The following is a 57671-nucleotide window of genomic DNA, read 5'->3' on the forward strand; positions in this document are numbered from 1 at the left end:
AAGCACAAATGACAGAATGGCAAGTTGACAATGGTTTTGCGATTAAACTCGGCTCCAGTTGATTAGTAATACGGATAGCCAAGTCAATTCGTTCCTCTATTAAATTAACTGATTTATTCGATATTTGCATATCTATAGCCATATTCGGATAGAGTTTCATAAACTCAGCAATAGCCACAGAAAGTGCACTTTGGGCAATAGATTGTGAGCAACTAATGCGCACTAAACCGGATAATGCTTTTGCATCAAGCTCTTGCTGCACAGGGACCATTTGGGAAATAGCATTAAGTTGCAAAGATTGTTGATATACCCCTTCCCCCGCTGAAGTTAAACTTAATTTCCGCGTGGTACGATTTAATAAACGCACTCCCGCCCATTGTTCCATTTCCGACAAATAGCGAGTCACCATCGCTCTCGACATCTCTAATTTTTCTGCTGCTCCACTTAGGCTGCCTTGTTCAACGATAGTAATAAATACTTCTGCTGCCTTTAATCTATCCATACCACTCTCATTTGACCGAATTATGCAACAAACAACACCTAATTATGGGGTTTTTCATCTTATCATTGCAATTTAATATACACGCCATGCAAAAAACAAGCGTTCCTGTATAACTTTATTTTAGGATACAAAATGAAATTTACCTTATTAGCTGCAACCGCGTTATTCGCCACTACGATAAATATGACCCAAGCTGAAACACTAACATTAGATGTTTATAATCCTGGAAATAACAGCGTATTTCCGGTTTCCTCTGAAATTATTAGCGGTTCAAGTGAAGTGGTGTTAATTGACGCACAATTTCAAAAAAATGATGCACAACAATTGGTTGATAAAATTAAAAAGCTCAACAAGAAATTAACCACGATTTATATTAGCCACTCAGATCCAGATTACTATTTTGGGCTCGATACCCTAACAAACGCCTTCCCTGAAGCTAAAGTGGTCGCGACAGCAAACACAGTTGAAGCCATTAAAGCAACTAAAGATGGCAAACTGGCTTACTGGGGTGGTGTATTAAAAGATGAGGCACCTGCCCATATTATCGTCCCTGAGGTCATTAAAGGAGATAGCTTCACAGTTGATGGTGAACGACTTGAAATTAAAGGCCTTGATAGCGCATCACCAGATAGAACTTATGTCTGGGTTCCATCATTAAAAGCCGTTGTAGGGGGCGTTATTGTTTCTGACAATATTCATGTTTGGGTAGCAGATACACAAACAGAAGAGTCACGTAAAAATTGGCAGCAAACATTAAAAGACATCAAAGCACTGAACCCAATAACCGTTGTTCCTGGTCACTTTACGGGAGCATCTAAATTAGATACAAGCACGGTTTCTTTTACTCAAAAATACTTACAAGATTTTGAAAATGCAGCAAAAACAAGTAAAAACTCAGATGAACTCATCCAAAAAATTGCGGTAAAATATCCACAATTGGATGACAAATCAAGTTTAGAACTTAGTGCAAAAGTTGTTAAAGGCGAAATGCAGTGGCCTCAATAACCAAGTGATACTCACTATTGCAGCCATTTTGCGCGGTATGTTCCGTAGCAACTCACTGAATGACTAAAAGCAATTTGGCTGATTTCACCGAATGATAGTGGTATTAATTTTTTGATGATAATGATACAACTTAACTCAAATTACTTAAAAAGATCAAATAGAGAGAACGATTATGAGCAACATCACCCTACACTATATTTATGACCCTTATTGCGGCTGGTGCTATGCCGCTGCGCCTTTAATCGAAATTGCCAACCAACACCCAAGTATCAACATTGAAATGCATGGTGGTGGTATGTTAGCTGGCAATGCACGCCTACATTTAGATGATAATTTTCGCCAATATATTCTGCAAGCTGATAAGCGCATTGCATCCATGACAGGGCAAGTATTTGGCGATGACTATATAAAAATGCTACACGAACCTAATTTGGTTATGGACTCAACACCACCGCAAACCGCTATATTAGCGGCAACCAAGCAAGGCAAAGGCTTTGAGATGCTTAAAGCCATTCAAAAAACACACTACATTTCAGGACGCCATATTAAAGATACCGCGGTACTTCTTGAGCTCGCCAAAGAAATTGGCCTCAATGTAACCCAGTATGTGTCCGACTACAGTGAGTGTGAGCAACATGAAACTGCGGCCCACATTGAAACAAGTAAGGCTCTGTTAGCGCAGTCAGGTGCATCCGGTTTTCCAACTCTGTTAATACAACAACAGGGGAAATGGTTACGAGTTCCATTACAGAATTACCTCGGTGAGCCGAGTAAATGGCAGCAATTTTTAGATTCTTTGGTAACCGCAGCGTCTTAATAATCACCCTTTTTAATAAGCCACCTTTCAAATATGCGCATAAGGTTGTCATTTAATTTAATATTCAATTATTGATAAATACAACCATGTGCTAGCACTAATAATTAACGCGGGGCCAAATGGAATCGTCTTCGTTGTTTTAGCTATTTGCACCCCAGATAATATCTCGGCGTGGGCTAGATTTACCAGTTGCTTTTTTTGGTATATTTTAGGCCATAGCCCAAAGTTAACCCAGTATTGTAATAGCCCCAACCCTGCAGCGGTGGCCAAAAAGTAAGGTAACTCCCAAACACCAAGCCAAGCCGAACAAGCGGCAACGAGTTTAAAATCCCCTCTCCCCATTTGTGGTTGATAAGTTTGTTTTTCAACCAGTGTAACCACCATTAACATCACTAAGTAGCTGATCAGTACTGCATAAATAGCTGAGACTACATTCCCATTTGGTAAGTGAATTTGATATAGCAACCCCACCCATAATAATGGGTACGTAAGAACATCAGGGAGATAACCTATTTTATTATCAATGATAAATAATGGTATTATTAAATTAATATATAATGTTAAAAATAAAATAATACGTAAATTATTAGATGAATAATATATTATAAAAATTAGTACACTATATATTAGAAGCAAAACAGTATTTTTAATAATAATTTTGGATTTATCAAAATGAACAACGGGTAAATAAATAAGTAGTTTTTTAGTCGTAAAAAAGGATATTAGCAGCATAAAAAAAGAAGAAAAAACACAAATAAAATCAATTATATTTATAGATTTATCATTTTGACATGATAATGTAAATTGCTCAGACGGCGAAATAATAGATATAACCGATGATATTAAAGTACAGAGTAACTCCCTCATATTAACTCCTTATTCCTTTATGGAGATAAAAATAAATATACTGTGAATTTCTGCTATCCCCAACACTTTAATTCCGTTGAGTAGAGTCGGTTTATTCGAATATCATGATCTTCTAGTTTACTTTCATCACTGTTTAAGATGTCACCTATGGCACAGACATACTATAAAAGGTCAGTATTTCGTTATAAACTAGGTAGCAGCGCTTGAGTTTAACAATTCAACCCCCATATTCATCAAAGTTATATTATTTATTAACCCAGTCTGTACTAAGGAAAAGCTATGCGCATTCCACGCATTTATCACCCAGAGCCTCTTCAAATAAACACAACAATTTCTCTTGGTGATGATGCTGCAAACCATGTAGGTCGAGTACTGCGCATGACCGCAGGGCAAAAACTCGAACTTTTTGATGGCAGCAATAAAACCTTTAGTGCTGAAATTACTGAAGCAACTAAAAAAAATGTATTCGTACACATTAAAAATAGCCAAGTTGACGATAGAGAATCCCCTCTCGATTTACACCTCGGGCAGGTCATGTCTCGTGGGGAAAAAATGGAATTTACTATCCAAAAATCTGTCGAACTCGGAGTTAATACAATAACACCTTTGTTATCAGAACGTTGTGGTGTTCGCCTAGATGGCGAACGGCTCGATAAAAAATTACTTCAATGGCAAAAAATTGCGATTGCTGCCTGCGAACAATGTGGCCGCAACCGAATTCCAGAAATTCGCCCAGTACAAACCCTTGAAGCATGGTGCGCGGAAACTGACGGTGCATTTAAAGTCAATTTGCACCCACGAGCAACAGAAAGTATTAATACGTTACCCTCTGAACTGAAGAAAGTACGATTGTTGATTGGCCCGGAAGGTGGCTTGTCAGCAGACGAAATTGCCATGACAGCAAATTATCAATTTACCGATATACTGTTAGGGCCTCGAGTATTACGAACAGAAACGACTGCGCTAACCGCTATCACAGCACTACAAGTGCGCTTAGGTGATCTGGGGTAAGGAGAAAAAATGATCAAGCTCGGTATAGTGATGGATCCTATTTCATCCATCAAAATCAAGAAAGACACCAGTTTTGCAATGATGCTGGAAGCTCAGCGTCGAGGTTATGAAATCCATTATATGGAAATGAATGACCTGTATTTACACCAAGGTGAAGCTCGCGCACAAACAAAAATCGTGACAGTCGAAGAAAACCCAGAAAAATGGTACGAATTTCATGGGGAACAAGATATCCCCCTAAGTTCACTTGATGCCATTTTAATGCGGAAAGACCCGCCTTTTGATACTGAATTTATCTATGCGACTTATATTTTAGAAAGAGCGGAACAAGCTGGCACCTTAATTGTGAATAAACCGCAAAGCTTACGTGACTGCAATGAGAAACTCTTTACTGCTTGGTTTGCTGAGTTAACACCTGACACATTGGTCACGCGCAGCCCACAAAAGTTAAGAGAATTTCACCAAAAACATGGCGATGTCATATTCAAACCACTAGATGGTATGGGTGGCGCTTCGATTTTCCGTCTTAAACAAGATGACCCAAATGTGGGCGTAATTATCGAAACGCTAACGGAACATAGCTCCCGTTACTGCATGGCCCAAAACTTCCTACCAGCAATTAAAGATGGTGATAAACGTGTCTTGGTGGTGGATGGTGAACCTGTTCCTTATTGCTTAGCGCGAATTCCAGCTCAAGGTGAAACCCGAGGTAACCTTGCAGCGGGTGGCCGTGGGGAAGCTCGTCCATTAAGTGAAAGTGACTGGGCCATTGCGCGTGCCGTAGCGCCAACATTAAAAGAAAAAGGCTTAATTTTTGTTGGCCTTGATATCATTGGTGACCGTTTAACCGAAATTAACGTGACTAGCCCAACGTGTGCACGGGAAATTGAAGCCGCATTTGATATCTCCATTACAGGTATGTTAATGGATGCCATTGAACGCCGTCTCAATAAATAATTTATAGTGGTGGTTTATCTTCACTGATGGCTTTTATTATTTTCACACAATAAAAGTCATCCGTTTTATTTACCACCTATAAGTTTGCCTTTTATTGTGTTCTCTCAATTGTTTTAAATTTGCTGGAGTCTAAGTTTGAATCTGCAAAACCATTTTCTTATCGCCATGCCATCCTTAACAGACCCTTATTTTGAGCAGTCAGTCGTTTATATGTGTGAGCACAATGAAAAAGGGGCGATGGGGATTGTGATTAACAAGCCTATTGATGATTTTTCTGTCGATAAGATGCTTAAAAAACTCGAAATTACGATTTCAGATAAAATTGATAACCGTAATTTAAAGAAGCCTGTCATTGCGGGTGGTCCCGTGGCTGAAGAGCATGGGTTCATCTTACACACACCGATAAAAGGTTTTTTATCGAGTCTGCACTTAAATGATGAAGTGATGGTGACAACGTCAAAAGATATCTTAGAGACTTTAGGAAGTGAGCACTCCCCCTCAAACTCTTTAGTTGCACTAGGTTATGCAAGCTGGGAACCAGGCCAACTTGAACGTGAAATCATGGAAAATAGCTGGTTGACCGTTGAAGCTTCTCCTGAGCTTATTTTTGATACACCAATTCATGAACGCTGGACTGCTGCAGCTAAATTAATTGGTATTGATATTCATACTATTTCAATGCAAGCGGGGCATGCTTAATGTCTGGAAGAACTTTGTTAGCCTTTGATTTTGGAACCAAAAGCATCGGTGTGGCCGTTGGACAAGAAATTACAGGTACCGCGCGACCATTAACCTCACTAAAAGCCAGCGATGGCCGCCCTGATTGGCAACAAATCGAAAAGTTACTTAAAGAATGGCAACCTCAGTTGGTTATTGTTGGCCTTCCCCTTAATATGGATGGCACGGAACAACTGGTTACAAGCCAAGCCCGTAATTTTGCAAATCGAATTCATGGCCGTTTTGGTGTTAAAGTCGAATTACATGATGAACGTCTTTCCACGGTTGAAGCAAAAGCAGGCCTTTTTGAACAAGGTGGTTATCGAGCTTTGAGTAAAGGAAAAGTAGATTCTGCGTCTGCTGTTGTGATCCTTGAAAGCTGGTTTGAGCAACATATTTAAGCATTGCGTATTTTACGTGGTTATTTTTAGCTTAACCTCATGCAATGGTGCCGTTCTGATGTAATTTGCTTTACACTATGGTCAATAGCCGCTATTCATGTAAGACATGAATAAAATAGTATTGAATAAACCATATTGAATAAAATAATGACCATTCAAAATAATATCTCTGATGTCACCGCGCGTATTGAGCATGCTGCCGCAGAGTGTCAGCGCTCACCACAAGACATTACGCTACTCGCGGTAAGTAAAACCAAACCTTGTGAGGCTATTTTAGAAGCTATAGAGGCAGGCCAACGCCAGTTTGGTGAGAACTATGTGCAAGAGGGCGTTGAGAAAATTCAATATTTCTCTGATAGAAATGACTTAGTTTGGCATTTTATCGGCCCATTACAATCGAATAAAAGCCGCCTTGTTGCTGAGCACTTTGATTGGTTCCATACCTTAGACAGAGCCAAAATCGCTCAGCGCTTAAATGACCAACGTCCAAGTGGAAAAGCGCCCCTCAATGTGCTAATTCAAATCAATATCAGCGATGAAAACAGTAAATCAGGTATAACACTCGCAGAAGTTGCAGACCTTGCGGCGCAAGTCGCTACGATGCCAAACCTTGTGCTACGGGGCCTGATGACGATCCCTGCACCTGAAACGGATTATGAACGCCAATGTGCTGTGTTTCATCAAATGAATGAGGCATTTAAGCAATTAAAAACCACTTACCCCACTGTTGACACTCTTTCAATGGGGATGACTGACGATATGCGTGCAGCAATCCATTGCGGCTCAACACTTGTTCGCATAGGAACCGCTATTTTTGGCGCTCGCCAATATCACCAATAAGATAGGAGAACAGAATGCAACATCGTAAAATTGCCTTCATCGGCGCCGGAAATATGGCTCACGCCATCATTGCTGGGCTGGTTAACCATGGTTACCCTGCATCGATGATCACGGTGTGCTCTCCTACACCTGTACGTCGAGACAAACTGGCCGAGCAATATGGCATTATCAGCAGTCATGATAACTTAGCTGCGGTCAAAGCCGCTGAGGTCATTATCCTAGCGGTTAAACCACAAATGATGAAAGAAGTGTGTGAACCGCTGCAAAATGCCACAAACTTTGACCAAAAATTAGTGCTGACAATTGCCGCGGGGATCCCTGCAGAGCGTTATAATGATTACTTTGCACACCAACTGAATTTAGTACGCATCATGCCAAATACGCCATCGTTGGTGGGTAAAGGTGTTAGCGGGTTATTTGCTCAAGGGAAGGTTTCTGAGCCAGACAAACAGTTTGCTCAAGAGCTGATGCAAAGTGTTGGCTCCACGATTTGGTGCCAACAAGAGCAAGACATCAATAAGATTATTGCCATTACTGGTAGCTCCCCTGCCTATTTCTTTCTGTTTATGGAATCAATGCAGCAAAAAGCAGAACAACTCGGTTATGATAAGCAACAAGCTCGCGAGCTCGTTCTGAATGCAATTGAAGGGGCTGTAGAACTAGCTAAGTCACAAAGTGACACGGACTTTTCGGCTTTACGTGAACAAGTCACCTCTAAAGGCGGTACCACCGCGATGGCTTTAGAGCAATTTTATAATGGAAATCTTCCGCAAATTGTTGCCGATGCAATGCAAAGCGCAATACACAGAGCAGAAGAAATGGAAAAACTTTTTTAAATTAATCGCGGAATTCACCATGCAGACCTTAGTATTCGTCGTTACTACCCTGATCCAACTGTATATTTTTGTATTACTACTGCGCGTATGGATGCAGTGGGTACGCGCAGACTTTTATAATCCTTTTTCGAAATTTGTCGTTAAAGCAACACAGCCTATCGTCGCACCATTACGCCGAATCATTCCTTCTTTTGGCGCGATAGATACCGCTTCAGTGGTTGTTGCGTTTGTTTTAGCCATTGCAGCCATTATCTTTGGTATGTGGGCAACAAACTTACTCCCTATTTTAGGTATAAGCATTTTACCTATGGGATTGATTTTATTATTAACCTATACCGGTAAATTAATTTTTTGGATGATTTTAATCCGTGCAATTCTAAGCTGGGTTAGCCAAGGCCGTAACCCAGTAGATTATTTATTATACCAATTAACCGAACCTTTAATGGCGCCAATCCGTCGCATCATTCCTGCTATGGGCGGGTTAGATTTCTCTGCAATGATTGTGATGTTTATTTTAATCGCATTGAATTACCTGCGTGTAGATATCTCACTGATGATTGACCCATCATTGACTGCAATGATGTATTCCATTGGTATTATGTAAAAACGAGTTTTAAATAATGCAAAAAGTTGTTTTAGCCACCGGTAACCCCGGAAAAGTGAATGAGTTAGCTGGCCTACTACGTGATTTTGGGATGGATATCGTCGCACAAACCTCATTAGGCGTTGAGTCCGCAGAAGAAACGGGCTTAACTTTTATTGAAAATGCAATCCTAAAAGCGCGTCATGCAGCAGCACAAACCGGGTTACCCGCAATTGCTGATGATTCAGGAATTTCCGTTGATGCCCTTGGTGGCGCGCCGGGGATTTACTCTGCCCGCTACGCAGGTGAAGAAGCAACAGACGAGCAAAACCTAGTTAAGCTATTAGAAGCAATGAAAAATGTGCCTGACGACCAACGTCAGGCTCAATTCAACTGTGTGTTAGTTTATTTGCGGCATGCAGAAGACCCTACGCCATTAGTATTCCATGGCCGTTGGCACGGTATCATCACCCGTGAACGCAAAGGCCAAGGCGGCTTTGGTTATGACCCCATATTCTATGTTCCTGAATTAGGTTGTACCTCAGCAGAGCTAACAAAAGCGGAAAAGCAAGCCGTTTCACATCGTGGAAAAGCACTCACAATGATGTTGGATGCGCTAAAGAATGCTTAAATTACCCCCGCTGAGCCTGTATATCCATATCCCTTGGTGTGTACAAAAGTGCCCTTATTGTGACTTCAACTCACACACACTTAAAGGTGAGATCCCTCAGCAAGAATATGTGGCACACTTATTGGCCGATTTAGACACCGATGCAAAATTAGTTGCAGGACGTTCGGTGAAAACTATTTTTATTGGGGGCGGAACACCCAGTTTATTAAGTGCTGAGTCAATGCAAGCTTTAATGGATGGCGTACGTCAGCGAGTTGATTTAGACCCACATGCAGAAGTTACCATGGAAGCAAACCCTGGTACTGTTGAAGCTGGTCGTTTTGCAGGTTACCAAGCCGCAGGAATTAATCGTATTTCTATTGGCGTACAAAGCTTCGGTAACGATAAACTAATCACTTTAGGGCGTATTCATGGCGCTGATGAAGCGAAGCGTGCTGCTCAGTTAGCCGCTAATCTTAATTTAAGAAGCTTTAACCTCGATTTAATGCATGGGTTACCCGCGCAAACTCAGGTTGAAGGTTTATCAGACCTGCGCCAAGCTATTGAACTTGCCCCTCCGCACCTGTCTTGGTACCAACTCACTATTGAACCTAACACTCAATTTGGCTCACGCCCTCCGGTATTACCCGATGACGATACACTGTGGGATATTTACACTGAAGGCCATAAATTATTGAGTGCGGCAGGTTACCAGCAATATGAAACATCCGCCTATGCTAAACCCGGTTACCAATGCCAACACAACCTCAATTACTGGCGCTTTGGTGACTATTTAGGTATCGGTTGCGGCGCTCATGGAAAAATTTCTTTTGAAGATGGTCAAATTTTACGAACCGTAAAAACAAAACATCCTCGAGGTTATATGGAGGGCCGTTATATGCACCAATCCTATGACGTTGGCGCTTCCGATAGACCATTTGAATACTTCATGAACCGCTTTCGCCTTCTTGAAGCCATGCCACGCGCTGAATTTACCCAATATACAGGGTTACCAGAATCAACAGTTAGAGCGGCTATTGATGAAGCTTTAGCTAAAGGCTATATCACAGAAACCGTGAATGAATGGCAGATTACAGAGCATGGAAAATTGTTTCTCAATTCGCTATTAGAGCTATTTTTAGGTGAAGAATAGCGGCTATTCGGTTCATTTATAAATTACTTCACTGATAAATTAGATGAAAGCCCACTTCAAACGAAGTGGGCTTTTGTTTAGAGATAAAAATGAAATAGACAAGAATAACAATTGAGGTAATACATATTGCCACCATCAATAAGACAGTGGCAGATATCTGTTATAGAGCATTCACCACCGCATTAACTTGCTCTGTTAAGCTAACTAAACCGCCACCTGACAAGTACCATAAGTCAGATTGCAGGTAAGTAATTTTGCCATCTTTATAAGCTTTGGTTTCTTGAATATTGCTATCTTCAAATACTGTTTTATCCAATTTACCTGCACCAATCGCTTCGCTACGGTCAACAATCAGGATCACATCTGGGTTAGCTTGAGCAATAGTTTTGGTATCCACAACACGGCGTTTTGCTTTATCTGCACTTTCATCAACCGGTAGGTCAGCGCGTTTTGCTTTCACAACGTTGTAAACAACGGCTTGGCTATTTGGAATTAATTTGCCGTCATTATGCATCAATACTAAAACTTTTTTATTGGAATCAGCCGCTTTCTTCTGGGCGTCTGCGATGACTTTATCTAATTGGACTAACTGCTCATCAACCGCTTTTTGGTTACCGTAGAGCTCACCAATCACACTAATATTGGCTTTTACAGAATCAATATAGTGTTTGCTATCAGAGCCTAAATTGATAGTGGGTGCAATTTTTGATAACTCATCATAAGACTTACCTTGACGACCTGTGATCACAATCAGATCAGGTTTTAATTGTGCGATTTTGGCTAAATCAGGTTGTTTCATTCCACCTGCGTTTTCCATTGATGCAGGAATACTGCCTTTTATATAAGCAGGAGCATTGCCAGTTGGTAGTGCAACAACCTTGTCACCTAAGCCGAGTTTTTGCATTGAGTCATAAACACCGAAATCAAACAGAACCACTTTTTGTGGTTTTTTCATGACTTCAGTTTCACCTGATAGGTGTTTGATCGTCACTTTTTCAACGCCTTGTGCTGTAACCGCATTTGGAGTGAAAGTGGTAGATTCAGCGCTAAGAGCAAAAGGCGCAGAGAATGACAACACAGAAACAAGCAGAGCAGGAATGAATTTTTTCATTTAAATGATCCCAATTTAGTCATTAAGCCAAACCCGCATTGTAAAGTGAGTGGCTTAGATGTCAATCAAATAAGAATCAATTTCATTTTCATTCCCATTAATGGAGTTAATATCACACAAATTGATGATAACGATAATATAGATAAATAAAAAACAGTAATGTACAAAAATACACTACTGTTCATAAAGTTATTATTGATTTTAAATCGATCAGTGACTTTTGATTGAATTAAGTAATGAGACGCGTTGTTGCTCTATTGAAGTCACTTTAGAACAAACTTGTTGGCCGAATTGCTGGAAGCTTTTCTCTTGTTTTTTCCATTCAGATTCAAGTTCTTGTTGTAACCCGCCTAAGTTGCCTAGCATACCTTGTAACGCTTTATTGGCATCACCACCCGATAATAATTGCTTACGCCCCATCTCATTAATGCTGTCTTGTAAAATACCGCCTAAGCTTTCATTGACTAACTCCCGCCCTTTCGTTTCAACCGTTTTCATGGCTTTATGGTGAAACACATAACCATTGGGACGAGTCTCAATAATTTGGTTGATTTGCCCATTAAGATCTTTTTCTAATTTTGTTAACCGGTTACGGATATTGCTGTCACTACCAACCACTTTAACGACAACTTTGTCTATCGTTTCCCTTGAAGTTGATAATTTTTTTTCTGATTCTTGTTTTATCCAAGGTAAATCCTGACGAATATCGGCTTGGTAACGAATAGCTTGCTGCTTTTGCGCCTCTGTTGCAGCCACATTTTTACCGTTAAGTGTGATTTCACCGTTTGGCGTAATTTTTAAATCACCACTCGCACCAATGACTTGCACACTTTCGGGTGTCATAAAGATGTCATCCTTTGGTGTTACAGAACAGTTATAATCTGCAGCTTGGCTCGTCGCACAAGCAAGGAGTGAAAATGCAATTAATGTACGGCGTAACATAAAATCTCCTAGTAGAGCATTAATTAAAAAACAGAACGCCCAATTCGTTTCGATAATAACTCTAAAGCCGCACATCCGACTAAAGAGTTCCCCGCCGAGTCTAGCTCAGGTGACCAAACCGCGACCGTAAATTGGTTTGGTACTACGCAGACAATACCCCCTCCAACGCCAGACTTACCGGGCATTCCTATCCGAAATGCAAACTCACCAGAGCCGTCATACATACCACAAGTCATCATTAATGCATTGATTTGTCTTGATTGCAGCGGTGTGATGATGGGGTCAATAGAGCAAGATGACATTCCTTGCGATGTTAAATAAGAAAAACATCTCGCTAATTCAACACAGTTCATACTTAGAGAGCAATAATGAAAATAAGTTTCGAGAACTGTTAAAACATCATTTTCAAAATTCCCAAAAGATTTCATAAGATAAGCAATGGCCGCATTACGGCTGGCGTGTTCCAGTTCTGAGCGAGCGACAACTGTGTCATAGCTAATATCCGGTTCGCAAGACAACTTTCGGACAAACTCCAACATACGCTGTTTTGGTGCGCTAAGGCGTGATTGCAGCATATCAGCGATAACAATGGCTCCCGCATTAATAAACGGGTTTCGAGGTATCCCCTTTTCCATTTCAATTTGAATTAGCGAATTAAATGGTAGCCCGGAGGGTTCTTTACCTACTCGGCTCCAAATTTCCTCTTCCTCATAACGCGTCATTGCAAGCGTAAGGCTTAATACTTTTGAAATAGATTGAATTGAAAAGCGTTGATATGCATCCCCTGCGGTAAAAATATCACCATCGATTGTGGATACAGCAATACCTAAATGGTGGGAAGGCACACAACCTAAAGCAGGAATGTAATTTGCAACACAACCTTGCCCAATCAGTGGGCGAACTTGGTCTAGGATATCGTTGAGTAGCTGGTTAGAAAACATGGCGCTCAAAACGTTGACTCCAGATAGTATTTGCAACAGAAAATAAAGGCACCCAATTTTTGGATGCCTCTTCAAGCGACTGAAAGTTCAGTTTATTTATTGAGGTTGACTCAATAAAATTATTCTTCCCACCAAACATCAAAAAGCTCAGAAACGACGACGTCATTCATACCTTTTGATTTTAACCAGTTTTCAACAATTTGACGGTGCTCTTCGGTACATTTGCCAATTTTTTGTAGGCAAACGATCCCTTCCCAGCTCATATAGCCACTTGCTTCAAATGCTAAACCATTCGGTTCAATCGCTTCTGCAATCAGTTGGTCAACGGTGCTGTCAACTTCCTCAATCGGCGTACCTTCTTTAAAGCTCCACTTAACGGTAAAGCCTAACTCTTGGAACTCATCCAAGCGTAATTTTTTACGTAAACGACGACTACGTTGTTGTTTAGCCATTATTTGATCCTCTCAAACATTAAATCCCATACACCGTGCCCTAACCGCTGGCCGCGCTTTTCAAATTTTGTTTCTGGTCTTGTTTCTGGACGAGGAACGTAATCACCTGATGGCGATAAGTTTTTATACCCTTCGACACTCGTCATCACTTCAAGCATGTGCTCTGCATAAGGCTGCCAATCCGTTGCCATATGGAAAACACCACCGATAGCTAGTTTACTACGAATTTTTTCTGCAAACGGAACTTGCACAATACGGCGCTTATTGTGTTTCGCTTTATGCCATGGGTCAGGGAAAAATAACTGAACCATTTCAAGGCTTCCATTTGGGATCATGCAGTCTAAAACTTCTATTGCATCATGGCACATCACCCGTAAATTGGTGACATTTTCTTCTTTTGCTGATGCTAAACATGCGCCAACACCGGGAGCATGAACTTCGATACCTAAAAAGTTTTTATCTGCATTTTGAGATGCCATGGTCACCAATGAGGCGCCCATCCCAAACCCAATTTCCAAGGTAACTGGATTTGAGTTATTAAATACTTTGGCAAAATCAAAAGGCTCATTGATAAAATCGATGCCTTTTTCTGCCCATTCTTTTTCTAATGCGTCTTCCTGACGTTTTGTCAGACGCCCTTGACGGCGGACAAAACTACGGACTCGGCGCATAACCCGCCCATCTTCATTATATTCGGGGGAGATAACATTATTGATCATAATAAAGGTTCTAAAATGAATGCCCAATTAAGTTAGTGTGCCAACAATCAAGTTTATAAGGTGATTGGTTACCAAATTTATCAATTTACAGCCCTAAATGCCCAAGTTACAGTGAGTACCCTTACCCTTGAAGCATGATGGATATCGGAGTTTAGCAAAACTTCCACAAGGATGCAGTTGATAATTAGCTAACTTTACACTAAACAACACAATAGCGGTTTACAGCCCTCTTCGTCTATGTTGCAATTCCTGCCATGACTGGAAATATCAATAAAAAATAAAATTATCAATGGAAGCTCAACAATTTTCATCTGCAGTGCTTGACTGGTATCACAAATACGGTCGTAAAACGTTGCCATGGCAACAGGAAAAATCGTCCTACCATGTTTGGTTATCAGAAGTCATGCTGCAACAAACCCAAGTGAGTACTGTAATCCCCTATTTTGAGAAGTTTATCTCTCGTTTTGAGGATGTTACCGCCCTTGCCAACGCACCTCTTGATGAAGTTTTACACCTATGGACAGGACTCGGCTATTACGCTCGGGCTCGGAACCTCCATAAAGCGGCACAAGTGATCGCGACTCAATATGATGGCTCGTTTCCCACTACATTTGATGAAGTATTAGCGCTACCCGGTGTTGGCCGGTCCACTGCTGGGGCAATTTTGTCTTTATCGCAAAAACAGCATTATCCTATTTTAGATGGTAATGTTAAACGTGTATTAGCTCGAGCTTATGCGGTTGATGGCTGGCCGGGTAAAAAAGAAGTCGAAAATCGCTTGTGGGAAATCAGTACTGATGTCACGCCAAAAGAGGGAGTTGAATTTTTTAACCAAGCGATGATGGACTTAGGTGCGATGGTCTGTACTCGCAGTAAACCAAAATGTGAGCTGTGCCCACTTATTTTTGGTTGCATGGCCTATGCCAATCATTCATGGCAAAACTACCCGGGCAAAAAGCCTAAACAGAAAATTCCTGAAAAAAGTGCTTGGTTTCTAATTATGCAGCACGGTGACAGTGTGTGGTTAGAGCAACGCCCACCATCCGGTATTTGGGGGGGGTTATTTGCCTTCCCACAATTCAATTCTTTAGAGCAACTCAATGATTGGTTGAGAGAATCAGGCCTTGAATATACTCAATTAGAGCAATTAATTTCCTTCCGTCACACATTTAGCCATTTCCATTTAGATATTATCCCTGTAAAAGTTAACATTCAGGCATTTAATTCTGCCATGGATGAAGGCAAAGGACTCTGGTATAACTTACACTTAGGCGCAACTATCGGCCTTGCAGCCCCAGTTGAAAGTTTACTAAAACAGCTCGCCTTACTACCTGATATTTGAGGAAAAATTAATGAGTAGAACCATTTTTTGTACATTTTTACAACGTGATGCAGATGGGCTAGATTTTCAGCTTTACCCAGGTGAGTTAGGAAAACGTATTTTTAACGAGATTTCAAAAGAAGCATGGAGTCAATGGATGGCAAAACAAACTATGCTTATTAATGAAAAGAAACTCAATACCATGAACCCTGACGACCGTAAAATGTTAGAACAAGAAATGATTAATTTCTTGTTTGAAGGCCATGATATCCATATTGATGGCTATACACCTGAAAAATAATCTGTTTGTCTACCTACTAAGTAGGTAGACTTTTGCCCCAAGACTGTGAATCGTATGAAAAAACTATTTGCGCTGAGTTTGTTAATTCCCTTAATTGTTTCTTGTTCTAGCAAGCAAAAATCTGACTTTAACCCTAATTATGTCAAAGATACCAATGGGTTCGATATTTTAATGGGCCAATTTGCCCACAATATTGAAAATATCTGGGGCATTAAAGAAGTGTTAATTGCAGGCCCAAAAGACTACGTTAAATATACCGATGAATACCGAACTCGTAGCCATATTAATTTTGATGCGGGAACCATCACGGTTGAGACAATTTCAGCAATAGAACCTTCACAGCACCTAAAGAAAGCTATTGTCACCACCTTATTAATGGGAGATGACCCTAATTCCATTGACCTCTATTCTGATATTAATGATATTCCTCATAGCAAAGAACCCTTTTTATTTGGCCAAGTGCTAGATAACACAGGAGAAGCTATTCGTTGGGAATGGCGAGCCACAAAGTTTGCTGATTATCTGATAGAAAATAAAATGCAGCGCCGGCAGTCTGGTATGAATATTGTTTGGTCCGTAACTATGCAACTAGTACCAAACCATTTAGATAAACGGGCTCATAAATATTTACCTTATATTAAAAAATCTTCAGCCAAATATGGTGTTGATGAATCATTAATCCTAGCTATCATGCAAATTGAATCGAGTTTCAACCCTTATGCGGTTAGCCGTTCTGATGCACTTGGTTTAATGCAGATAATGCCAAATACAGCAGGGAAAGATGTTTTCCGCTCACAAGGGAAATCCGGTGTTCCTAGCCGTAGCTATTTATTTGACCCAGAGAAAAATATTGATACAGGCACTGCTTACTTAGCTATATTGCAAAACAGCTACTTAGGCGATATTCGTAACCAGACCTCACGCCGCTATGCGGTCATCACTGCCTATAATGGCGGAGCTGGTAGCGTATTACGTGTCTTCCACAGTGATAAAAAACAAGCAGCACAACGTATTAATAATTTAGAGCCTGGAGAAGTGTATGAAACTTTATCCACTAAACACCCAGCGGCTGAGTCACGTAATTATCTTATCAAAGTGAACAAAGCACAGAAAAATTATCTCCGCTAAAATTTTTCCAATATTGCATGCCAGCCAAAATTGGTTTTTAGGCTGGCATTTGTTATTAACCTTAATAATTTTATGTATATTCGATTAAAAACTGGCTAACATGTTGAAAAAAAGCGCATACAGTCAAAAGTTTATTGAAAGCGCCTTGACTCAACCAATGAAATCAGGTTTAATACGCTCCGTTGCCCGGATAGCTCAGTCGGTAGAGCAGGGGATTGAAAATCCCCGTGTCCTTGGTTCGATTCCGAGTCCGGGCACCACTAATTCTCAACAGACGTCAAATGACGTCTGTTTTTGTTTGTAACGCCCGCTAAAATTAACACTCCGCCAAAGTTTCACCTCAACTGAATTCTATTCGACTCTACCCACATCAACCCTACTGTGCAGGTACAATTGCGGGTATACACTAGTTCGATAGAATCTTGTACCCTCTTTATCTGGCACTATTGCAAAATTTAAGTAATAGGTATGCTAAATTAATTATTTTGTTACTGAGAATTGTTTGGTGAATGCATTTAAAGCTCGTCATTTCACAGGTATTATCATCCTTTGAGCTATGCATTGGTACTGCAAATACGGTATCAGTTATCAAGAACGCTTGGAAATGTTGGCTGATGGTGGTGTAAATTTAGTTCACACGACAATCTATCGCTGGATTCAACGTTATGCGCCAAAAATAGAAAAGCGGTTATGTTGGTATAGGTGTAGTCCCTCCGACCTCAACAATTGGCATTTAAACGGAACTTATATCAAAGTGAATGGGAAATGGACGTACCTTTACCGAGCTGTCGATAGCCGAGTGCACAGCATTGAATTTTACCTCTCACCACATCGTAATACCAAAGCTGCCTATCGGTTTTTAAGAAAAATATTCAATCGAGTTAGAAATGGCAAATCCTCAGGGTTATCAATACAGATAAAGCCTCACCTTATAGTCAAGCTCTTAACCCTCTCAAAAAAGAAGGAAAATGCCCTACACATGTAGAGCAACGGCAAATCAAATTTCACAATAATGTCATTGAATGCGATCATGGAAAATTGAAGCGCGTGATAAATCCCACCTTAGAATTTAAATCAATTAAAACGGCACATGCGACTATTAAAGGTATTGAGATAATGCATGCACTTCGCAAGGGTTAAGCTGAACATTTGTTACTATGCTCAACCGCTAAGCGAAATGCACCTAGTGAATCGGCTCTTTGGTATGTAGCCCATTTCGAGTTGAAAAACTCAATCTCACCACTTTATTTGCAACAGTGCCCTTAATTGGGATTCTGTTATTATTTTAATGGGTCACCTATTATTGAAAAACAATTTCAATATAAATAATCTTCATTATCAGGTAATATTTATTTAGCTACCTTACGACCCACATTTATTAAAATGAAGTGTAGCCTACAAATTCGCGAATACTTCATAAAACGAGGTTAAATGGAATGTGTACGAGTTTATCAATAACAGATAGCCAAAATAATATTTACCAAGGGCGAACATTAGAATTAACGGAAGACCTGCCCTCTTGGATAACATATTATCCTGCGAATACTTTTTTTCAGAAAAAAGCCCCTAATGGGGAAAATGGTATTAATTATACATCTAAATTCGATATTCTTGCGATAACGACCGAAGTTTATTTTGATGGAGATAACCATAATATATTCCAAGGGTTAAATAGTGCAGGATTAACGTTTAGTGCAAATATGATTTCTGAAGCAGAGCTTACGCCAATTAATCCGGAAAACTATTATTTATCATTGCCTGTTACCGCATTAGGCGAATGGGCTTTATCCCTTTTTAGTCATGTTGATGACGTTAAAAAAGCGGTTGAAAATGGTTACTTTTGGTCCCCTATTCTTGTTAACTTTAGGAATTTAACATCACCATTCCACTATGCTTTTTATGATAAACACGGTGGTAGCATTATTGTTGAAGCCGTAAATGGCAAATTACAGGTTTTTGATAACCCTACTCGTGTCATGACTAATGGGCCTGATTTTCAATGGCATTTAAAAAACCTGAATAATTATACTCAGTTATCAAACCTAGATATATCAACAAGTTTACTGGGTAATATTCGAGTTACTCAACCTGATAGTGGTATTGCAACATCAAATCTACCTTCGTCTGATACATCTGTTGGGCGTTTCATTCGAGCGGTTTTTTATAGTACTTATGCGCCAAAAGTTGACAATGCAAAAGACGCTATGATTACACTCGCTCACATTATGAATAATTTTGACCGTACTAAAAATATGACTGTTGATAATATGGGGGAAGGAGAAGGCACTCAAAATAGTTTACTTTCTGAATATACTGTTTGGAGCTGCTTATCTGATTTATCTAATGGTGTAATATATATTAGAGGTTATGGCGAAATGAATTATAACCAATATTCAATTAGCCAATTTAGTAGTGCAGGAAAACCTGTATTTCAACAACTGGATATTTATTAATTTATAATCGCAGAAGATAAATACTAGGTTATCTTCTGCTATCTCATAAACCTATTTTATCGTAGCGTCTTCATATTTTGGTAAAGCCCTTTCAATTTCACCTAATGCAAAGGCTAAATCCACAGCAGCAATAACTGAACCCGTATAAGAATCAATATGAGCAAGCTCGGCTGTTAATAATGCAATTTCTGCGGCATTAATTTCAGTCACTGTTCCTAAACCATTTTTATAAAAATCAACACTGGCGGTATAACTTAATTGAGTTGTTTCGACTAGGTTTTTCGCCGCTTTATTGGCCTCAACCGCTGATTTTAGTGCATTCTCAGTTAAACTCATCTCTCGAATCGCCATTTCTTGGCTTTTCCGCAAATTCTCTTGGGCAATAAGAATATCCGACTGAGCATTCTTCATACGTGCTTGCCTTATTCCCCCTTCATAAAGCGGAATACTGATACCTATCAAAATATTTGAAGATGAAGAACTTTGGTTGATACCCGGTAGTCCTTGCACATCTAAACGGCTGCTTCCCCCCGCGACTGCCCCCGCTAAATAGACTTTAGGGAAATAGTCGGATTCCACAGATTGGGTCGTTTTCATCGCTGCCAGTGTAAGTTCATAGTTAGCAAGCACATCAGGGCGCTGGGCTAACGCATTTCTGATCCGTTCATGGGTCAACGGTGCGATATTATCAGGCAAAACATCGTTATCATTATATTGAATATTAATTGTTTTCAATGGAGATATACCGATGGTAGAGAGTAATAATTGGTATTGATCTCTTTCTTTCCCTTTAGCTAATACGTTCTGAAACTCTAATTGTGAAACTTGCTGCTTCGCTAATGCAACATCCAGTACGGTTGCTAGCCCACGCGCTTTTTTTTGCTCTACGGCATACAATAAACGCTGGCTTCGCTCCAAAGCTTCATAAGTTATTTTTGTTTTTTTCTGTGCTGCACCATAAGCATAATAAGCAATGGTTACATCATGAATAATTTTTTGGTGAAGTAAATTAAAGTTAAGGTCAGAAGCTAAAGATGCATGTTTGGCTGCATCAGTTAATGCTCCTCGCTGACCAAAATCAAACAATAGCCATTGAAACGTTATCGCAGGGATAAAAACATGGTTAGAAACATCAATTTTATCGACTAAATCATTATGTGGTAACTTCAATGTTCCACGTTGATAGCCACTTAATGCTGTTGCAGTTATAACGGGTAAATAGGTACTTTCAACCATTCCCACATTGGTTGCGGCTTTTTTAGCAAGCTCCCAAGCAATACGTGTTTCAGGATTATTTTTTTGTGCAACATCGATAAGGCTTGCTAGGTCATATTGATCTTTAAATACTTCGTTATGTTCAGCATATAAATTCTCTTCAGGGGAAGAGATATATGTGTCAGTTTCATATTGTAAAGGCTGCGGCGCTTTATCCATAAATGAACGGCTCGTATCGACACAACCGACAAGAAAAATGCTGAATATCGAGATGAGTAAATATCGTTTTTTGTCGTATCTCATTGATTGGGTCATTATCATTACTTCTCGCTCACTAGTTCTTTAATGACTTGCTCTTTTTCTTGAGCCGATAAAGTTGAAGGTATCGTATTTAAGACATCATATTTCAAATCACTGGCAGATTTTAAATTTGTATTCGAATCAAAATGATCTTTATGATTAAAAGGAATAAATTCAGACGAATAATTTTGGTAACTATCTACTGAAACCTTGGTTAAGAATTGGTTTAAGAAATGAGTTAAAGCCCCCCCTTTATCTTTAAAGTGGGTTTCGAACATCAATAAATTAATATCATCTTTTGTTTTAATAACGCCCTCATTGATTGCAGCAACCAAACTGAGAGCCTCGACATTGTTATCATAAGATTTTAATTTAAGTGCCGCATAACTATCTAGAATATTTCTAATTTGAGAGTTAACTGTAGTCATGATAGAGACCGGCCACACTTTAGTGAACATAATGTACATGACAACATTACCTAATAGGATACCGAGGATCCTATCGGAAGCAACATCCAGATCATAGCTCGGTTTAAAACCATGAAGAACGGTTAATAAAAATGCCAGCCCAACTTGGACTCCTGCATAGGATATACGCTCATTACCCGCAGCCACCCATGCAGCAGGCAAGATACAGAAAAAGATGAGTATCATTAGGCTAAAAATATCGGATAAATGAGGGATAATATACACAATCGAAATAACCCCGATTAATGCACCAATTAAACACCCTATAATACGCAGCGTTAGCTTATGTACTGTTTCACCAACAGAAGTCAATGCAACAACGTAGCAAGTGATCATCGCTGTGTGGATCCCCTGCCATTCAAAATAGTCATAAAAAACATAGCATATTAGTGCAGCACAGGTTGTTTTGATGGCGAAATATTTATGGTTTGGATTTGTAAAAGCGTCTTTAACAAAAAAGGGATTTTTAGCTTTAGGGTCACTCCCCACTTTCTTCTTAAATAGAATATCTTGAAAATCAGCCAGTATTTTCTGGTTTTCAAGGTAACTATTTTTTTCGCTTTTTAGCGTTTCCAATTGTTCAATTTGGTTTTTTTCCAAACACTGCGCAATAAATTGACATTTTTCCGCAAGTAATAGACGAATTTCAGCAGAAGTATCATCGGGTAAATTTAAGGACATGATCAGTATTTCATACGAATTATCAACCATGCTATCTAGCCACTGGATTTCCCTTTTTCCTTTTAGAAAAAAGAGTTTGATGAGCATTAGGTTCCGTTTACATTCAGCCTGCGTACTTAAAGCTTCACTAATTTGAATTGAATACGGCATTTTCCCTAAAAAAAATTGGTTTGCAGCCAAAAAACGCTCAGCTAGCTTATTCATTAATAATTTTTTAGGGCTAATCCCAAAAAAGTAATTAAAGATAACCACCAATAACATGGGGGATACAGCCATTAATAGTGCGTATAAAAGCCCTCTTGTTGCGGCATCGCCAAAAGGAACATCATCAATCAATGTCATTAGAAATGCAATTACAAGGGCAATTAAGTTACCGACATCACCAAGGCTGCTCGCTGAAGACAAATACATAAATAACCCTGAGAAAAGGGCCATAAAGAAAAAGCGCAACATCACATTTTGAATCGTAAAGTTAAACAATATAAAGATTACACAGACCGCTATACTGCATAGCACTATGACACCAATACATAACAGAATATTTTCAATCGCATTGGCTTTAACAAGGTAGATAATTAAATAGCAGCTAATCGCCGATTCTGGAATTTCGTATAACATCGCAATGCCAGCCATTAATGCGCACAGTAAAGCAATCCGCCATGTTGTCGCGAAACGAAAATTAAATGGCAACAAATCTTGTTTTATTTGTTGAAGAACCAGTAAAGCTTTAGCAGTCATCATCTTGGGATACAATATTAACAGTGGCAGTCGCACCAACACGCATCAGATTTTTCGGTGGATTTTCTAAAATTACTCTCACAGGAAAACGTTGTTCAACACGCACCCAATTTAAAGACTTGGGGACATAAGGTAAGTCTCGAGGTATATTCAACAGATCAGTAGACATTACTCCCCAACCTGCACCTTGTACTCGGCCTTTAATAGGTTGTTTGTTATTAATCATTGAATAAACAACTGCACAGCTGCCCATTTGGATGTTATCTAACTCTGTTTCTTTAAAGTATGCGGACACAAACCATGTCTCTGTATCAATTAAGGTAAAAACAGATTGCCCTGAAAGGACAAACTCACCCGCTGATATCGTTAGTCCAACAATATACCCATCACTCGGTGCCTTAATTTCCGTGTTACCCAATTCCCACTCAGCCATGGCGAGTGATATTTTTAATGACTCAACAAGTGCTTCTTCAGATTTGGTGTTATTAATTAATGCTTCTGATGCCACATTTTGTTTTTGAGCTTGTTTTAAGCTGACTTCTGCATCACGTTTTAAGGTTCGGGCGTCATCCACTTGTTGGGCGGTAACAAAACCTTTCGCCAACAATGGCTCTAAACGTTTTAAAGACTGGGTTGCCAGTGCAAGGTTAACTTGTGCACGTTTTATTTGCTCTTCAGCCACTTCAGAATTTGATGTTTCAGCGACAATAATTCTCTTCTTATTGCTTAACGCCGCTTCTGCAACAAGTAACTCGGCTTTAGCTTGGTTCACTCGTAGAGCATACATAGTCGGGTCAATGGTAAATAATCGATCGCCTTTTTTGACTTCCTGATTTTCTTTAACATAAAACTGGCTTATCCGTCCCGGAACGACAGAAGAAATGTTAATTTTATTGGCCTCAATCACGGCCTCTTCACTTAGTGGATTCAGAATCGATGATTGCAGGCTTTTCCATAGTAATAGTAATAAAGCCGCAAATATGCCGATTGTGAGAATGACGGCTATCTTTTTTTTATTTTTTATATTCATAATTTAATGAGAAAAATAAAGTAAGGATATGGTAATAGAGATTGTCAACAAGACACCAAAGTAAAACATCAGAGGAAAAGGTAACTTATCATCAATTTCTAAATAAACGAGAACAACACGCAATAATATAGCGCCAACCAATCCAATTAAGACACATAGCATCCAATAAGGGAAATAAGCGCCTAACATGGGGAATAATGGGGAATGTCCTTGGTTGCATCCCATTAACAATAAGGATAGCAGGCTAACGCTGATAATATGGCGATATTTTCTAATTAAGCTCAAGATAACTCACCTATCATATTATGATTAATTAACTTATTAATTAATCACTACTATAACTCTTTTTAAATAATAATCGAATAATAAATCGAAAGTTTATTAAACCTATAAAATGAAATGAAATAAAAAAATGAATTAAAGATACATAAACCAGCCACTAAATGCCGAGAACCCTCCCAAGAGGGCAATTGAGGGTTACTTCAAAAGCTATTTTTGCTTTATACCTACCGGTAAAAATGACTAAACAAAACGCCCTGTATCGCAACTAGCTTATGCGGATAACACTGAAAGTTAGTAACAGCTTATCATTTGTTTATCCGCTTATTTAAAATACCAATTAACCCGTTATTTGCCTCTCACCTTGCGTATCAACCAATAAGCGCTGGTTAATATACTCAATCGCCTCATCTATAGTCATGATTTTATTCACAACATTAGTAATTCCTTGCCCAATAATGACTTCAGCTTGGCGCAAATTAAACAACTTACCGTTTGGAATTGAAGATTCACGGATACCTCGATTTATTTCTTGATAAGCCAGTGGCATCCATGGATAGCGATAGCAAACCTCTTGATTATGGCTGAAATCTTGATGATTACTGTTTCCACCCAACAAAATGAGGTGATCCATTACTATTGGTGAATAAAGCCAACGATAAAATTGTTCTGCATAATGTGTTTTTTGGCTATAGCGAGATACCCCTAATGCCCCACCCCCCAATTGAGGGACTCCCCCTGGTACAGGGGCAAAACCAATTTTAGGGAAAATATTACTGTGAGCAACATCGTTAAATAGGTTCATATAAGCAATCAGCATAGCAAGTTTCCCTTGCTCAAATTGTTCTACTGATTCGCTCCACCATTTATTATGAATATTTTCTGTAATAGAAACCTGGTGGAGGTATTCATCTAATACCTGACCCGCTAATGGCATTTCTAATCTAGGAATATTACCATTACTTATTAACTTTCCTCCTGCCGCGTAATACCTTAATAAGTACTCAGTGGCAATTAACCCCGCACTGCCTAACGTCGTTGATGCACCGATAGGCCGTAAAAACTCACCTTCTTCATGTAGCTCTGTAAAAAATTGGGTTACCTGATCGTATTCATCAAAAGAAGTCGGTACTGTTAGTTCTTGTCCTGTTTTCTCGTAATACATTCTTTTTAAAATAGGATCTTCAAAGAGATCTTTACGATAAAATAACATTTGTGCACTGGCATCAAATGGCATTGCATAAGCAGTATCATTCACCAAACTAAATTTTTGCTGTGTTGGTAAGGAAAAGTTACTTAATAAATCAGTCACCCCATTCCCGACTTTATCTAACGGTTGCAAGATGCGTTCCGCAAACCAAGGAAAGCAGGCCATATCGATACGTAGTAAATCATAATAAGGATGTAAATGGAGCTGCCCTAAAATTTGGTAAACTTCATCATAAGGATAAACTGCTAAATTAACCTTAATTCCTGTTTGTCGATAAAAATGTGGCAGTAGCTTTTTAAGTGCGTTTGTTGAAGGGCTGGGTAAAATGAGTAAATTTAAGGTTGGATCGGATTTATTGTCAGTAATTATTGCCGATGTTGCCGTATAAAGGTTACCACTTTGATTACGAACGTAGACAGTATTCTTCCCCACCGTTTTCTTTGCGTGATCTTCTCTCATCAGTTCATCGACCACTTCCAACCCTAATTGTGCATAGTTCATTGGGAAACAATGTAACCCTTTTAGTATCGGAGGAATGTTACCACTTAAAGCAAAAATTGCAGGGCAATCACCTTCACTACCAAAAAAACTAGCTTGGGTTAAAAAACTAGCTTTTTCAATGTCTTCAGCAACAAATAAATCGGGTATTTGCTCCTCAGAGAAAAAATCAAAAGCTGCCTTATAAGATTCATCATTAGAAGCACGAATAATAATAAATTTTTTATTCGGGGCCTGCTGTTTAAGGTTATTTTGTAACTCACTGACAAAGGTGGCGTGCTCTAAATCACCATGATCATCGCTAAAAATACCCACTAGCTGGCTTCGACTTGTCGCAATTTGTTGGCAAATGGCATCAGCTGCCTGAGAGTAATCCAATGTGAAAAAATGGTAAGCGTTTACAGGCTGACGATAAATAAAAATAATTTGAGAAGCGGCTAATTTTAAGGTGTCAAAATAGATAGCGGCATCCTGCAAACAACTGACTGCTACGACTTGCTTATAGCCACCAGCGGCAATTTTTTGTAATGCATCGAGTTCTGTCGTCTCCAGATCATCCGTCAAGAATAGATCATAAGTTATCTCTGGATACTGAGCCATAGATTGCCTAAATGAATTAAAAAATATTGCATACTTATCAGACACCAATTGCGGTAAAAGTATTGCTATCTTTTGGCTCTTATTGGTTCTCAATAATTGAGCTTGTGTATTTAACTGGTACCCCATTTGCTTGGCGGCTTTATAGACTGCTTCAATTTTCTCAACACTCACATTCCCCCGCTTATTCAGAACATTAGAAACGGTTCCATGAGAAACACCTGCTAATTTTGCGATATCCTTGATTGTTGCCATTTGTCTTTTTCACCTTGATTATTGCTGCCAATAGCATACCTGAATTATTCATCGCGACTACCGATAATTGATTTGAACGTTCCACTCTCAATTAGTTTATAAAACAAACGAATAAAATAAAGATTACTTTTCTTGCCTTTCTTTTGCAGGGCAATATTAAACAATAATAAAATCAATGATATAAAAAATAATCTTTGAATGAGATCACTGATCTAAATAACATTTATTGGCAATAACAACCCCCAGCATTACTATTGGAACGTTCAAATTGATTTATTTTTTGTTTGAACACCAACACCAGGGATCAAAAATTCCAAAATAAAACTATAAAATACAGGTAATTATTATGAAACTTCACTTTTTAGGCACCGCGGCTTCTGAAGGCATACCAAATCCTTTCTGCCGCTGTGAGCACTGCCAAAAAGCAAGAGAGCTTGGAGGAAAAGATATTAGAACCCATTCTTCCGCCATTGTGGATGATCTTATGTTGATCGATGTTTCCCCGACATTTAGCTATCAGTTAATGCGTGACGGAATGGATGCAACTAAGTTTGAAAGCTTACTATTTACCCATACTCATCCTGACCATTTTAATGTCGGCGATTTATTCAGCCGCATGGAAGGTTATGGTTTTGAAATTCACCATCCATTACATATTTTTGGTAATGACCGAGCAATTAATGGCTGCCTTGACGTTCTACCCGGCTACAGTAAAGAGCGTTTCGATTTCCACTGTTTAATCCCTTTTGTCACCGTCGAAAGGAACGGTTATAAAATTACGCCATTACTTGCAAACCATGCTAAATGGGAACTTTGCTATGTCTATCATATTGAAAAAAATGGAAAAGCTATTTTTTATGGACATGATTCAGGTTGGTTCCCTGAATTAACCTGGAAATGGTTGGAAAATAAACAACTTGATATCGTCGTATTTGAATGCACTTACGGGCTCAATGGGAAAAACCGTACAGATAATCACATGAGCCTAGAAACCGTCTTTGCAGCTAAAGAAAAACTGCAGCAACAAGGCTGCCTGCATTCAGAAACTCAAATTGCTGTTTCACATATTTCCCATAGTGGCAAATTACTTCATGACGAATTAGAAGCGGTTTGTGCACCTTATAATATCCGCGTTGCTTATGACGGATTAACGCTAGAAGCATATTAAGAGGAAAACTAATCATGGATATGAAAATAACCTCTCGCTTACTGATCATGATGTTTGTGCAATATTTCATGCAAGGCGCATGGAATATGACAATGGGACTTGTGTTAAGTACTTATGGGATGGCAAACATCATTGGTAATGCTTACGCTTTATTAGGTGTAGCAACCATTATTTCCCCTTTATTCATTGGTATGGTTGCTGACCGTTTCTTTGCTTCACAAAAAGTAATGGGAACACTGCATTTAATTAATGCGGCCGTTATTCTATGTGTTCCTCAATTTATTGAGGCACAAAATAGCGGCATGACCCTGTTTATGATTTTTATTATTGGGCTACTGTTTTATCCAACAACTGCGCTTTCTAATAGCATCAGCTTCTCTCATATTAATGGTGTGAAATATTTCCCTATTATTCGTGTATTTGGCACATTCGGTTTTATGGCTATCGGATTTATATTAGGGGAAATGGGCTTCTCAGGTAGTACTATGACTTGGTATATCGCATCCGCTGTTGCTGTATTACTAGGTTTCTACTGCTTTACTTTGCCAAATACACCACCAAAAGCGAAAGGTAAACCTTTCTCCGCTAGAGATATTCTATGTTTAGATGCACTTTCATTATTTAAAGACCGTTATTTCGCTATCTTAATGTTTAGTATCTTTGTATTAATGATACCGAAAACAGCTTACTCCGCTTATATCCCTGTATTTATTAAAACACTTGGATTCGATAATGCAGCATCTATCATGCAAATTGGTATTGCATGTGAAGTCCTATTTATGTTTGTGCTGTCATTCTTCTTAATGAAATTCGGTTTCAAAATCACCTTACTTCTTGGCGCAGTAAGTTGGATTATTCGTTCAATGTTATTTTCCTATGCTGCAGTAGATTCCGGTTTCTACTTCATTATTTTCGGATTGATGCTTCAAGGATTATGCTGGGACTTCTTCTTTACAGCAGGTGATATCTACGTTGACCGTAAAGCAAAACCTGAGATCAGAGCGCAAGCTCAGGGTTTACGCTTTATTGTTTCAAATGGCTTTGGCTTATTATTTGCTTCAACAATTTGTGGTGAAATCTTTAATTCAACTGTCACAGAGGCAGGTAGCGCAGCATTACCACAATGGGGAACATTCTGGCATTACCCAGCTATCGTCGCCGCTGTTGTCACCGTTTTCTTTATCTTCTTCTTTAAAGACGATGTGTCTAAAAAGAAAAATGGGGAAAATGAAAAACCAGCAAATCGCGTTACAGCACAATAATAATTAAGGAAAGGGTAAGGTCACGTCAGGAGCAAGCCATGGATTTATTTATACAGTTTGTTGGCACCATTGGCCCTTTATCACTATCAAGTATTGCTAAACTACTAGCCGCCTTCGTTTTAGGCGGCTTAATTGGCTTAGAACGTGAATCAAAGGGAAAACCTGTTGGTTTTAAAACTTGTGTCATTATCGCCGTTGCCAGCTGTTTATTAACCATCGTTTCTATTCAGTCAGCGGAATATTACGCCAATATCTCTGACAATATACGTAGCGACCCAATGAGATTAGCTGCACAAATAATTAGCGGAGTGGGCTTTCTAGGCGCTGGGGTTATATTGCATCGTCGTGATGATGCCATTTCAGGTCTAACAACTGCAGCCATTGTTTGGGCTTCAGCCGGTGTTGGAATTGCCTGTGGTTCAGGGTTCTACTGGCATGCTATCATCGTTACAATCCTTTTTTTCTTAGCAATACAACTCAGTCCTCAAGTTGCTTTATTTCAGATGAGAAACCAAAAACTAGGAAAAATTAAAGTTCGAATGCTATTTACTCATGAAAAAGGTGTTCCTTTGCTTATTGAGTACCTAAAAAGCCACAAAGACTTAATTGAGAATCTCACCATCAGAGATATCAAGAAAGAGCGTGTCGAGGTAAATTTAAAGCTATTAGTACGCCAAAAAATCACTTTACCTGAATTTTACTGCTCCTTAAAACAGTTGGAGTATGTCCACTCTGTTTCTTTAGATCACTAATTCTTTCTTTTTCAAAGTGATATATTTTCGCTAAATAAAATGTGAATTATTTTAATAACCTGTTTATTTTAGCAGGTTATTTATCTATAAATTCCCCATCGACACTATAAGTGCCGTAAATCCTCTGGAATATTCTTTTTTAAAATGCGCCAAAAGTCCTCTGCAGTTTTATTTAGCCTTGTATCCATACGGTAGATATAAGCTTGGATAGGTATCGTTAATTCAGGCGTATCTAGACAAACGAGTTTCTTTTCTTTCAATTCATTCACTACAGAATAAATAGGCAACCATGCTATGCCATGACCATCCAAAGCCATATTTTTTAATAACTCACTCATTGATGACATAAAAAGTGTTTTCGAATTGATCGTACCAAATTCACTTAACCGACGATTAACTAACCTTCCCATATATGAAGCACTTGTGTAATTCAACAACGGCACTTGAGGTTGATAGATGTCAAATAGCGGCTTACCATGCTCATCTGCGGCACAAATTGGGTATAATTCAGATTCAAATACATTCAATGAGGAAAATGGAGATTGCATGAGATCTTCATCATAAAATGAGATAATAAAGTCACTCTTCCCTTCTCTCAATGCGTTGACAACTTGTACGACATCAATGGCTTCAACATGGTAAACAAACTCCTCACCGTAACCGGACAGCCCATGGACTAATTTAGGTAGTAATGTTAATGACAACGAATGAGCGGCAGCAATTTTAATATTTGGTAGACTCAATACATTATGGCCGGATAATTCATTTAAGTTACATTCCAGTTGTTGTAGTAAACTACGTGCTTGGGAATGGAAAATTTTGCCCTCTTCAGATAACTGTAAAGGGGAAGTCGTTCTATCAAATAATTCAACACCAATAGCTTCCTCTAACGCTTTAATACGACGGCTAAACGCGGGCTGAGAAATATTTCGTTGTTCTGCGGCATGAGAAAAATGTCGGCACGACTCTAGTGTTAAAAAATCATATAGCCATTTTGTTTCTATATTCTTCATCTTATTAAGCCTTAAATTGACTTGCTGTTAAAATATAAGAAATTAAAAGTATTTTTATTGATATTTTAAGTTAATGATTAGTTAAGCAACCAAACAAAATTTGTAGATACATTATTTGTATTATGCATAGCCCTACTATTTAAAACATTAACAAAAATCAAAAATTAATTTTATTTAATTTATTTACATCATAAAACCTAGTCTATTCAGGCTCTCAGAGCAATTTATTAAAATAACTTTATTTTGAATAAAAAACTTAATGCATATCTTGCATCAACCCATACTTACTTGCATTTCTCATCCAAGATAAACATTGATAAATATTAGCCATAGGTTATGGCAGTAATATTTAGGTTAATAATTATTTTAATGCCAACCTATATGTTAAATAAATGAAGGAATATAAGCATTTATTGATTTTTATTTTATAAAAAAGCTGATGAAATGCAGGGGTATTAAAATGAAAGGTTTAATTGGTGTATTAGGTGGTATGGGACCTGCCGCTACTGTCGATTTATTTAATAAATTCGTTAATTATACCGTAGCAAATAGAGACCAAGAGCATATCCCTTTAATTATATCATCTATTCCTGATATACCAGATCGAACAGAGGCGCTATTAAACCGTGGTGAATCTCCTCTACCTTTAATGACTGACTATCTAAAAAAACTAGAAAATGCAGGTGCTGAATGTATTGTTATTCCTTGTAACACCGCACATTATTGGTTTAGTGAACTGAAAGATATTTGCCACGTCGATATGCTAAGTATTGTTGAGACAACAATGAAAGAAGTGCTAGCAACCAAGAAAAAAAATATCGGATTACTTGCAACAAATGCCACTATGTATATGGGGTTGTATCAAAAAAATATAGAAAATAAATATTTAAACTGCATCACGCCTGATAAAGAAAGCCAAGACAAAGTTATGGAAAGCATTTATTTATTAAAATCAGGAAATAAAAAAATGGCTGAGGCCATTATGAAAAAACAAGCTGAGGCATTATTCTCCCGAGGTGCAGAAATTATTGTTCTTGGCTGCACTGAAGTTCCCGTCATTCTTGAAAATGAAATAAATAATTATCCAGATAAATATATCGACTCAACCAGTACCTTAGTCAGAGCAAGTATTCACTGGTATGAAAGTAGAGTCGGGAAACAAAATTTAATGATAAATAAAAATATTTAATTTTATATCAAATATCAAAAATTAATTTTTAATATTACTAATGACAATATATTGTCTATTGGAGACGATTATGGTTTGGCTAGAAATCATTGTTGTATTAGGTGCAATATTCTTCGGTATACGGATGGGGGGAATTGGTATAGGACTCTGCGGTGGATTAGGATTAGCAGTTCTAACCATTGGGTTTGGTTTACCTATTGGCTCCCCACCTGTTGATGTTATTTTAATTATTATGACCGTCGTGGTAGCAGCATCTGCATTACAAGCTGCAGGTGGAATGGATTATCTCGTACGCCTCGCCAGTAAGTTTATGCGTAAAAACCCTAAGTACCTGAATATTATAGCGCCAATCATCACTTGGGTGATGACTATCATGGCTGGTACAGGCTTCATTGTTTTCTCTATGCTACCAGTGATAGCCGAAATCGCAAAAGATTCAGGCATTCGCCCATCCCGAACATTAGCAGGCTCAGTGGTTGCATCACAAATTGCTATTTCAGGTTCGCCAATCAGCGCCGCAATGGCAGCAATGTTGACAATAATGGAAGGTAATGGCGTTACTTTCATCGTTGTCATGTCAGTCTGCTTACCTGCCTCTTTTGTTGCAGCCATGGTTGCGGCATTTATCGCATCACGCCAAGGCTGTGAACTAGAAGACGATGAAGTTTATCTTGAGCGCTTACAAAGAGGCTTAGTCCATAAATACGAAGAAAAAACAGGTGAAAGTACCACCAGAGAAAAGTTTTCAGTTGTCTTGTTTATCATTGCCACTGTCGCGATTGTCATCCTTGCTGCCTTTCCGCAATTGCGTCCCGGCTTTGATATCGGTAAACCTATGGGCACTCGCGATATTATTATCATCTGCATGTTAAGTGCTGCATGTTTGATGGTGATATTCTGTAAAACATCACCAAACTCAATCGTTCTAGCACCCACTTTCCGTTCAGGAATGAGTTCACTTGCAGTGATATTGGGTATTGTTACCTTAGGGACGACATTTGTTGATGCACACATGGACCAAATTAAAGCGATAGCTGGAGATGTGTTATCTGCATATCCTATTTTATTAGCTTTAGTTCTGTTTTTTACCTGTGCATTGTTATATTCACAAGGTGCCACAACACCATTAATTATTCCGTTAGCTATTGCCTTAGATGTTCCCACATGGGCAATTTTGGCCTCTTTTGTCGCCGTCACCGGGGTATTTGTCTTACCCACTTACCCAACATCATTAGCAGCAATTGAATTCGACTCAACAGGGTCTACTCGGGTTGGAAAATATATTTTAAATCATCCCTTTATGTTACCAGGCCTAGGTGGAATTATTGCAGGTGTCGCCTTCGGTTTTATCATTGCACCAATGATTGTCTAACATAAAGACGTGAGGCTTCCACATATTTATAACAAGATAACAAAATGATTTTATTGACAAAATGAAGTTAAACTTTGGCTCTATTTGGCTTTATACTTTGCAAGATTGGCAAAATACAATAACAAAGTATAAAGCTGTTTTTTTATGCCTTCTTCAATGTTCATTAGGTATATCTGCAAAGAAAATATAATTAACAGCACGTAAAAATACCCCATTACTCTATTCAATTTTTTAAATTAAATTTTATAAATTAAAAATAACGTTCTATTAACCATTTTGCGTCTCTTTATTTAATGTAAATTTAATTTGTTTTCATATAAAAATGTGAGCTGAAATGTTTTTGCATAAATTATCCACTTCTGAAAATAGTTAAAATAATTATACTCGGCTTCATATTCATTTCTTGAAAAACTAAAAAAAGGAATGAAATAAGATTTTTATTATAATTTTCATTGTGTTACAAAATCATTTTTGACAGTCTCATTTTCCAATGAAAGTACTCAATTAGGTGACTAAAATTAGGGGTTAAATCACAAATTTTAGTTTTTTACATTCATACTTTCAAAAATGACGACGTCGTCATATTAAAAAGAATTTATTTTATCTATAACATTAAACAACCATTTTTCTTACATACATATCATTATTGATAGTTAAGCGTTAAAAAACTAAAGCAAATGCGTTATAAAAAAACGCTTAATGTTGACGTCAACATTAGGGTTAACAACTAGAAAGAGGTTTTAGAACATGAGTAACCTACCTGAAAAAATGAAAGCTGTTGTTTGTCATGGACCGCATGATTATCGCTTTGAAAACATTAAAAGACCGACGCCAGGATTTAGAGAAGTTGTCATCAAAGTTGATGGATGTGGGATCTGCGCTGGCGACTGTAAAGCCAATGATGGCGCTCAAATGTTCTGGGGTGATGACCCATGGATTAAAGCACCTGTAGTTCCTGGCCATGAATTTTATGGGCGCGTTGCTGAACTCGGTGAAGGTTCCGCTGAAAAATTCAAATTAAAGGTAGGCGACCGCATCTTAGCTGAGCAAATTGTCCCGTGTTGGGAATGCCGTTTCTGTAAATCAGGCAAATATTGGATGTGTGAAACCCATGATATTTACGGTTTCCAAAAAGAAGTTGCCGATGGTGGTATGGCTGAATATATGCGTTTTTCAGAGCGTGCCATTATCCACAAAATCCCTGATGAACTATCTGATAAAGATGCCGCATTAATTGAACCGATGGCTTGTGCTATCCACACCGTACGCCGTGGTGATATCGATTTAAATGACGTCGTCGTCATTGCTGGTGCAGGCCCACTTGGGCTATGCATGATCCAAGTCGCCAAATTAAAAACACCGAAAAAATTGGTTGTTATTGATGCGATTGATGAACGTCTTGAATTAGCGAAAAAATTTGGTGCAGATGTTGTTATCAATCCACTGAAAGAAGATGCCATCAAATTAGTCAAAGATATGACGGAAGGCTATGGCTGTGATGTTTATATTGAAGCAACTGGCGCCCCAATTGGCGTTACTCAAGGGCTAGAAATGATCCGTAAGCTTGGTCGTTTCGTTGAGTTTAGCGTGTTTGGTAAAGAAACAACCGTTGACTGGTCAATCATTGGTGACCGCAAAGAACTTGATATCCGCGGAGCTCACTTAGGCCCATATAGTTATGAAGTCGCTATTGACCTATTTAGCCGTGGCTTAGTTAGTGCTGATGATATCGTTACCCACTTCTATTCCATCGATGATTGGGAAGAAGCTTTTGTCATGGCGAAATCGGCAGACTCAATTAAAGTCGTCATCAAGCCATAAACATGTTTTTAACTGGTAGTAATAATTGATAATTCAAATAAACACTAAATAAGTAAAAACCCTACATATAATTAAACGCTCTTTTAGGAGAACATCTTATGCTGAGTAAATTTAAAAAGTTGGCTGTAGCTGCAAGTGTACTGACTTTAGGTATGGCTTTTAACGCTACCGCTAAGCCAGTTTCAGTGGGTATGTCATTTCAAGAATTAAACAATGAATATTTTGTCACCATGAAGGAAGCCTTAGAGAGCGCAACAGGTGATATGGGTGCCCAACTATACATCTCTGATGCGGCTCATGATGTATCAAAGCAAACCAGTGATATCGAAGATATGTTACAGAAAAAAATCGATATTCTGTTAATTAACCCGGCCGATAGCGTTGGTGCAGAAACAGCTGTACTGGCTGCGAAAAAAGCGGGCGTTGTGGTTATCGCTATTGATGCACAAGCAAATGGCCCAATTGACTCTTTCGTCGGTTCTAAAAACTATGATGCTGGCTTAATGGCGGGTAAACGTTTAGGTGAAGCATTAGGCGGCAAAGGTGAAGTGGCTATTTTAGATGGTATTCCTGTCGTACCAATTCTTGAGCGTGTTCGCGGCTTTGAAGCAGCGATGAAAGAATACCCAAATATTAAAATCGTAACTAAATTGAACGGTAAACAAGAACGTGATACTGCGATGAACGTTACCGAAAATATGCTGCAAGCGAATCCAACTCTCAATGGGATCTTCAGTGTTAACGATGTCGGTTCTTTAGGTGCACTAGCAGCGATTGAATCTTCTGGCCGTGATGTCAAATTAGTGAGTGTTGACGGTTCTCCTGAAGCTGTTGCTGAAATTGCCAAAGGCAACTCTCCATTTATTGCAACTTCAGCGCAATTCCCTCGTGATCAAGTGCGTATTGGTTTAGCAATGGGCTTAGCAAAATACTGGGGTGCCAATGTTCCTAAAGAAGTCCCAATTGATGTTAAATTGATCGACAAAACCAATGCAAAAGATTTCCACTGGTAATCGCTAGTTATCAATAACCGATGTATTGCACCTGTATTTCTGATGTTCGGTGCAATACATTTTCATAAATATTAATTATTAAATGCATATTGGAATAAAAATTCCAAATGGCTTTGTTACCCATTTTTAAGCAGTTGAGAAATATAGGGAAGCAATATGATGCAATTATTAGCATTAAAAGATGTCAGCAAAACTTTCCCTGGGGTTAAGGCGTTAGATAATATTAATCTTTCCCTCGAAAAAGGAGAGGTTCACGCATTATTAGGTGAAAACGGCGCAGGTAAATCAACGCTAATGAAAGTGTTATGTGGAATACATAAACCTGACAGCGGACAAATCCTGATTGAGGGCAAAGAGCACACCTTTCATAACTACAGAGATGCAATCAAAGCTGGCGTAGGTATTATTTTCCAAGAATTTTCTCTTATTCCTTATTTAAATGCTTTTGAAAATATATTTTTAAATCGAGAGTTAAAAAATAAGTTTGGTTTATTAGATAGAAAATTAATGCGAAAAAAATCACAGGAAATCTTAGCTGAGCTGGGTGTCAACATTAATATTGATGAACCTATTAGCCATTTAAGTATCGCGGAACAGCAGTTTGTTGAAATCGCAAAGGCATTATCTTTAGACGCTAAAATTTTAGTATTAGATGAACCAACTGCAACATTAACCCCCAATGAAGCAAATCATTTATTCGATGTAATGCGTGATTTAAAAGCTAAAGGGGTTGGAATGTTTTTTATTTCACATCATTTAGAAGAAATTTATGAAATCTGTGACACCATCAGTGTACTGCGTGATGGACAATATATTGGGTCACGTAAGGTTGATGAAACAGATTTAGACGTTATCATCGAAATGATGGTTGGCCGTGAAGTTGAAAATATTTATCCTCATAAACGCCAATTCAACGAGCAAGAAGTCATCTTAGATGCTGAAATTCAGCGCTTCTCATATAGCCCAACTAACCACCTTCAATTAAAAAAAGGTGAAATTCTGGGGCTTGCGGGGTTGGTCGGTTCCGGTCGTACAGAGACTATTCTTGCCATGATTGGTGCTGACAAAGCATACAAGAAAAAAGTTATTTTAGAAGGCAAAGAAGTTAAAGTTAAATCGGCTGCAGCTGCGCTGCAATTAGGTATCGGTTTATTACCCGAAAGCCGAAAAACCCAAGGTCTTGTATTACCCTTCTCCGTTAAAGAAAATATATGGTTAAACAATCACGCTCAAAAATTATTTTTAATTCAAAATAAAAAAGAACTCACTTTATCTATTGATCTAATTTCCCAAGTAAAAGTTAAAACACCAGAGCCTCACACTGCGGTTTCTACTTTAAGTGGTGGAAATCAACAAAAGGTTGTTATTGCTCGCTGGCTAAATAAACAAGCCAAAATTCTTATTTTCGACGAACCCACTCGAGGAATTGATGTCGGGGCAAAATCAGAAATTTATCAGTTAATGCGCTCTCTAACTGAAAAAGGAATTTCCATTATTATGATTTCATCGGAGCTACCAGAAGTTATTGGTGTCAGTGATAGAGTTTTGGTTTTTCGAGATGGCGAAATTGCCGCTGAGTTAACTGGAGATGAAATAAACTCAACTCAGATCATGGTACATGCGGCCGGCAATATTATATAGGATAACGACTATGTCTAATCAAAGTGCAATTCCATTAACTAAAAATAAGTTTAGTTTTTCTAAGTTAACTAAAATACCTGCATTTTTACCACTTGTTGGTTTAATTCTTTTATTTGTCTGCATGTCCATTTTTAATGAACATTTTTTAACTGTAAATAACCTTTCTACTATTGCTCGTCAGGTTTCTATTAATGCCATTATCGCTATCGGTATGACATTTGCTATCTTAACTGGTGGAATTGACTTATCCGTTGGTGCTGTTATGGCACTTTCTGGAACCTTGATGGCTGGCTTAATGAAATATTATGGAATGGATCCTTATGCAGCCATTGCTCTGGGGTTATTATCCGGTGTTGCTTTTGGCTTTATTAATGGGATTTTAGCGGCTTATGGTAAAATGCCGCCCATCATTGTCACCTTGGGTGCCATGATCATTGCTAAAGGCCTCGCCTTAATTTATACCGGTGGCTACCCAGTTTCAGGATTACCTCAAGAGTTTGCTTTTTGGGGACGAGAAGAATTAATGGGGATCCAAGTTCCTATTTTATTAATGCTTGGCCTTTATCTTATTTTCTATGTTGTACTAAATCATGTCTCTTTTGGCCGCTATATTTACGCGATAGGCGGTAATGAAGAAGCCGCTCGTCTCAGTGGTATCCGCGTTGAACGTTATAAAATGTTAGTTTACGTCATTAGCGGTTTTACTGCGGCTTTCGCTGGGTTAATATTTACCTCTCGAGTCATGAGCGGGCAACCCAATGCAGGCGTAGGCTTTGAGTTAGATGCAATTGCTGCAGTCGTACTCGGCGGTGCTTCAATCGCAGGGGGCCGTGGTATGATCATTGGCACACTCATTGGCGCAATGATCTTAGGTGTACTCAATAATGGTTTAAATTTATTAGGTATTTCACCTTATGTTCAATATATTGTAAAAGGCCTAATTATTTGGGGGGCGACCTTAATTAGTTCAATGAAACGCTAAATGAATAGTTTCTCATAACCATTAAAATAGGCAGGTATCGTTACCTGCCTATTTATATTTTTCATACATTAAATTACATGTATGTTAACTGTGCTCATATGCAACTCAAATTCTTTAGAGTACATATAAAAATCATAACGTACTTTATTTCTGATTCTTATTAATAAACAACAAGTTTCCCATCAACAAATATTTGTTTTGTTTTATGATCTTTATGTGAATCTCGTTCTATCTCAGAAAACAATAACTCAGTTGTTAATTCACCAAGATATACCGAATCATGGTGTACACCAGAAATAGATAAATGGTAAGTATCTGCATAGGGAGGTAAATCAACAGAAAAATAGCGGCAAGAAAGGCCTAATTCTAAAATGATTTTATACATTCCAGCTGTAATAATTCCATTCAACCCAACTATATACATATTAGGTGTGTACAGCTCTTGGACTTTTTTCCTTAAATAATCTTCATCATTCTTATTAAACATATAGCTACTGTATAAGACATTGATGCTTTTTCTATTTGGAAAATTTTCATATATCCCCGCTAAACGGGATAAACTAATTTCGGAGCCTTCTGGCCCTGAAACAATAAGTGTATTCTCACTATTTTGTTGGTTAAGAAATTTTCCTGTTAAAGCACCTATTTCAAAGTTTTTCAAGAATAAACCCGAATACTTATTTTGATAACCATAAATTGAACGGTCAACAAAAACCAAAGGCACATTGTGTTGGTCAATTAATGATAAGTAACTTGGTTGATAGTCTTTATCGTCACGAACTGGCGATAGTAGAATACCGCTCGCCTTGTAACTGACTAACGTTTCAATTGCTGTTTTTTCTGCTTTTTCATCGCTATCTGAATCAAAAATCATGACTTGATAGCCTTTTTCTTTCGCTAAGCGTGAAACTGTTTGAATAAGCACCACATAAAATGGGTTAAATGTACTGTCAGTGACCACACCTATTATACGGCTATTTTTATTTTTCAGATTACGCGCAAAAAGGTTTGGGACATAATTGAGTTCTTGCGCAATAGCTAATATTTTATCTCGAGTTTCTTTCTTTACCATCTCAGGATGATTAAATGCTCTAGAAACTGTAATATCAGTTACATTAGCACGTTTTGCTATATCAATTATCGTTGTTGAGCTATCTTGTTTTGTCATAATTATACTAGTCAACCTTTAATGATTACCCGGAAGAATATATTAGCAATCCATTTTACTATTATCTGGGTAGAAAAAATGCGATTATTCATTATACCTCTTTGAGCTTGAAGATAAATCAATTTCACTTTCATTAAGGAGAATAAATGACTGATAATTCAAAATAGTGACACATGCCGCATGAATTATAAAAAACCACTTAATTGCTTGATATTTAAAATCTATTTTAAATAACATTTAATTCAATCAGTACTGATAAAATCAACCATAGAGCAACAAAGATAACAACACTTGAAAATAATATTTGGATAGCCTTATTGGAAATATAATGCGTTATTAATCGACCAATTAATAAACCAATAACACAAGAAGCAATGAAAACAAGACTAATTTCTTTAGGGTACTGGAACCCATTCCAGACATTAATGAAAATACTAATACTACCAATACAAAAAATGACCATTAATGATGTTGCAATAATACTCTTCATATTTAAATTAGTGAATTTTCGCAATGCAGGAACAATAATAAAACCACCTCCCACACCTAACAGCCCAGTAAGTAACCCAGTAACAACACCAATGCCCCCCAAGATTAAAGCAGTTTTAGTATTCCAAATAAATTTTCCAGTGTCTTTATTAATTATACAATGAACATCATTCTGCACATCTGCTCGATTGAAAAATATACGGCATCCGACGTAAATCATAACGAAACTAAAAGCAAGCGTTAACCAAACTGGTGGGGTAACATGGGCAAGATAAACACCATATTTAGCGGAAGGAATGCTCAATAATGCTATCCAAATAGCCGCTTTATAGCGAATGTTATTTTTTATAAGGCCCTGAACAACACCAATAAATGCAGCAATTGTAACCGCTAAAAGACCAACGGGTGCCGCTAATGCCACACTCCAATTTTGGCTTGCCATTAACGCTGGAACAGCAAGAATACCACCACCGGCTCCCGTTAAACCAAGTAGGCAACCTATCAATAACCCTTCTAATATCAGTATTAGCATTGTGAATGACTTATCATTATTTTCAAATATATTCGCTGAGCATTAACGCTTCCCAAGTGCTTTATTCAATACCATTAATGCACAATTAAATGACACTTCTCCAGCAATAATATCGATTAAACGAGTATCTTGGAAAATCGCAATTGTCGGCACTGATTTTATACCATATTTAGGAGCCAAAGTGGGTGACTGAGCAATATCCACAAGACCAAAAACAATATTATTTTGTTGAAAATGCTCAGAAAGTTTAATGAAAATAGGGTGCATGCTTTTACAAGGCAAACACCAAGATGCCGAAAAATAAACAACTACCGTTTGATGCTCTTCCTGACCTAGAGGGTAAAGTGTGCTTGAGAAATTATCACTATCTAACTGTAAGATATGAGGCATTATACGCTACCTTTTTATACATTTTTTCTTGAACTAACATACTGAAGTGATGCTTCAGATAATATATCACCTCTTATCCATTAGTTGTTCAATATTATTGATAAATTAAATATTACCTAAAAATCAATTGGTTGAGTTAAATTTAATCATAAAAAAATACACGCGTGAAAAATAATAAGTAGTTAAAATAAAATCTGTATTCATTTAACAAAAAATAACCATACAATATATATACGCTACTTTTATTTTTTATTATGCATTAATTTTTTATTTGTGAATATTCTTGTCGTTATAGTAACGACGTCGTTTAATATAACTTAAAGGTGTTCATAATGAAAAATAGACTATATCTTTTACTCTTATTAATATTTAGCCCTTCAATTTTTGCTCATTTAGATTCTGCTTATTACAGAAGCGCTTCTGATGGATTTACGGCGAAGCCTAAATGGATGGATACTCTTAGAGATGATATAATGCTTTCCGAAATAGCATTACCTGGGACTCATGATAGTGCTGCATATAAAAATTTTGTAGATAGTGTGTCAACACAAGCATTAAATTTTGACCAACAATTAGAATATGGTATTAGAGTATTTGATATCAGGGTGAGGCATACGAGTAATGCATTTGCCCTACATCATGGTAGTATATTTCTTGATGTTATGTTTGGTGATTTTATGAATTCCATTAATATTTTTTTATCAAAAAACCCTTCTGAAACCATTATTTTTAGGTTAAAACAAGAAATAGCCCCTGACAATAATAACACTCGCCCCATGAATAAAACATTAGAGTATTACATTGAATTATATAAAGATAAATATTTTAATTTACAGTCTATGGATACAAAATTAGGTGATGTTAGGGGAAAATATATGATACTTAGCAATAATGCTGCTTTTCATAATTATGGTTTAGCTTACGAACTTACAAGTATACAAGATAATTTCCATTTAAAAACCAATTGGCATTTATATTCAAAATGGGAGGCAGTAAAAACACAATTAGACCGTGCAAGTAATGGAAATAATAATAGAATCTATATCAATTACTTGAGTGGCTCTGGCGGTTCGTTTCCTTATTTTGTTGCAAGCGGGCATTCATCTCCAGGTACCTCAGCACCCCGTCTTTCTACCGGCTTAACCACTCCAGGATGGAAAGATAGTTATCCGGATTTCCCTAGAACATCTTGTGCTGGTATTTGTACAATTTCCTTTGAAGGTACAAATATTCTAACTCGAGATAAATTAAAATATTATAATAGCCTAAATATGAAACGCTCTGTCGGGATAATTATGGCTGATTTTCCTGGTGAGTCTTTAATAAGCCATGTAATAGATAATAATAAGAACCTACGAAAATAATTATTTTAAAATAAAGCATATAAAAGAATAAATTTTTTCCTTTATTTTTAATAATATCCAAACAGATTTTATTTTAACTAGAAATTTATTACAAAATCACTTAACACCCAAATTTCTAATTTGCTATTTGGCTGGTGAGAGATAAGTTTATTAATGCAAGTCCCAGTATTTTCTAAGACTTGCATCCGTCCCGCAATATCCGTGATTTGTTTGCCTAACTGCTAATGACCGCACCATCGAGCTGGGCGTGAATGCCAGCGGTCACTTCTGTGTCGGTATAAAACTGGCTGTCACTCTTTTCAAATCCGCTACCTTTATTCACACTCGCATTGACATTCCAACCGCCTGTACTGATACCCGCACCGATTGAGCCACCTTTACTTTCATTTTTGCCATCCACCGTTTGCGTATTCGTCGCACTGGTCAGGTTGATATCATTTTTGGCAGTTATCCGGGTATTTTGTCCACTGATCTCACCTGAAAGTTGATTAATAACGGTCGTTGTGTTTAAAGCCAGTTCGCCAAGGCTAGAAAATAAACAAGGAAAAACAATTTATTGATTTTCGGCTGATAACACAAAGCGGGAAAAAATACGCTTTATCCCGCTTTGTCAACAACCTCAAGGGCAGTTTTACTTTGCCCTTATATTCTGTGAAAGGAAAAATATCTAACTATTACTTATATTCAGTTTCAATGCAGCGGCGATAGCGAGAGGAGAAAAGGTAATGCTCGCTGCAAATAACGCGGCAAGAATGGCAAAATAGCCATCGAGAGGCATTTTAAAGCTATGTGCCTCCATCGTACCCGTTGCATAAATAAGCACTGGAATATAAAGCGGCAAAACGAGCAGACTAACTAAAACCCCGCCTTTTTTTAAGGAAACCGTTAATGCCGCACCAATCGCGCCAATAAAACTTAATACCGGCGTCCCTAGTAATAAAGTACCCGCCAACACCAATAGCGTGTCTGCACTAAAAGACAACATTAATGCCGCAACCGGAGATAACAAGATCAATGGCAACCCAGTTACTAGCCAGTGGGCGATCACCTTAGCAAATACGGTTATAAATAAAGGATGTGGCGCAAGTAACAATTGCTCAAGGGAGCCATCAAGATAGTCATCCTTAAATAAACGCTCTAGTGATAATAGTGAAGACAAAATAGCCGCGACCCAAAATACCCCAACGGCAATACGCGCTAATAATTGAGGCTCAGGACCGATACTAAGCGGAAATAATGTGATAACAATTAAGAAAAACCACAACGGGTTAACGAGCTCAGAAAAACCTCGGAAAGCAATTTTAAGCTCCCGTTTAATTAATAACCAAAACATGATTCAACCCCACCCGTCAGTTTTAGTGAACCAAATTGCCCTGACATCGCTTGGTGAGAGGTAAACAAAATAATCCCCCCCTGCTCTGCATGCTGATGAAAACGTTCTGTTAAACGAGCGACTCCCGCCACATCAATTGCGGTGAAAGGCTCATCAAGTATCCACAGAGGGGCTTCGCTTAGCCATAGCCTGGCTAAATTAACGCGCCGTTGTTGCCCTGCAGAAAGTTGGCTAACAGGAATATCTTCATAACCGATTAATGAAACTTCCTCTAAAGCAGACCAAATCCGCTCGCCTTCATGCCCTTTATGGTGCATTTGATAATAAAACTTGAGGTTTTCATAAGGTGTCAGTAACGATTTAACCGCAGGTTTGTGGCCTAAATAAAGTAAATGGCGAGTGAATTCTTCTTTTAGCTTATCAATCGATTGATTATTCCAACAGACCGCACCTTCATCAGGTTTTAATAACCCAGCCATCATACGTAGCAGGGTTGTTTTTCCCGCTCCATTAGGCCCTTCAACTTGTAAGATTTCACTGGGCTGCACAATAAAATCAAGTTGATGGAATAACACCCTATTTTGCCGATGGCAACTCACTTGTTGAGCACTTAGCATGAAGCACAATTCCTGTTGTTTTTATTTTGAGGTTAGCTTTTTGCAACTTTGTTCAACAGCATATCACTAATAGAGTCACTCGATATTGCTTCACCGCAAAGCACTTGCATCAAAACCTCTGAACCTAAGGTCGATAATGAAAACAACATATCAGGTTTAAGTAAGCGAACTTTATCCATATTACTTTCTTGATTAATTAATACCACGGTTTTCACCGTGCCCTCAACACCCGCTTGTTCTTTCACGCCCAATAGGGCAAAAGTGCTGAGCGAATCGCTATCCGTCATCACCAGTACGCACTTAGCATGTTTTACGTTTGCTGCTGCTAGCAATTCCGAACTGGTGGGGTCGCCCGTTACAATGTTATCTTTTTCTGGATAATGGCTACGATGGTTTTCTTGGCAAATCACGGCTACAGGTAGCTCTCGTTTTTTCAGCCCTTGATAAACATTGACGGCCATCGGTGTGCTACCAATCACCACATAATGATTTTTCATATAAGAAAACCTCTTACGCACAATTTCTTTCGTGCCTTTTGCTAACACCCCAACAATATAAACCACTGAAGTGGTAAAAATTGTGATCCCTAAAATAATCACTGTCACCGTGAACACACGCGCATCCACGGTGACCGGTACAATGTCACCAAACCCGACCGTCGTCATGCATACTAAAGCAAAATAAAAGGCCGTAGTGCCATCTTTAACCACTGGCGAAAATTCATTACCAATGTATAAAGTGCCAAAAATGGAGTAAAGCAACAATGCGATAATACACGTGATCGCCACAAACCCTGCACTAGTTAAGCTATGATGATGATATAGCTTCCAAAACACACACAATGCAATTAATAAAAAGAGCGAGAAATAACCTTGGTGAATGTTTTCTTGCGCTAACCTCAAATCAACAAATGAAATAATTCCAAGTAAAAATAATGAGAACACCCATGCGATACGGGCTCCATTAACCATAAATAGCGATAGGAAGATAAGCGAAATCCCCAATAGAAAACGAGGAATATCCAGCAGTTTCATAAAACCGAGTGATTTCAACCACTGTGTCAGCCCAGACTCACGCCAATCAATATAGTCGGTATAAGCACTTAACACAGGCTTTAGAATCATTGTGCCATCAATAATAATTAATAATGAGAGCAGCACCCTGATTGATAAGGATGATTTCAAAAAAGCCACAAATGAGTTGTCTAACATAAGTTGCTCTCACCCTTTATTGATAATGTTGGTCAAATTTTTATACACCATAAATAGGTTAAAAGATAATATCAACTGAATGAAATATTATTAAACAATAATTCAAGATTTTACTGTTTTAGTATCAGCGTATAAAACATTGTCTATAATGCAATATCATAGAAACAGTTTCGAGCTGTAACTTGGCTCAGAAGTGCAGTTAACCCCCTGCATCTTGAAAGATGCCGATTCATACTCTAAATATTTCGAGAGGCAGGTAAGCGACAAATGACGATAGGCAAGGAGCATAGGTAAACTATGTGACTTGGCGAGCGGAGTACAGTTAACACCCCTGCATCTTGAAAGATGACGAGTATGGGGAACTTAAATTACATCTTCATATCTAAAAATCGATTTCTCAATTATTTTTCAATTCGACTTAACAATAATAGAAAACAAGAGTTTAAAAACCTATGAGTAACACTACACACTCGGAAAAGTTTAGCTGGACCTCTCTGTTCTGGTTACTAATCTACTTTTGGTATTTTTCATCGTTATTACAGCTGTATGTGCTCGTAACAGGGCAAAGTAACTCCATTGGCCTTAGAGACTCACTACTTTATAGCTCCCTTTGGCTAATTCCTGCTTTATTGTTCCCAAAAAGAATCAAATTAGTTGCTGGGGTGATAGGTATTGTTCTTTGGCTATCCTCTGTTGTCGCACTCGCCTATTTTGTGGTTTATGGCCACCAAATATCGCAAAGTGTCATGTTCGTCATGTTTGAAACTAATACCAATGAAGCTGGTGAATTTCTTAAGCAATATTTTAGCTTCAAAGTCCTAGGCGTCATACTCGCCTATACTGTCGTGGCGATTTTCCTTTGGACGCGTCTAAAACCTGTCACATTACCCAAACCAGGGCGAATTGGTATTTCATTACTGATTTTAGTTATTTTATTCGGAATTCCTTATTATAACAAAGGGATAAAACAAGACCGACCAATGGCTAATGTTGCGTCTTATTTGAATAGTAAACTCGCCTATGCTGCACCATGGCAATTTGTTAGCGGTTACTTTTTATATAAAAACCAGTTGGCAAACATGGAAGAGCTAATCCGTGACAACAGTAAAATTCCGCCACTAGAAAACTTCGTCGATGCAAACGGTGATACTCCACGTACATTTGTATTAGTGATTGGTGAATCCACCAGCCGCGATAGAATGAGCCTGTATGGTTATTCACGCCCAACCACGCCTGAGTTAGAAGAACTTGCAAGGGATTATCCTAACAACTTATCAGTATTCAATGATGTTGTGACATCACGACCTTATACCATTGAAGCACTACAGCAAATTCTGACGTTCGCGACACAAACTGAACCTGAATTGTTCAATTCACGCCCTTCTATCATGAATATGATGAAGCAAGCGGGCTTTAAAACGTTTTGGATCACCAACCAGCAGACAATGACTGAACGTAATACCTTATTAACCGCATTTTCTCGCCAAACAGATAAGCAATATTATTTGAATAATGATATGGCTCAAAGCTCACGTATTTATGATGACGTGGTTTTTTCTCCATTCAAAGAAGCACTTGCAGACCCTGCTGAAAAGAAATTTATCGTTGTTCATCTGTTAGGGACTCATATGCGCTATGAATTCCGCTATCCTGAAGATAAAGCTATTTTCAAAGACAAAGATAGCGTAGTTCCCGCTAATTTAAATGAGGATGAAGTAAAAGATTATAATGCGTATGATAACGCACAACATTATAATGACTATGTTGTTTCAACATTAATCAAAGACTTTGATTCTTCAAAAGAAAATGGTTTTTTGGTATTTTTCTCGGACCACGGTGAAGATGTTTATGATACCCCGCCTCATGAAATGTTAGGGCGTAGTGAAGGTAAGCCGAGTAAGGTCATTTATAATGTGCCTTTCCTAGTTTGGCAATCACCCGAGTGGTTATCAACTCATCAATTTGATTTGAATGATAAAACAACTCGACCGTTCAGTAATATGGACTTTATCTATGCATGGTCTGATTTAGCAGGTTTAAATTATACTGGATTTGAACCTGAAAAAAGCCTGTTTAATGAGTCATTTAAGCCTCAGCCTCGTTATATTGGTGACCCAGATAATAAATCTTCATTAATGCTCTATGATGATTTGAAAAAGTAATTAATCCCCTGTCGGTGAAATATTTTTTGTATTTCACCGACCTATTCATTTAAGCAATGACTTTTAGATGCTGTGCATTTTTGCGGTTTATTTTACCATCTCGCAAAATAAACGTGACTTCACCGCGCCAAAATTCAGCCAAGAAAATATCATTTATTGATTCAATGCCTTGTAATTCAATTTGCTGCATTAACCAGCTTTCATCTCTTTCGATGGACTCCAAACCATAGCTTCTAATAACCCCTTCTTTTATCAGGATCACTGATGGCATATTTTTTTCATCGCAAATAATAGTTAACTGCCCATCGGGCTCTATTTGTGCATAATAAATTTCTTGAAAAGAGTGGATTCCTTGCGCATGAATTCGAGATGAAATATTGATAAGGTCTATCTTATTGGATTTCTCTAAAATGTTTTCCATTATAAATTGGCCTTTTTTAATAATGGGTATGGGATTACCAATCGCCACATTACGAAAAAAATTAAATCTTTTTGTTAAAAAGTTTAAAAAGCTAATAAACAAAACACCAATAATTAAAATAGTCACATACTGGTACAATGGGATAGTATCACTGTAAATCACCCCGCCAATAATGCCCCCTAAGACGAAATTACCAATGAAATCAATAGGAGTCATTTGAGAAAGCTGCGTTTTTCCCGATAGGTTCATATGAGTGATAACAATGGCAAAACCGATAATAAACTTTAAAATAATCAACGAATAATAGTACGCCATATTGCTATTCCTTTGTTATCTAAAACATACATTTGTTTTCATTATTTATTTAACTATTAAGTTTCGAACAGTTTAGCTTGATTATCTACTTTTTATAACGCTATAGCATGGAACAAACGATTATTTTCCCAAAAAATAGGTTTCAACCCAAATCCAAATTCGAAAAATATCTTTATATTTCATCATGTTATATATTTGTTTTATAATACTCTTAATTTCAACTATAGTTAAATATACACATTGGCAATCATGCCAATATCGGGCTTTAATAATGTTTTTACCTACATCGTGCTAAGGATATGTTTATGAATATAAAACTCATCACTTCACTTCTTTTCGCGGGTCTTGTTACTGTTATCGCTGGTTGTGATGACTCATCCAAACCAAGTGATACCGTTAAACAAGCAGAAGAAAAAGCCCAGCAATTAAAAGAAGATGGTGAACAAAAAGCCAATGAGCTAACTAAAGATGCGCAAAATAAAGCTGAAGAGTTGAAACAAAACGCGTCAGAGCTAAGCCAAGAAGTCAAAACAGATGCGATTAATAAAGCCGATGAAGTGGCAACCGATATGAAAGAAAAAACGGAATCGCTCAAAGCAGAAAATGACGCTGAAACTGATAAAAAATAATTTCCTCCTCAGTTCTCTTCAAGAATGTGGGCTTTAAATGCCTGCATTCTTATTTGGTGCCAAAAAAAACAACAAAACCCGCCTAACTAGTTCGCCATTCCACGATATAATTACACTTCTTATTCATTAGCAACTAGGAAAACTAATGCAAATTAAACACAGTATTGGGTACGCAAACCCAGAACTCCTTACCGATGCTTTCAGCCTGCGCCAACAAGTTTTTACTCAAGAGCAGGGGTTCCCCGCTGATATCGATGTCGATGAATATGATGAATCCGCATTACATGTGGTTTTGTATTTAAATGATCAGCCAGCAGCTGTATTACGCTGCGTACTACTTGAAGACACTCTCATCAAAGTTGGTCGTGTCGCAGTACAAAAGCCACACCGCGGCAAAGGGCTTGGACGTGAACTAATGAAATTTGTAGAACAATATGGTCGCTCCCACCATTACCCTAGAATTGCTCTTTCAGCACAACATACGGCCATTGATTTTTACCATACCCTTGGGTATCAAACTGAAGGCGAAATGTATGATGAGGACGGAATGGACCACATTTACATGACATTATCTTTAGAGTAATAATTGCCCTTGAATTAAATTCTCTCGTCCCTATATTGATAGACGGTCAAGATTTAATCAAATAGAGGTGAATAATGGCAAATGGTTGGGCAAATGAAGATGCCGTTCAAGAACAAATTGATGCCACTCTTGATGATGCGGTAGCGAAAGCGCGACAGCAATTACACTCCGGTGAAAGCGCTGAGTTTTGTGAGGAGTGTGGTGAAGCCATTCCTGAAGCCCGCCGCTTAGCATTGCCCGGCGTTAAATTCTGTATTAACTGCCAAAATGAATTAGATAAAAAACAATCTGCATTTAGTGGTTATAATCGACGTGGCAGTAAGGATAGCCAATTACGTTAGTTACATTTTCATCCCAATTTATCTGTGCTTTTTACTTACCTAGCACTTACTTTCACGTATTTGCGTTAACTTATTGGTAAAACATGTAAATAGTGCATCATTAACTATTAATTTAATGATAATTAACATGATATTTTCATCCCTTATTTAATCTTATTTCCCACTTTTGTTGATCATTCATCTATATCATGGCAGTATAACCGCCTATTTTTTAACTTATGAAGGTGGCAAAGACTCGGATTTCATTACTACTTTAGGCAGTTTAGCCTGTCATCAACACCATATTATTGTTCTTTCTATCTTGTTTCCTTAGGGAACCTTTTCGCAATTATTCATTGTTTCATTAAGAAGGACAGCGCGTTGCATACTTTGTCAATTTCGGTATGCCAAAAATAAAATAAAACAAAAGAAGGTTGTTATGAGTCAAATTGCTACTGATTCTAAAAAAGTTCGTTCTAAAATTAGTCCCCCTGTGTTTTATAGCTCTGCCATTATTATTTTGGTTATCGTTGGCTTTGCCGCTTTGATGCCAGAAGTCGCAGAATCTCATCTAAGTCATCTTCAACAAAATTTATTTAATAACGCAAGTTGGTTCTACATTCTTGCTGTCGCTATTATTCTTTTGAGTGTGACTTATCTGGGACTCTCCCGTTACGGGCAAATAAAATTGGGACCAGACCATGCCCTGCCAAATTTTAGCTATGTATCATGGTTTGCGATGTTGTTCTCCGCGGGTATGGGGATCGGCTTAATGTTCTTTGGGGTTGCTGAGCCTGTCATGCACTACCTCAACCCGCCCGTCGGTGAAGCACAAACGGTTGAAGCCGCTAAAGAAGCTATGCGCTTAACGTTCTTCCACTGGGGGCTACATGCTTGGGCTATCTATGCCATTGTCGCATTAATTTTAGCGTTTTTTAGCTATCGTCATGGCCTCCCTCTCACATTACGTTCAGCCCTTTACCCAATTATTGGTGAGCGAATTTATGGCCCTATTGGCCATGCGGTTGATGTCTTTGCCGTTGTCGGTACCGTATTTGGTGTTGCTACTTCTCTCGGTTTCGGTGTGCTACAAGTAAACGCAGGTTTAAACCATTTGTTTGGTTGGCCTGTGAATGAAACTGTGCAGGTGATCTTAATTATCACCTTTACGGGTTTAGCGACACTTTCTGTGGTTTCGGGCCTTGATAAAGGTATCCGTATTTTATCTGAACTCAACCTTGGCCTTGCTTTCTTATTACTGGTACTTATTGTTGCTTTAGGGCCAACAGTGCTTCTGCTTAAATCTTTCGTTGAAAATACGGGGGGTTATCTATCAGAGATCGTCACTAAAACCTTTAATTTATATGCGTATGAACCTAAGTCCAGTGGCTGGTTAGGGGGTTGGACCTTACTGTATTGGGGTTGGTGGTTATCATGGTCACCATTTGTCGGGATGTTTATTGCACGTATCTCCCGCGGCCGCACCATCCGTGAATTTGTCATGGGCGTATTATTCGTCCCTGCAGGGTTCACATTGATGTGGATGACGTTCTTTGGTAACACGGCGATAGATTTAATCAAAAATAAAGGCGCAACACTATTAGCAGATACGGTACAAGCTGATGTGTCTCTCGCTTTATTTGAGTTTCTTAATTACTTCCCATTTTCTTCTGTGCTCTCCTTTTTTGCTATGTTGATGGTAATTGTATTCTTTGTTACTTCAGCAGATTCAGGCGCTATGGTCGTTGATACCCTAGCCTCTGGTGGTGACTCAAATACCCCAATTTGGCAGCGTATTTTTTGGGCTGGGTTAATGGGTGTCGTTGCCATTACCATGCTGTTAGCTGGTGGTTTGCAAGCCTTGCAAACACTGACAATAGCCAGTGCGCTACCGTTTGCGATGGTGTTATTGGCCTCTATTTATGGGTTATTTAAAGCACTTCGAGTTGATGCGTATAAACGCGATAGCCAGCAATTAGCGACCATCGCCCCAACCGCCAGTCGTAACCCTATTCCATGGCAAAGGCGTTTACGTAACATCGTATATTTCCCTAAACGCGCGCATGTTAAACGCTTTATGGAAGAATCTGTGAAGCCATCAATGGAAATGGTATCGGAAGAACTGGCCAAACAAGGTACTGTATGCCATATCCATACTGACAAAGATGACCGAATAGGTTTTGAGGTCGATTTAGGCGACGATATGAACTTTTTATACGAAGTTCGCCTCCGTTACTATATTCAGCCCTCTTTTGCCTTAGCGGGTATGGGCACAGAAAGTGATGATGAAAAGAGTGAAGAACAACGCTACTACCGCGCTGAAATTCACTTAAAAGAAGGTGGGCAAGACTACGATGTGATGGGCTGGGCAAAAGAGCAGATCATTCACGATATTCTTGATCAGTACGAAAAACATATTCACTTTTTACACTTGTTGGGGAAGTAGCCCAAAAAGAGTGAGATTGAATATTAAAGACTGAAGTTTACACAGTAGTAACCGCCATCGTTACGTAAAGATGGCGGTTATTTATGATTATTTCCTAGCTTTGCCTTGTTTTATTTTTTCGCTTAATAGCCCATAACCTTAGTCATGGTACATACGCGGAAAATACTCACTAATTTTATCGTTATCCAGTAGCCTATCTTTTGTGAAATCAATGGTATCAGATATCGCAATTCCATGGCGCAATTCTTCAGGAAAGTCTTCAATTGAAGCATAAATAGTCGGCATCAAATAACGAAAATAATCCCCCATCTTAGTTTCACCTTCATAGCCGACAGGGTAATCATCTCCAGGGTTATTGCCTTCTATCGCTTGATAAATAAAAAAACCTTTATTGACTGTCAGATTAGTATCACTGTAATGTCCCGAAGTCATTAACTCATTTTCTATGCACTCTTCAACTTCTTTTTTCGAAGATAGATGTCGATAAAGACATGATGAATATAAATCTAAAATAGCTGAGCCACCTTTATTGAGGGGATAATTTACAAAGGTTGCTGATTCTTCCCACATGTATTCATTTAAATCATTCAAAAGCTCTGTAACATTATTAATCGCCAATAACGATTTAGGTAAATCACCAAAACCATTATTAATCATGACAGCAATTTTTCCGTTTTTATCCATGGCAAACCAAGTAAAAACCGAACCAAAGCTAGGTTCCCAATTAATATCTAACATACTCATCTATCTACTCCTGTTGGCCATGTAACTAGGCAATTGTCACATGTTTCTTTTATTGCTTTTAGCGAAATTGTATCTTTTCCCCAAACCTCTCTAGGCCTGACCGCTTGGGTAAATCGGATATTTTCTGGCTTAACTCCTTGGCGGATCAACGAGTCTGCTGCTGATACCTCAGCACAGGCGCCCACTTTATTTTTACAAAATGTTGTATATTCAGCTATTTTAACACCAAGTTTTTTCTCAACATAAATTACAGTGTCCTTGTTCAGCATTTCAGCTGAAATTTTACCATCGCTGTATCCAATAGCTATCTTCCCCGTTACAGGATCATATGCACCTATCATGGTGGCTGTATTTGCAGCCTGCGTCTTAGACGGGAGTCTATTAATTTCCGCAACCAATTTGTTAGTCGCAGAGGCATGTAATTGCTCTTTTTCTATGATGGGGATTAATTTAGAGGTATTAAGTTTGCCAGATGTTAATAACTCCTTTGAGGTAGTTGGTATTGCATTTTTTAATGATTTAAGTGCCTCCTCAGAGTTCGCTACAACCTTAAAGCCAGCCCCCCCGATTGCAGCTGTCGATATAGCAGCTTCAGGTGCGGCTATCTCTGCGACTGCCAAGCCTAGCTTATTAGCACAGAAACTGACGCTTGCTTTACAACCAGCAAAGCCTAATTTTAGCCCTTCTGCAATTTGTGGAGTTGCGGCAATAACTACTTCACCTCCGAGTATGATAACTACCCCTCCGACAGCAACTAAGCCCACCACTCCAGCAGCCTGTTCTCTTGCGGCTACTCTTTGTGCGGCGGCTTTATCTCCCTTAGCTGCCGCCATCATATCGAGATTGTTCTCTATAATTATTTGCTGGAGTTGATGCTCTGTATAATTATATGTATAAACCAATTCAGCAGAATTAGCGGCAGAAAAAGCGCCTTCCGGCTTATGGGTAATTAATGCCCCTGCAAGTCCACCTAAGACTTTAGTGAATTGAGTTTTGGCTTCATTACCTTTGATAGCATCTTGTACCAATGCAAGTTGTCTTTCTTGCTCATTGAGATATTTAGGCTCAAACAATTTACTGTTCAATGTTATTGCAGCTAACTCTGCCGCTAACGCACCAACAACGGCGCCTTTGACATTAGCCCCAGATATTTCGGCACTCAATCCTGCCAATGCCATATGGCTAAGTGTCTTTCCAGCATGACCGATGATTTTTCCCTGTTTATCTACATATAAATACTGGAATTTATCGCCTATCAGGTTAGCCCCTTCGGCTTGAATTTGCCCTGCCACACTATTGAGTAGGGCTGTTTTAAAGTTGTCCGTGAAGCTCCCACCTTGAATCGCTGTTCCGATAGTTGAGCTGATAGCACTTTGCCCTACCACACGCTGCGCGACTTGAGTCCAATTCCCGTCACTGAGCTTTGGTAAGGTCACTTTGGCGGGATCAGTGACTTTGCCATATAACGCAATATCAAACCCTTCAAGTGAACCCGCAATAATCATACTGGTCACTATTGATTTTGCAGTATCACTTTTCCCTAGGCTAGATAAGGTTTTTGACAGGTTTCCTTTATTCTCAACTAACGCGACAGACGCTTGAGAAACAAGTGAGGCAAACCCCGCCTGTGCCGCAGCAGAAGCCATTGACGCTGTCGTCGCTGAAGCCCCCATGCTTGTGGCAGTCGAGCTCGCAAGTCCACCAACACTGGCGGCTGTAGAGGTTCCATAAGTAGCAGCCGCTACAGCAATGGCAATCACAGCACCTACGACTGGATTAAGGCTTTCAGTTTTTATATCCCACTGGCTATAAGCATCTTTTACAACAGCCCAATTGATGTTTTTGTTATTTTTAACGTCCCCGAGCCACTCATACCCCGGAGTGCGACTTAATATGGCTAGCGCCTGCTCGAATGACTGTCCTTCTTTGGTTTTGACATCCGCAGTGATCCCTTTATTCGCATCAACCGTCAACTTGCCACCAATATGAAGGCTGGGTAGAATCCATTTATCTGAGGTATACCCTTTATTGCGCTGTGTAATATAAAACCCGTTAGAATTTGTAATCACCTGTTCAAATTGCGAGTTTTTGACAGCCTTAAAATTCACCTTACCGGTTTGACTGGTGATTTTGGCATTCTTGCCCGTATTAATTTTGGTGGCTTCTAAGGTGACATCATCCTTGGCATATAGGTTAATATCACCACCTGCGGTAAATTCAGTGACTTTATTGGTTTTATCACTGCGTGTTTTTCTCACTTCCTTTTTCGTGATACAAAGCGTCCATCTATTGCATTTCTTTTTATACTCTTCGAAGTAACTGCTTTCCTCCATGGCTTGGGCATAGAGATACCCACCTTTTGCCGCAATATCCATCGCGCCTTTGGCAATGAGACGAGACGCTTGGAAAAGAATGCTCCCCTCAGACAAAATGGTCAGCGTTTTACCACTGTTAATTTCAGTGCCAATTTGGCGATATAACTCTTCATATGTTTTCCCTGACTGTTTTCGATAATTCGTTTTAACCGACTCTAACCGTACATTTCCCCCGCTTGAGAGTGTGATGTCATTTAGGGATTTGATTGTGCTACCTTGTGCGGTAAGTGCGCCATTGGAGGCCAGCGTGACGCCTTTATCACCGGAAAGTGTCGAAGTGACATAACGTACATCTTGGTTATCTTCGTTGGGGTTGGGAATGGCAGAGTAAGCGGTAGCCGTTAATTTAGTATCACGGCCTGAAAGTACAATAATTTTTTCTGTGGATTGAAGGTTAGCCGACTGCAAGTCAATATCACGGGCCGCATTTAACGTAATATTACCATTCGCAATGAGTTGAGAGCGCAGCTCTGGGTAGCGATTGGTCTTGAATACATTGTCGACATCTTTAATCGCTTTTAAGCCTAACAAAATATCTTGGCCTGCATTGAACGTCAGTGATTTTCCACTGTTGAAGGCAATGCCATGCGCTTCAATACTTTTGCCTGCGGTGAGGTTTATTTCCCCCGAACTTGTCCAATTTCCTGTTTTTGCGAGTAACGCATTGATATTGGTGACAGGTTCTGAAGCCGCGAGTTTCATTAAGTTGAGTTCATCGCGACGAATAACAATTGGTGGATAAGCATCAATGATTCATCCTTAAGTCATTGATGCTTTATGTTCAGCTATTCCATTAATAGTAGTTCTTAAGTAGTAGTTCTTAGCCTTTTTTGAAACTAGGCTTACCATTTTTAGCACGCCATTCTTTGATTGTTTTTAAAATACCAACTGGAGAATCATCAGCGCCATCCTCTGGGTAGTAAATAAGATCACTTCCACTTGGATGCTCTGTTACTTTTTCAAAGTGAGTCACAAGCTTAATTTGTTCTTCCTCATTTGCTGTATCTGCATTACAAATAATTGTTAAAAACTTTAAAAATTCAGATTCTGTATAATCAGTAATTTTATTTTTTAGTTCCATTCTTATTTACCTCTATGGATATCAATATGTTTTTTCGGGGTTGTAACTCTTAAATTGTCCATGTCATAGACTTCTCCCCCTTCACTAATTGGGTTGTCATGGTGCAACTCATGTACCTTTCTACCACCAACTTGATCTTTTTTCCTAGCAAAAGGCGAGTATCCTTTAGAGACAAGAGTTTTATTATTCTTACTAAGATTTTTAATCAATTCTGGAAATTTTGATATCTCATTCCAGATGGCCTTCCTGAACTCATCAAAACTGTTGAATTTCTTACCTCGTAATTTATTAGCTACTTGCTCAGGAATAGGAGCACCATTTTCTTTACTGGCATCATTAAG

Annotated in this window: 55 protein-coding genes, 1 tRNA gene and 1 pseudogene (2 of these 57 cut by a window edge); 32 read left to right on the top strand and 25 right to left on the bottom strand. The window is 38.5% G+C overall.

Features of this window, described 5'->3' with window-relative positions:
• Nucleotides 1–502, bottom strand: partial view of a LysR family transcriptional regulator gene (locus PR683_RS10480; protein ID WP_117162822.1) — the 5' portion only. Its footprint begins 419 nt before the window's first position; 502 of the gene's 921 nt are visible here — the first part of the coding sequence; its start codon is at nucleotides 500–502; the stop codon falls past the left edge of the window.
• A 132-nt stretch (nucleotides 503–634) separates the two neighbouring features.
• On the opposite strand from PR683_RS10480, the gene PR683_RS10485 reads away from it, so the two are divergent.
• Together PR683_RS10485 and PR683_RS10490 are read left to right on the top strand one after the other, a co-directional pair.
• A complete protein-coding gene (locus PR683_RS10485; RefSeq protein ID WP_004914125.1) occupies nucleotides 635–1507 on the top strand; it encodes an MBL fold metallo-hydrolase in 873 nt (290 codons plus the stop codon).
• A 172-nt stretch (nucleotides 1508–1679) separates the two neighbouring features.
• Entirely contained in the window at nucleotides 1680–2324 is a 645-nt protein-coding gene (locus tag PR683_RS10490) for a DsbA family protein (protein ID WP_272581784.1), read from the top strand.
• Between the two features lie 57 nt (nucleotides 2325–2381).
• Here the strand turns inward: PR683_RS10490 and PR683_RS10495 are convergent, their stop codons facing one another.
• On the bottom strand, nucleotides 2382–3191 hold the full coding sequence (locus PR683_RS10495; protein ID WP_227024214.1) for a prepilin peptidase: 810 nt from the start codon (nucleotides 3189–3191) through the stop codon (nucleotides 2382–2384).
• Between the two features lie 279 nt (nucleotides 3192–3470).
• Between PR683_RS10495 and rsmE the strand changes: the two genes are divergently transcribed.
• The 9 genes from rsmE (at nucleotide 3471) to hemW (ending at nucleotide 10299) form a co-directional block, all read left to right on the top strand.
• On the top strand, nucleotides 3471–4202 hold the full coding sequence (gene rsmE, locus PR683_RS10500; RefSeq protein ID WP_115166703.1) for a 16S rRNA (uracil(1498)-N(3))-methyltransferase: 732 nt from the start codon (nucleotides 3471–3473) through the stop codon (nucleotides 4200–4202).
• A 9-nt stretch (nucleotides 4203–4211) separates the two neighbouring features.
• The gene (gene gshB, locus PR683_RS10505; protein ID WP_004914137.1) at nucleotides 4212–5159 is read left to right on the top strand and encodes a glutathione synthase; all 948 of its coding nucleotides are present in this window, start codon (nucleotides 4212–4214) and stop codon (nucleotides 5157–5159) included.
• A gap of 135 nt (nucleotides 5160–5294) precedes the next feature.
• Nucleotides 5295–5858, top strand: a complete 564-nt coding sequence (locus PR683_RS10510; protein WP_004914139.1) for a YqgE/AlgH family protein — start codon at nucleotides 5295–5297, stop codon at nucleotides 5856–5858.
• Entirely contained in the window at nucleotides 5858–6277 is a 420-nt protein-coding gene (gene ruvX / locus PR683_RS10515; RefSeq protein ID WP_004914142.1) for a Holliday junction resolvase RuvX, read from the top strand. Before PR683_RS10510 ends, ruvX begins: the two co-directional genes overlap by 1 nt.
• A 147-nt stretch (nucleotides 6278–6424) precedes the next feature.
• Nucleotides 6425–7117 (top strand): YggS family pyridoxal phosphate-dependent enzyme, encoded by a 693-nt coding sequence (locus PR683_RS10520; RefSeq protein ID WP_164528470.1) that lies wholly within the window; start codon nucleotides 6425–6427, stop codon nucleotides 7115–7117.
• Nucleotides 7118–7131: 14 nt separating this feature from the next.
• Nucleotides 7132–7953: a pyrroline-5-carboxylate reductase gene (proC, locus tag PR683_RS10525; protein ID WP_109911962.1), complete on the top strand. Its 822-nt coding sequence runs from the start codon at nucleotides 7132–7134 to the stop codon at nucleotides 7951–7953.
• A 19-nt stretch (nucleotides 7954–7972) separates the two neighbouring features.
• Entirely contained in the window at nucleotides 7973–8557 is a 585-nt protein-coding gene (locus PR683_RS10530) for a YggT family protein (protein ID WP_042851654.1), read from the top strand.
• A gap of 16 nt (nucleotides 8558–8573) precedes the next feature.
• The gene (rdgB, locus tag PR683_RS10535; protein WP_109911961.1) at nucleotides 8574–9167 is read left to right on the top strand and encodes an RdgB/HAM1 family non-canonical purine NTP pyrophosphatase; all 594 of its coding nucleotides are present in this window, start codon (nucleotides 8574–8576) and stop codon (nucleotides 9165–9167) included.
• Nucleotides 9160–10299, top strand: coding sequence for a radical SAM family heme chaperone HemW (hemW, locus tag PR683_RS10540; RefSeq protein ID WP_004914156.1), 1140 nt, complete (start codon nucleotides 9160–9162; stop codon nucleotides 10297–10299). Before rdgB ends, hemW begins: the two co-directional genes overlap by 8 nt.
• A 160-nt stretch (nucleotides 10300–10459) precedes the next feature.
• On the opposite strand, the gene PR683_RS10545 is transcribed toward hemW, so the two are convergent.
• From PR683_RS10545 to trmB, 5 genes are all read right to left on the bottom strand, one after another.
• Entirely contained in the window at nucleotides 10460–11410 is a 951-nt protein-coding gene (locus tag PR683_RS10545) for a siderophore ABC transporter substrate-binding protein (protein WP_004914159.1), read from the bottom strand.
• Nucleotides 11411–11620: 210 nt separating this feature from the next.
• Nucleotides 11621–12352 (bottom strand): DUF2884 domain-containing protein, encoded by a 732-nt coding sequence (locus PR683_RS10550; protein ID WP_004914162.1) that lies wholly within the window; start codon nucleotides 12350–12352, stop codon nucleotides 11621–11623.
• Between the two features lie 23 nt (nucleotides 12353–12375).
• Nucleotides 12376–13302 carry a glutaminase B gene (glsB, locus tag PR683_RS10555; protein ID WP_094962054.1) on the bottom strand — a complete coding sequence of 309 codons (927 nt, stop codon included), beginning with the start codon at nucleotides 13300–13302 and terminating at the stop codon, nucleotides 12376–12378.
• 110 nt (nucleotides 13303–13412) lie between these two features.
• Nucleotides 13413–13745 (bottom strand): YggL family protein, encoded by a 333-nt coding sequence (locus PR683_RS10560; RefSeq protein WP_109911960.1) that lies wholly within the window; start codon nucleotides 13743–13745, stop codon nucleotides 13413–13415.
• Complete coding sequence (trmB, locus tag PR683_RS10565) at nucleotides 13745–14464, bottom strand: tRNA (guanosine(46)-N7)-methyltransferase TrmB (protein WP_109911959.1); 720 nt, start codon at nucleotides 14462–14464, stop codon at nucleotides 13745–13747. The genes PR683_RS10560 and trmB overlap by 1 nt, the downstream gene beginning before the upstream one ends.
• A 289-nt stretch (nucleotides 14465–14753) precedes the next feature.
• Between trmB and mutY the strand changes: the two genes are divergently transcribed.
• The 6 genes and pseudogenes from mutY (at nucleotide 14754) to PR683_RS10595 (ending at nucleotide 19667) form a co-directional block, all read left to right on the top strand.
• Nucleotides 14754–15806 (top strand): A/G-specific adenine glycosylase, encoded by a 1053-nt coding sequence (gene mutY, locus PR683_RS10570; protein ID WP_109911958.1) that lies wholly within the window; start codon nucleotides 14754–14756, stop codon nucleotides 15804–15806.
• Nucleotides 15807–15816: 10 nt separating this feature from the next.
• On the top strand, nucleotides 15817–16086 hold the full coding sequence (locus PR683_RS10575) for an oxidative damage protection protein (protein ID WP_272581785.1): 270 nt from the start codon (nucleotides 15817–15819) through the stop codon (nucleotides 16084–16086).
• A gap of 54 nt (nucleotides 16087–16140) precedes the next feature.
• The gene (gene mltC, locus PR683_RS10580; protein WP_109911957.1) at nucleotides 16141–17214 is read left to right on the top strand and encodes a membrane-bound lytic murein transglycosylase MltC; all 1074 of its coding nucleotides are present in this window, start codon (nucleotides 16141–16143) and stop codon (nucleotides 17212–17214) included.
• A 184-nt stretch (nucleotides 17215–17398) separates the two neighbouring features.
• A tRNA-Phe gene (locus PR683_RS10585) sits at nucleotides 17399–17474 on the top strand.
• 296 nt (nucleotides 17475–17770) lie between these two features.
• Nucleotides 17771–18424 (top strand): annotated as a pseudogene (locus tag PR683_RS10590) (IS6 family transposase).
• A gap of 226 nt (nucleotides 18425–18650) precedes the next feature.
• Entirely contained in the window at nucleotides 18651–19667 is a 1017-nt protein-coding gene (locus PR683_RS10595) for a linear amide C-N hydrolase (RefSeq protein WP_004905208.1), read from the top strand.
• 51 nt (nucleotides 19668–19718) lie between these two features.
• Here PR683_RS10595 and PR683_RS10600 read toward each other — a convergent pair whose 3' ends face one another.
• The 5 genes from PR683_RS10600 to PR683_RS10620 all read right to left on the bottom strand — a co-directional run bounded on the left by PR683_RS10600 (nucleotide 19719) and on the right by PR683_RS10620 (nucleotide 26937).
• Nucleotides 19719–21203: a TolC family protein gene (locus PR683_RS10600; RefSeq protein ID WP_442959608.1), complete on the bottom strand. Its 1485-nt coding sequence runs from the start codon at nucleotides 21201–21203 to the stop codon at nucleotides 19719–19721.
• Entirely contained in the window at nucleotides 21203–23071 is a 1869-nt protein-coding gene (locus PR683_RS10605; protein WP_110732244.1) for an FUSC family protein, read from the bottom strand. The genes PR683_RS10600 and PR683_RS10605 overlap by 1 nt, the downstream gene beginning before the upstream one ends.
• On the bottom strand, nucleotides 23058–24098 hold the full coding sequence (gene mdtN / locus PR683_RS10610; protein WP_123382467.1) for a multidrug transporter subunit MdtN: 1041 nt from the start codon (nucleotides 24096–24098) through the stop codon (nucleotides 23058–23060). The genes PR683_RS10605 and mdtN overlap by 14 nt, the downstream gene beginning before the upstream one ends.
• A gap of 3 nt (nucleotides 24099–24101) precedes the next feature.
• Nucleotides 24102–24383 (bottom strand): YtcA family lipoprotein, encoded by a 282-nt coding sequence (locus PR683_RS10615; RefSeq protein ID WP_004905217.1) that lies wholly within the window; start codon nucleotides 24381–24383, stop codon nucleotides 24102–24104.
• Between the two features lie 334 nt (nucleotides 24384–24717).
• The gene (locus PR683_RS10620) at nucleotides 24718–26937 is read right to left on the bottom strand and encodes an extracellular solute-binding protein (protein ID WP_004905219.1); all 2220 of its coding nucleotides are present in this window, start codon (nucleotides 26935–26937) and stop codon (nucleotides 24718–24720) included.
• A gap of 346 nt (nucleotides 26938–27283) precedes the next feature.
• Here PR683_RS10620 and PR683_RS10625 point away from each other — a divergent pair, with 346 nt between their 5' ends.
• The 3 genes from PR683_RS10625 to PR683_RS10635 are packed head-to-tail and all read left to right on the top strand — an operon-like array spanning nucleotide 27284 to nucleotide 30119.
• On the top strand, nucleotides 27284–28105 hold the full coding sequence (locus PR683_RS10625) for an MBL fold metallo-hydrolase (protein WP_109911954.1): 822 nt from the start codon (nucleotides 27284–27286) through the stop codon (nucleotides 28103–28105).
• Between the two features lie 14 nt (nucleotides 28106–28119).
• The gene (locus PR683_RS10630; protein WP_109911953.1) at nucleotides 28120–29367 is read left to right on the top strand and encodes an MFS transporter; all 1248 of its coding nucleotides are present in this window, start codon (nucleotides 28120–28122) and stop codon (nucleotides 29365–29367) included.
• Between the two features lie 38 nt (nucleotides 29368–29405).
• Nucleotides 29406–30119 carry an MgtC/SapB family protein gene (locus PR683_RS10635; protein ID WP_109911952.1) on the top strand — a complete coding sequence of 238 codons (714 nt, stop codon included), beginning with the start codon at nucleotides 29406–29408 and terminating at the stop codon, nucleotides 30117–30119.
• Between the two features lie 104 nt (nucleotides 30120–30223).
• On the opposite strand, the gene hypT is transcribed toward PR683_RS10635, so the two are convergent.
• Complete coding sequence (hypT, locus tag PR683_RS10640) at nucleotides 30224–31132, bottom strand: hypochlorite stress DNA-binding transcriptional regulator HypT (RefSeq protein WP_004914205.1); 909 nt, start codon at nucleotides 31130–31132, stop codon at nucleotides 30224–30226.
• A gap of 460 nt (nucleotides 31133–31592) precedes the next feature.
• Here hypT and PR683_RS10645 point away from each other — a divergent pair, with 460 nt between their 5' ends.
• From PR683_RS10645 to PR683_RS10670, 6 genes are all read left to right on the top strand, one after another.
• Nucleotides 31593–32321 (top strand): aspartate/glutamate racemase family protein, encoded by a 729-nt coding sequence (locus PR683_RS10645; protein ID WP_109911951.1) that lies wholly within the window; start codon nucleotides 31593–31595, stop codon nucleotides 32319–32321.
• Between the two features lie 70 nt (nucleotides 32322–32391).
• The gene (locus PR683_RS10650; RefSeq protein ID WP_272581787.1) at nucleotides 32392–33693 is read left to right on the top strand and encodes an anaerobic C4-dicarboxylate transporter; all 1302 of its coding nucleotides are present in this window, start codon (nucleotides 32392–32394) and stop codon (nucleotides 33691–33693) included.
• Nucleotides 33694–34440: 747 nt separating this feature from the next.
• Nucleotides 34441–35514 (top strand): zinc-binding dehydrogenase, encoded by a 1074-nt coding sequence (locus PR683_RS10655; protein WP_004914213.1) that lies wholly within the window; start codon nucleotides 34441–34443, stop codon nucleotides 35512–35514.
• A gap of 152 nt (nucleotides 35515–35666) precedes the next feature.
• Nucleotides 35667–36527 carry an ABC transporter substrate-binding protein gene (locus PR683_RS10660; RefSeq protein ID WP_370661211.1) on the top strand — a complete coding sequence of 287 codons (861 nt, stop codon included), beginning with the start codon at nucleotides 35667–35669 and terminating at the stop codon, nucleotides 36525–36527.
• 156 nt (nucleotides 36528–36683) lie between these two features.
• Complete coding sequence (locus PR683_RS10665) at nucleotides 36684–38168, top strand: sugar ABC transporter ATP-binding protein (protein ID WP_109911950.1); 1485 nt, start codon at nucleotides 36684–36686, stop codon at nucleotides 38166–38168.
• Nucleotides 38169–38178: 10 nt separating this feature from the next.
• Nucleotides 38179–39150, top strand: a complete 972-nt coding sequence (locus PR683_RS10670; protein WP_004905244.1) for an ABC transporter permease — start codon at nucleotides 38179–38181, stop codon at nucleotides 39148–39150.
• Between the two features lie 160 nt (nucleotides 39151–39310).
• Here the strand turns inward: PR683_RS10670 and PR683_RS10675 are convergent, their stop codons facing one another.
• The 3 genes from PR683_RS10675 to PR683_RS10685 all read right to left on the bottom strand — a co-directional run bounded on the left by PR683_RS10675 (nucleotide 39311) and on the right by PR683_RS10685 (nucleotide 41729).
• Nucleotides 39311–40318, bottom strand: a complete 1008-nt coding sequence (locus PR683_RS10675) for a LacI family DNA-binding transcriptional regulator (protein WP_109911949.1) — start codon at nucleotides 40316–40318, stop codon at nucleotides 39311–39313.
• Nucleotides 40319–40544: 226 nt separating this feature from the next.
• The gene (locus PR683_RS10680; protein ID WP_117162831.1) at nucleotides 40545–41339 is read right to left on the bottom strand and encodes a sulfite exporter TauE/SafE family protein; all 795 of its coding nucleotides are present in this window, start codon (nucleotides 41337–41339) and stop codon (nucleotides 40545–40547) included.
• A 42-nt stretch (nucleotides 41340–41381) separates the two neighbouring features.
• Complete coding sequence (locus tag PR683_RS10685) at nucleotides 41382–41729, bottom strand: thioredoxin family protein (protein ID WP_117162832.1); 348 nt, start codon at nucleotides 41727–41729, stop codon at nucleotides 41382–41384.
• A gap of 332 nt (nucleotides 41730–42061) precedes the next feature.
• Here PR683_RS10685 and PR683_RS10690 point away from each other — a divergent pair, with 332 nt between their 5' ends.
• Nucleotides 42062–43093: a phosphatidylinositol-specific phospholipase C gene (locus tag PR683_RS10690; RefSeq protein WP_004914233.1), complete on the top strand. Its 1032-nt coding sequence runs from the start codon at nucleotides 42062–42064 to the stop codon at nucleotides 43091–43093.
• A 214-nt stretch (nucleotides 43094–43307) separates the two neighbouring features.
• Here PR683_RS10690 and PR683_RS10695 read toward each other — a convergent pair whose 3' ends face one another.
• From PR683_RS10695 to PR683_RS10710, 4 genes are all read right to left on the bottom strand, one after another.
• Complete coding sequence (locus tag PR683_RS10695; RefSeq protein WP_080641522.1) at nucleotides 43308–43646, bottom strand: hemagglutinin repeat-containing protein; 339 nt, start codon at nucleotides 43644–43646, stop codon at nucleotides 43308–43310.
• Between the two features lie 114 nt (nucleotides 43647–43760).
• Complete coding sequence (gene ccmB / locus PR683_RS10700; RefSeq protein WP_004914238.1) at nucleotides 43761–44426, bottom strand: heme exporter protein CcmB; 666 nt, start codon at nucleotides 44424–44426, stop codon at nucleotides 43761–43763.
• The gene (gene ccmA / locus PR683_RS10705) at nucleotides 44411–45043 is read right to left on the bottom strand and encodes a cytochrome c biogenesis heme-transporting ATPase CcmA (RefSeq protein ID WP_004914240.1); all 633 of its coding nucleotides are present in this window, start codon (nucleotides 45041–45043) and stop codon (nucleotides 44411–44413) included. The genes ccmB and ccmA overlap by 16 nt, the downstream gene beginning before the upstream one ends.
• A gap of 32 nt (nucleotides 45044–45075) precedes the next feature.
• Nucleotides 45076–46254, bottom strand: a complete 1179-nt coding sequence (locus PR683_RS10710; protein WP_004914242.1) for an ion channel — start codon at nucleotides 46252–46254, stop codon at nucleotides 45076–45078.
• A gap of 452 nt (nucleotides 46255–46706) precedes the next feature.
• Between PR683_RS10710 and cptA the strand changes: the two genes are divergently transcribed.
• The gene (gene cptA / locus PR683_RS10715; protein ID WP_123382470.1) at nucleotides 46707–48416 is read left to right on the top strand and encodes a phosphoethanolamine transferase CptA; all 1710 of its coding nucleotides are present in this window, start codon (nucleotides 46707–46709) and stop codon (nucleotides 48414–48416) included.
• 49 nt (nucleotides 48417–48465) lie between these two features.
• Here cptA and PR683_RS10720 read toward each other — a convergent pair whose 3' ends face one another.
• Complete coding sequence (locus PR683_RS10720; protein ID WP_004914249.1) at nucleotides 48466–49152, bottom strand: DUF421 domain-containing protein; 687 nt, start codon at nucleotides 49150–49152, stop codon at nucleotides 48466–48468.
• Between the two features lie 305 nt (nucleotides 49153–49457).
• On the opposite strand from PR683_RS10720, the gene PR683_RS10725 reads away from it, so the two are divergent.
• The 4 genes from PR683_RS10725 to PR683_RS10740 all read left to right on the top strand — a co-directional run bounded on the left by PR683_RS10725 (nucleotide 49458) and on the right by PR683_RS10740 (nucleotide 53130).
• Nucleotides 49458–49781 (top strand): hypothetical protein, encoded by a 324-nt coding sequence (locus PR683_RS10725; protein ID WP_004914251.1) that lies wholly within the window; start codon nucleotides 49458–49460, stop codon nucleotides 49779–49781.
• Nucleotides 49782–49926: 145 nt separating this feature from the next.
• Nucleotides 49927–50364 carry a GNAT family N-acetyltransferase gene (locus PR683_RS10730; protein WP_004914258.1) on the top strand — a complete coding sequence of 146 codons (438 nt, stop codon included), beginning with the start codon at nucleotides 49927–49929 and terminating at the stop codon, nucleotides 50362–50364.
• A gap of 74 nt (nucleotides 50365–50438) precedes the next feature.
• A complete protein-coding gene (locus PR683_RS10735; RefSeq protein WP_196719817.1) occupies nucleotides 50439–50705 on the top strand; it encodes a DksA/TraR family C4-type zinc finger protein in 267 nt (88 codons plus the stop codon).
• A gap of 418 nt (nucleotides 50706–51123) precedes the next feature.
• Nucleotides 51124–53130, top strand: a complete 2007-nt coding sequence (locus tag PR683_RS10740; RefSeq protein ID WP_004914264.1) for a BCCT family transporter — start codon at nucleotides 51124–51126, stop codon at nucleotides 53128–53130.
• Between the two features lie 138 nt (nucleotides 53131–53268).
• Here PR683_RS10740 and PR683_RS10745 read toward each other — a convergent pair whose 3' ends face one another.
• The 4 genes from PR683_RS10745 to PR683_RS10760 all read right to left on the bottom strand — a co-directional run.
• Nucleotides 53269–53874, bottom strand: a complete 606-nt coding sequence (locus PR683_RS10745) for a hypothetical protein (protein WP_164528463.1) — start codon at nucleotides 53872–53874, stop codon at nucleotides 53269–53271.
• Nucleotides 53871–56951, bottom strand: a complete 3081-nt coding sequence (locus PR683_RS10750) for a DUF637 domain-containing protein (protein ID WP_272581788.1) — start codon at nucleotides 56949–56951, stop codon at nucleotides 53871–53873. Before PR683_RS10750 ends, PR683_RS10745 begins: the two co-directional genes overlap by 4 nt.
• Nucleotides 56952–57069: 118 nt before the next feature.
• Nucleotides 57070–57330, bottom strand: coding sequence for a bacteriocin immunity protein (locus tag PR683_RS10755; RefSeq protein ID WP_004914275.1), 261 nt, complete (start codon nucleotides 57328–57330; stop codon nucleotides 57070–57072).
• 2 nt (nucleotides 57331–57332) lie between these two features.
• Nucleotides 57333–57671, bottom strand: the 3' end of a protein-coding gene (locus PR683_RS10760; protein ID WP_109911940.1) for a colicin-like bacteriocin tRNase domain-containing protein. The gene runs 1482 nt beyond the window's last position; 339 of the gene's 1821 nt are visible here — the last part of the coding sequence; its start codon lies off the right edge, out of view — the gene reads right to left on this strand; its stop codon occupies nucleotides 57333–57335.

The sequence above is a fragment of the Providencia sp. PROV269 genome, from assembly GCF_028477785.1.
Classification (GTDB): domain Bacteria; phylum Pseudomonadota; class Gammaproteobacteria; order Enterobacterales; family Enterobacteriaceae; genus Providencia; species Providencia rettgeri.

Bases quoted from the DNA above. Each gene is read 5' to 3' on its own strand.
- ccmB (WP_004914238.1), bottom strand. From the start codon at position 44,426: ATGTTTTGGTTATTAATTAAACGGGAGCTTAAAATTGCTTTCCGAGGT.
- PR683_RS10735 (WP_196719817.1), top strand. From the start codon at position 50,439: ATGGCAAATGGTTGGGCAAATGAAGATGCCGTTCAAGAACAAATTGAT.
- PR683_RS10710 (WP_004914242.1), bottom strand. From the start codon at position 46,254: ATGTTAGACAACTCATTTGTGGCTTTTTTGAAATCATCCTTATCAATC.
- PR683_RS10675 (WP_109911949.1), bottom strand. From the start codon at position 40,318: ATGACAAAACAAGATAGCTCAACAACGATAATTGATATAGCAAAACGT.
- PR683_RS10635 (WP_109911952.1), top strand. From the start codon at position 29,406: ATGGATTTATTTATACAGTTTGTTGGCACCATTGGCCCTTTATCACTA.
- PR683_RS10670 (WP_004905244.1), top strand. From the start codon at position 38,179: ATGTCTAATCAAAGTGCAATTCCATTAACTAAAAATAAGTTTAGTTTT.
- PR683_RS10730 (WP_004914258.1), top strand. From the start codon at position 49,927: ATGCAAATTAAACACAGTATTGGGTACGCAAACCCAGAACTCCTTACC.
- ruvX (WP_004914142.1), top strand. From the start codon at position 5,858: ATGTCTGGAAGAACTTTGTTAGCCTTTGATTTTGGAACCAAAAGCATC.
- ccmA (WP_004914240.1), bottom strand. From the start codon at position 45,043: ATGCTAAGTGCTCAACAAGTGAGTTGCCATCGGCAAAATAGGGTGTTA.
- cptA (WP_123382470.1), top strand. From the start codon at position 46,707: ATGAGTAACACTACACACTCGGAAAAGTTTAGCTGGACCTCTCTGTTC.
- mltC (WP_109911957.1), top strand. From the start codon at position 16,141: ATGAAAAAACTATTTGCGCTGAGTTTGTTAATTCCCTTAATTGTTTCT.
- PR683_RS10650 (WP_272581787.1), top strand. From the start codon at position 32,392: ATGGTTTGGCTAGAAATCATTGTTGTATTAGGTGCAATATTCTTCGGT.
- PR683_RS10685 (WP_117162832.1), bottom strand. From the start codon at position 41,729: ATGCCTCATATCTTACAGTTAGATAGTGATAATTTCTCAAGCACACTT.
- PR683_RS10725 (WP_004914251.1), top strand. From the start codon at position 49,458: ATGAATATAAAACTCATCACTTCACTTCTTTTCGCGGGTCTTGTTACT.
- PR683_RS10490 (WP_272581784.1), top strand. From the start codon at position 1,680: ATGAGCAACATCACCCTACACTATATTTATGACCCTTATTGCGGCTGG.
- PR683_RS10690 (WP_004914233.1), top strand. From the start codon at position 42,062: ATGAAAAATAGACTATATCTTTTACTCTTATTAATATTTAGCCCTTCA.
- proC (WP_109911962.1), top strand. From the start codon at position 7,132: ATGCAACATCGTAAAATTGCCTTCATCGGCGCCGGAAATATGGCTCAC.
- PR683_RS10545 (WP_004914159.1), bottom strand. From the start codon at position 11,410: ATGAAAAAATTCATTCCTGCTCTGCTTGTTTCTGTGTTGTCATTCTCT.
- mutY (WP_109911958.1), top strand. From the start codon at position 14,754: ATGGAAGCTCAACAATTTTCATCTGCAGTGCTTGACTGGTATCACAAA.
- PR683_RS10625 (WP_109911954.1), top strand. From the start codon at position 27,284: ATGAAACTTCACTTTTTAGGCACCGCGGCTTCTGAAGGCATACCAAAT.
- PR683_RS10750 (WP_272581788.1), bottom strand. From the start codon at position 56,951: ATGAAACTCGCGGCTTCAGAACCTGTCACCAATATCAATGCGTTACTC.
- PR683_RS10620 (WP_004905219.1), bottom strand. From the start codon at position 26,937: ATGGCAACAATCAAGGATATCGCAAAATTAGCAGGTGTTTCTCATGGA.
- PR683_RS10550 (WP_004914162.1), bottom strand. From the start codon at position 12,352: ATGTTACGCCGTACATTAATTGCATTTTCACTCCTTGCTTGTGCGACG.
- PR683_RS10605 (WP_110732244.1), bottom strand. From the start codon at position 23,071: ATGATGACTGCTAAAGCTTTACTGGTTCTTCAACAAATAAAACAAGAT.
- PR683_RS10740 (WP_004914264.1), top strand. From the start codon at position 51,124: ATGAGTCAAATTGCTACTGATTCTAAAAAAGTTCGTTCTAAAATTAGT.
- PR683_RS10630 (WP_109911953.1), top strand. From the start codon at position 28,120: ATGGATATGAAAATAACCTCTCGCTTACTGATCATGATGTTTGTGCAA.
- PR683_RS10575 (WP_272581785.1), top strand. From the start codon at position 15,817: ATGAGTAGAACCATTTTTTGTACATTTTTACAACGTGATGCAGATGGG.
- trmB (WP_109911959.1), bottom strand. From the start codon at position 14,464: ATGATCAATAATGTTATCTCCCCCGAATATAATGAAGATGGGCGGGTT.
- PR683_RS10680 (WP_117162831.1), bottom strand. From the start codon at position 41,339: ATGCTAATACTGATATTAGAAGGGTTATTGATAGGTTGCCTACTTGGT.
- hemW (WP_004914156.1), top strand. From the start codon at position 9,160: ATGCTTAAATTACCCCCGCTGAGCCTGTATATCCATATCCCTTGGTGT.
- mdtN (WP_123382467.1), bottom strand. From the start codon at position 24,098: ATGAATATAAAAAATAAAAAAAAGATAGCCGTCATTCTCACAATCGGC.
- PR683_RS10600 (WP_442959608.1), bottom strand. From the start codon at position 21,203: ATGATAATGACCCAATCAATGAGATACGACAAAAAACGATATTTACTC.
- rdgB (WP_109911961.1), top strand. From the start codon at position 8,574: ATGCAAAAAGTTGTTTTAGCCACCGGTAACCCCGGAAAAGTGAATGAG.
- PR683_RS10660 (WP_370661211.1), top strand. From the start codon at position 35,667: ATGGCTTTTAACGCTACCGCTAAGCCAGTTTCAGTGGGTATGTCATTT.
- PR683_RS10485 (WP_004914125.1), top strand. From the start codon at position 635: ATGAAATTTACCTTATTAGCTGCAACCGCGTTATTCGCCACTACGATA.
- PR683_RS10495 (WP_227024214.1), bottom strand. From the start codon at position 3,191: ATGAGGGAGTTACTCTGTACTTTAATATCATCGGTTATATCTATTATT.
- rsmE (WP_115166703.1), top strand. From the start codon at position 3,471: ATGCGCATTCCACGCATTTATCACCCAGAGCCTCTTCAAATAAACACA.
- PR683_RS10595 (WP_004905208.1), top strand. From the start codon at position 18,651: ATGTGTACGAGTTTATCAATAACAGATAGCCAAAATAATATTTACCAA.
- PR683_RS10560 (WP_109911960.1), bottom strand. From the start codon at position 13,745: ATGGCTAAACAACAACGTAGTCGTCGTTTACGTAAAAAATTACGCTTG.
- PR683_RS10720 (WP_004914249.1), bottom strand. From the start codon at position 49,152: ATGGCGTACTATTATTCGTTGATTATTTTAAAGTTTATTATCGGTTTT.
- PR683_RS10745 (WP_164528463.1), bottom strand. From the start codon at position 53,874: ATGAGTATGTTAGATATTAATTGGGAACCTAGCTTTGGTTCGGTTTTT.
- hypT (WP_004914205.1), bottom strand. From the start codon at position 31,132: ATGAAGAATATAGAAACAAAATGGCTATATGATTTTTTAACACTAGAG.
- PR683_RS10755 (WP_004914275.1), bottom strand. From the start codon at position 57,330: ATGGAACTAAAAAATAAAATTACTGATTATACAGAATCTGAATTTTTA.
- PR683_RS10645 (WP_109911951.1), top strand. From the start codon at position 31,593: ATGAAAGGTTTAATTGGTGTATTAGGTGGTATGGGACCTGCCGCTACT.
- PR683_RS10655 (WP_004914213.1), top strand. From the start codon at position 34,441: ATGAGTAACCTACCTGAAAAAATGAAAGCTGTTGTTTGTCATGGACCG.
- PR683_RS10520 (WP_164528470.1), top strand. From the start codon at position 6,425: ATGACCATTCAAAATAATATCTCTGATGTCACCGCGCGTATTGAGCAT.
- PR683_RS10530 (WP_042851654.1), top strand. From the start codon at position 7,973: ATGCAGACCTTAGTATTCGTCGTTACTACCCTGATCCAACTGTATATT.
- PR683_RS10665 (WP_109911950.1), top strand. From the start codon at position 36,684: ATGATGCAATTATTAGCATTAAAAGATGTCAGCAAAACTTTCCCTGGG.
- gshB (WP_004914137.1), top strand. From the start codon at position 4,212: ATGATCAAGCTCGGTATAGTGATGGATCCTATTTCATCCATCAAAATC.